Annotated in this window: 46 protein-coding genes and 1 other annotated feature (2 of these 47 cut by a window edge); of the genes, 27 read left to right on the top strand and 19 right to left on the bottom strand. The window is 59.1% G+C overall.

Going from position 1 to position 57,671, the window contains the following annotated elements; genetic code table 11:
- Positions 1–452, bottom strand: the 5' portion of a protein-coding gene (yqeC, locus tag AB5Y71_RS11910; RefSeq protein ID WP_368171657.1) for a selenium cofactor biosynthesis protein YqeC. It extends 397 nt beyond the left edge of the window; only the first 452 of its 849 coding nucleotides appear in the window; it begins with the start codon at positions 450–452; its stop codon lies beyond the left edge, outside the window.
- 1 nt (position 453) lies between these two features.
- Between yqeC and mocA the strand changes: the two genes are divergently transcribed.
- The 11 genes from mocA (at position 454) to xdhC (ending at position 18,364) form a co-directional block, all read left to right on the top strand.
- The gene (gene mocA, locus AB5Y71_RS11905; protein ID WP_265176734.1) at positions 454–1,101 is read left to right on the top strand and encodes a molybdenum cofactor cytidylyltransferase; all 648 of its coding nucleotides are present in this window, start codon (positions 454–456) and stop codon (positions 1,099–1,101) included.
- 319 nt (positions 1,102–1,420) lie between these two features.
- Positions 1,421–4,531, top strand: a complete 3,111-nt coding sequence (gene ygfK, locus AB5Y71_RS11900) for a putative selenate reductase subunit YgfK (RefSeq protein ID WP_368171656.1) — start codon at positions 1,421–1,423, stop codon at positions 4,529–4,531.
- A gap of 30 nt (positions 4,532–4,561) precedes the next feature.
- Positions 4,562–5,890, top strand: coding sequence for a putative aminohydrolase SsnA (gene ssnA, locus AB5Y71_RS11895; protein WP_368171655.1), 1,329 nt, complete (start codon positions 4,562–4,564; stop codon positions 5,888–5,890).
- 80 nt (positions 5,891–5,970) lie between these two features.
- On the top strand, positions 5,971–6,747 hold the full coding sequence (gene ygfM, locus AB5Y71_RS11890; protein ID WP_368171654.1) for a molybdopterin-dependent oxidoreductase FAD-binding subunit: 777 nt from the start codon (positions 5,971–5,973) through the stop codon (positions 6,745–6,747).
- Positions 6,744–9,641 (top strand): molybdopterin-dependent oxidoreductase Mo/Fe-S-binding subunit, encoded by a 2,898-nt coding sequence (locus tag AB5Y71_RS11885; protein WP_368171653.1) that lies wholly within the window; start codon positions 6,744–6,746, stop codon positions 9,639–9,641. Before ygfM ends, AB5Y71_RS11885 begins: the two co-directional genes overlap by 4 nt.
- 95 nt (positions 9,642–9,736) lie before the next feature.
- A complete protein-coding gene (locus tag AB5Y71_RS11880; protein WP_368171652.1) occupies positions 9,737–11,260 on the top strand; it encodes a nucleobase:cation symporter-2 family protein in 1,524 nt (507 codons plus the stop codon).
- 52 nt (positions 11,261–11,312) lie between these two features.
- Entirely contained in the window at positions 11,313–12,629 is a 1,317-nt protein-coding gene (gene guaD, locus AB5Y71_RS11875; protein ID WP_368171651.1) for a guanine deaminase, read from the top strand.
- Between the two features lie 397 nt (positions 12,630–13,026).
- On the top strand, positions 13,027–14,328 hold the full coding sequence (locus AB5Y71_RS11870) for an NCS2 family permease (protein WP_180343373.1): 1,302 nt from the start codon (positions 13,027–13,029) through the stop codon (positions 14,326–14,328).
- A 364-nt stretch (positions 14,329–14,692) separates the two neighbouring features.
- Positions 14,693–17,011, top strand: coding sequence for a xanthine dehydrogenase molybdenum-binding subunit XdhA (xdhA, locus tag AB5Y71_RS11865; RefSeq protein ID WP_368171650.1), 2,319 nt, complete (start codon positions 14,693–14,695; stop codon positions 17,009–17,011).
- A complete protein-coding gene (xdhB, locus tag AB5Y71_RS11860; protein WP_368171649.1) occupies positions 17,004–17,882 on the top strand; it encodes a xanthine dehydrogenase FAD-binding subunit XdhB in 879 nt (292 codons plus the stop codon). Before xdhA ends, xdhB begins: the two co-directional genes overlap by 8 nt.
- Positions 17,879–18,364, top strand: coding sequence for a xanthine dehydrogenase iron sulfur-binding subunit XdhC (xdhC, locus tag AB5Y71_RS11855; protein ID WP_139402076.1), 486 nt, complete (start codon positions 17,879–17,881; stop codon positions 18,362–18,364). The genes xdhB and xdhC overlap by 4 nt, the downstream gene beginning before the upstream one ends.
- A gap of 115 nt (positions 18,365–18,479) precedes the next feature.
- Here the strand turns inward: xdhC and AB5Y71_RS11850 are convergent, their stop codons facing one another.
- On the bottom strand, positions 18,480–19,019 hold the full coding sequence (locus AB5Y71_RS11850; protein ID WP_026035120.1) for a glycine zipper 2TM domain-containing protein: 540 nt from the start codon (positions 19,017–19,019) through the stop codon (positions 18,480–18,482).
- 503 nt (positions 19,020–19,522) lie between these two features.
- Between AB5Y71_RS11850 and AB5Y71_RS11845 the strand changes: the two genes are divergently transcribed.
- The gene (locus AB5Y71_RS11845; RefSeq protein ID WP_005345660.1) at positions 19,523–19,711 is read left to right on the top strand and encodes a hypothetical protein; all 189 of its coding nucleotides are present in this window, start codon (positions 19,523–19,525) and stop codon (positions 19,709–19,711) included.
- Positions 19,712–19,773: 62 nt separating this feature from the next.
- Here the strand turns inward: AB5Y71_RS11845 and AB5Y71_RS11840 are convergent, their stop codons facing one another.
- Positions 19,774–21,300, bottom strand: a complete 1,527-nt coding sequence (locus tag AB5Y71_RS11840; RefSeq protein ID WP_368171648.1) for a YfcC family protein — start codon at positions 21,298–21,300, stop codon at positions 19,774–19,776.
- A gap of 664 nt (positions 21,301–21,964) precedes the next feature.
- Between AB5Y71_RS11840 and AB5Y71_RS11835 the strand changes: the two genes are divergently transcribed.
- Positions 21,965–23,587, top strand: a complete 1,623-nt coding sequence (locus AB5Y71_RS11835; RefSeq protein ID WP_368171647.1) for an acyl-CoA synthetase — start codon at positions 21,965–21,967, stop codon at positions 23,585–23,587.
- Positions 23,588–23,673: 86 nt separating this feature from the next.
- Here AB5Y71_RS11835 and AB5Y71_RS11830 read toward each other — a convergent pair whose 3' ends face one another.
- The gene (locus tag AB5Y71_RS11830; protein WP_368171646.1) at positions 23,674–24,963 is read right to left on the bottom strand and encodes a diguanylate cyclase; all 1,290 of its coding nucleotides are present in this window, start codon (positions 24,961–24,963) and stop codon (positions 23,674–23,676) included.
- Between the two features lie 363 nt (positions 24,964–25,326).
- Between AB5Y71_RS11830 and AB5Y71_RS11825 the strand changes: the two genes are divergently transcribed.
- Positions 25,327–26,805, top strand: a complete 1,479-nt coding sequence (locus AB5Y71_RS11825; RefSeq protein ID WP_368171645.1) for a P-loop NTPase fold protein — start codon at positions 25,327–25,329, stop codon at positions 26,803–26,805.
- 34 nt (positions 26,806–26,839) lie between these two features.
- On the opposite strand, the gene hisIE is transcribed toward AB5Y71_RS11825, so the two are convergent.
- Genes hisIE through hisG form a run of 8 tightly spaced genes read right to left on the bottom strand, consistent with a single transcriptional unit; the run spans position 26,840 to position 34,088 of the window.
- Positions 26,840–27,490 carry a bifunctional phosphoribosyl-AMP cyclohydrolase/phosphoribosyl-ATP diphosphatase HisIE gene (hisIE, locus tag AB5Y71_RS11820; RefSeq protein WP_368171644.1) on the bottom strand — a complete coding sequence of 217 codons (651 nt, stop codon included), beginning with the start codon at positions 27,488–27,490 and terminating at the stop codon, positions 26,840–26,842.
- Complete coding sequence (gene hisF / locus AB5Y71_RS11815; protein ID WP_368171643.1) at positions 27,483–28,256, bottom strand: imidazole glycerol phosphate synthase subunit HisF; 774 nt, start codon at positions 28,254–28,256, stop codon at positions 27,483–27,485. The genes hisIE and hisF overlap by 8 nt, the downstream gene beginning before the upstream one ends.
- On the bottom strand, positions 28,256–29,017 hold the full coding sequence (hisA, locus tag AB5Y71_RS11810; RefSeq protein ID WP_058056833.1) for a 1-(5-phosphoribosyl)-5-[(5-phosphoribosylamino)methylideneamino]imidazole-4-carboxamide isomerase: 762 nt from the start codon (positions 29,015–29,017) through the stop codon (positions 28,256–28,258). Before hisA ends, hisF begins: the two co-directional genes overlap by 1 nt.
- The gene (gene hisH / locus AB5Y71_RS11805) at positions 29,018–29,647 is read right to left on the bottom strand and encodes an imidazole glycerol phosphate synthase subunit HisH (protein WP_368171642.1); all 630 of its coding nucleotides are present in this window, start codon (positions 29,645–29,647) and stop codon (positions 29,018–29,020) included.
- Entirely contained in the window at positions 29,647–30,771 is a 1,125-nt protein-coding gene (gene hisB / locus AB5Y71_RS11800) for a bifunctional histidinol-phosphatase/imidazoleglycerol-phosphate dehydratase HisB (RefSeq protein WP_368171641.1), read from the bottom strand. The genes hisH and hisB overlap by 1 nt, the downstream gene beginning before the upstream one ends.
- A 15-nt stretch (positions 30,772–30,786) precedes the next feature.
- Positions 30,787–31,857, bottom strand: coding sequence for a histidinol-phosphate transaminase (hisC, locus tag AB5Y71_RS11795; RefSeq protein WP_368171640.1), 1,071 nt, complete (start codon positions 31,855–31,857; stop codon positions 30,787–30,789).
- Positions 31,854–33,179 carry a histidinol dehydrogenase gene (gene hisD, locus AB5Y71_RS11790; protein ID WP_368171639.1) on the bottom strand — a complete coding sequence of 442 codons (1,326 nt, stop codon included), beginning with the start codon at positions 33,177–33,179 and terminating at the stop codon, positions 31,854–31,856. The genes hisC and hisD overlap by 4 nt, the downstream gene beginning before the upstream one ends.
- Positions 33,180–33,191: 12 nt before the next feature.
- A complete protein-coding gene (gene hisG / locus AB5Y71_RS11785; protein ID WP_368171638.1) occupies positions 33,192–34,088 on the bottom strand; it encodes an ATP phosphoribosyltransferase in 897 nt (298 codons plus the stop codon).
- 29 nt (positions 34,089–34,117) lie between these two features.
- Positions 34,118–34,242, bottom strand: a sequence feature (His leader region).
- A gap of 187 nt (positions 34,243–34,429) precedes the next feature.
- Between hisG and AB5Y71_RS11780 the strand changes: the two genes are divergently transcribed.
- The 7 genes from AB5Y71_RS11780 to rnd all read left to right on the top strand — a co-directional run bounded on the left by AB5Y71_RS11780 (position 34,430) and on the right by rnd (position 42,071).
- A complete protein-coding gene (locus AB5Y71_RS11780; protein WP_368171637.1) occupies positions 34,430–34,675 on the top strand; it encodes a hypothetical protein in 246 nt (81 codons plus the stop codon).
- Positions 34,676–34,742: 67 nt separating this feature from the next.
- On the top strand, positions 34,743–36,698 hold the full coding sequence (locus AB5Y71_RS11775) for an ATP-dependent DNA helicase (protein WP_368171636.1): 1,956 nt from the start codon (positions 34,743–34,745) through the stop codon (positions 36,696–36,698).
- A gap of 54 nt (positions 36,699–36,752) precedes the next feature.
- Complete coding sequence (gene tsaB, locus AB5Y71_RS11770; RefSeq protein WP_204383200.1) at positions 36,753–37,454, top strand: tRNA (adenosine(37)-N6)-threonylcarbamoyltransferase complex dimerization subunit type 1 TsaB; 702 nt, start codon at positions 36,753–36,755, stop codon at positions 37,452–37,454.
- Between the two features lie 118 nt (positions 37,455–37,572).
- Positions 37,573–38,088, top strand: a complete 516-nt coding sequence (locus AB5Y71_RS11765; protein ID WP_019446435.1) for a Slp family lipoprotein — start codon at positions 37,573–37,575, stop codon at positions 38,086–38,088.
- 20 nt (positions 38,089–38,108) lie between these two features.
- Positions 38,109–38,975, top strand: coding sequence for an alpha/beta fold hydrolase (locus tag AB5Y71_RS11760; RefSeq protein ID WP_204383199.1), 867 nt, complete (start codon positions 38,109–38,111; stop codon positions 38,973–38,975).
- 198 nt (positions 38,976–39,173) lie between these two features.
- The gene (gene fadD, locus AB5Y71_RS11755; RefSeq protein WP_085942148.1) at positions 39,174–40,850 is read left to right on the top strand and encodes a long-chain-fatty-acid--CoA ligase FadD; all 1,677 of its coding nucleotides are present in this window, start codon (positions 39,174–39,176) and stop codon (positions 40,848–40,850) included.
- Positions 40,851–40,958: 108 nt separating this feature from the next.
- Positions 40,959–42,071 carry a ribonuclease D gene (rnd, locus tag AB5Y71_RS11750; protein WP_005360672.1) on the top strand — a complete coding sequence of 371 codons (1,113 nt, stop codon included), beginning with the start codon at positions 40,959–40,961 and terminating at the stop codon, positions 42,069–42,071.
- An 811-nt stretch (positions 42,072–42,882) separates the two neighbouring features.
- Here the strand turns inward: rnd and AB5Y71_RS11745 are convergent.
- Genes AB5Y71_RS11745 through selD form a run of 3 tightly spaced genes read right to left on the bottom strand, consistent with a single transcriptional unit; the run spans position 42,883 to position 45,699 of the window.
- The gene (locus AB5Y71_RS11745; protein ID WP_368171635.1) at positions 42,883–43,527 is read right to left on the bottom strand and encodes an MBL fold metallo-hydrolase; all 645 of its coding nucleotides are present in this window, start codon (positions 43,525–43,527) and stop codon (positions 42,883–42,885) included.
- A 22-nt stretch (positions 43,528–43,549) separates the two neighbouring features.
- Complete coding sequence (gene mnmH, locus AB5Y71_RS11740) at positions 43,550–44,665, bottom strand: tRNA 2-selenouridine(34) synthase MnmH (protein WP_368171634.1); 1,116 nt, start codon at positions 44,663–44,665, stop codon at positions 43,550–43,552.
- Positions 44,662–45,699, bottom strand: coding sequence for a selenide, water dikinase SelD (gene selD, locus AB5Y71_RS11735; RefSeq protein WP_219594268.1), 1,038 nt, complete (start codon positions 45,697–45,699; stop codon positions 44,662–44,664). The genes mnmH and selD overlap by 4 nt, the downstream gene beginning before the upstream one ends.
- A 405-nt stretch (positions 45,700–46,104) precedes the next feature.
- On the opposite strand from selD, the gene AB5Y71_RS11730 reads away from it, so the two are divergent.
- Positions 46,105–46,533 carry a GNAT family N-acetyltransferase gene (locus tag AB5Y71_RS11730; RefSeq protein WP_368171633.1) on the top strand — a complete coding sequence of 143 codons (429 nt, stop codon included), beginning with the start codon at positions 46,105–46,107 and terminating at the stop codon, positions 46,531–46,533.
- A 34-nt stretch (positions 46,534–46,567) separates the two neighbouring features.
- On the opposite strand, the gene AB5Y71_RS11725 is transcribed toward AB5Y71_RS11730, so the two are convergent.
- Both AB5Y71_RS11725 and AB5Y71_RS11720 read right to left on the bottom strand, forming a co-directional pair.
- Positions 46,568–47,752, bottom strand: coding sequence for an acyltransferase family protein (locus AB5Y71_RS11725; RefSeq protein ID WP_368171632.1), 1,185 nt, complete (start codon positions 47,750–47,752; stop codon positions 46,568–46,570).
- 333 nt (positions 47,753–48,085) lie between these two features.
- Positions 48,086–49,279 (bottom strand): class I SAM-dependent methyltransferase, encoded by a 1,194-nt coding sequence (locus tag AB5Y71_RS11720; RefSeq protein WP_368171631.1) that lies wholly within the window; start codon positions 49,277–49,279, stop codon positions 48,086–48,088.
- Positions 49,280–49,572: 293 nt separating this feature from the next.
- Here AB5Y71_RS11720 and AB5Y71_RS11715 point away from each other — a divergent pair, with 293 nt between their 5' ends.
- Positions 49,573–51,141 (top strand): flagellin, encoded by a 1,569-nt coding sequence (locus tag AB5Y71_RS11715; RefSeq protein WP_368171630.1) that lies wholly within the window; start codon positions 49,573–49,575, stop codon positions 51,139–51,141.
- A gap of 129 nt (positions 51,142–51,270) precedes the next feature.
- Here AB5Y71_RS11715 and AB5Y71_RS11710 read toward each other — a convergent pair whose 3' ends face one another.
- The gene (locus AB5Y71_RS11710) at positions 51,271–52,701 is read right to left on the bottom strand and encodes a methyl-accepting chemotaxis protein (protein ID WP_368171629.1); all 1,431 of its coding nucleotides are present in this window, start codon (positions 52,699–52,701) and stop codon (positions 51,271–51,273) included.
- An 82-nt stretch (positions 52,702–52,783) separates the two neighbouring features.
- Here AB5Y71_RS11710 and AB5Y71_RS11705 point away from each other — a divergent pair, with 82 nt between their 5' ends.
- Positions 52,784–53,056 (top strand): acylphosphatase, encoded by a 273-nt coding sequence (locus AB5Y71_RS11705; protein WP_201997667.1) that lies wholly within the window; start codon positions 52,784–52,786, stop codon positions 53,054–53,056.
- A gap of 15 nt (positions 53,057–53,071) precedes the next feature.
- Positions 53,072–53,938, top strand: coding sequence for a CHAD domain-containing protein (locus AB5Y71_RS11700; protein WP_368171628.1), 867 nt, complete (start codon positions 53,072–53,074; stop codon positions 53,936–53,938).
- 136 nt (positions 53,939–54,074) lie between these two features.
- Here AB5Y71_RS11700 and metG read toward each other — a convergent pair whose 3' ends face one another.
- Positions 54,075–56,108, bottom strand: coding sequence for a methionine--tRNA ligase (gene metG, locus AB5Y71_RS11695; RefSeq protein WP_368171627.1), 2,034 nt, complete (start codon positions 56,106–56,108; stop codon positions 54,075–54,077).
- Between the two features lie 186 nt (positions 56,109–56,294).
- Here metG and apbC point away from each other — a divergent pair, with 186 nt between their 5' ends.
- Positions 56,295–57,377, top strand: coding sequence for an iron-sulfur cluster carrier protein ApbC (apbC, locus tag AB5Y71_RS11690; RefSeq protein WP_368171626.1), 1,083 nt, complete (start codon positions 56,295–56,297; stop codon positions 57,375–57,377).
- A gap of 110 nt (positions 57,378–57,487) precedes the next feature.
- Positions 57,488–57,671, top strand: the 5' end (the start) of a protein-coding gene (gene udk, locus AB5Y71_RS11685) for a uridine kinase (protein ID WP_005345570.1). The gene runs 461 nt beyond the window's last position; only the first 184 of its 645 coding nucleotides appear in the window; it begins with the start codon at positions 57,488–57,490; its stop codon lies off the right edge, out of view.

Raw genomic sequence — 57,671 nt, 5'->3', positions numbered from 1 at the left:
TGCAAAGCGGGCACTTTCAATAACTTGTGATGGGCGCCATCTGCCTCGACCAGGATAAGATCGAAGCGCTGCTGCCCCTTGATGAGATCAATCTGCTGGGGCGTAGGACCCGCCACCTTGCCGCTGGCCTGATCGATATGGCTGAACAGGGCAACCAGGGTCGGTTCATCCGGTAGCGCCTGACAACGGGTAAGTTGACGAACGGGATCCGTCTCGATAATCAATTCCCGATAGTGTGACGGGGCAGGCAGAAACATCCGAGTGGTGGTGGTAATTAGCACCCTTTTACCCTGCTTATAAAAATATTCCGCCAGCCAGAACAGTGTGCTGGTTTTTCCACCGGCCCCGCAGAGGCTAATTAAGGTGGTATGGCTATCAATATTTTTGGTGAGCGGGTTTAATAGCGGATCTATATCTGGAAATGCGACAGCAACAGCGTGTGGGTGCGACATAATGACGACCAAAATAAATATCGAAGGGAGTGGGAAACAACGTTGCCAGGAACAAGTGCAGTGTGACTGTATAATAACGGCGGCGGGTTTATCTTCCCGAATGGGTACTTGGAAAATGATGCTACCTTATTGCCAGGGGACAATGCTTGATGCAAGTCTCAAAAATGCCCTGGCTTTTTGTCAGCGGGTTATTCTGGTGGTGGGCCATCGTGGCGAGGAGCTTCAAGCCCGCTACGGTTCACGGCCGGATATTGTTGTCGTCCACAATCCCGACTATCGGCAGGGGCTGGGCAGCTCCATCCGCTGCGCCCTGGCGGCCAGCGATGCTGACTATCTCTTTATCAGCCACGGGGATCTCCCCTGTATCCCGCGCGATGTCTATCAACAGCTCTGGCAGGCACGGGGCTGTGAGACACTCTTTCCCACCTGGCTGGGGGAGGCGGGCCATCCGGTGTTGCTGCCAAAATCCCTTGCCCGCGAGTTGGCAGCGGCCCCGGTGCAGTCGTCGGTACGGCGCTGGTTGCACGGGCATCCGCACCGTATGGTACCCGTCGACAGCCCCGCCATCCTGTTTGATGTGGATACCCCGGAGCGCTATCAGGCGCTGCTGGGTGGCATTCTTGAAAATGAGAGCGAGCCCACGAAATAACCCGGTTTAAAAAGATAACGGGGAGATAAATGGCGTATCAAAGTGATATTTCTCGCACTTGATCTGATAGGGCGAGTTCTTTTTGAACTGCTCATTAAGTAAATTCCAGAGTGATTGATAATTACTCGCAATACCCATAATGGTGGCATCGTAAATTCTCTCCATTAATTGGAGCTGTCTCACGCTTTTACCCTAAAAAATAGTTTTGCCGATGGAGTGGCCTGATAGTTGCTCCTCTCCTTGCCAAGGGGTAATGCCCGTGCGGGATACCCCATTTATTCATGCTGCCAATGGGCAGAACAGCTGCAAGGAGATAGCCATGGGCGATATTATGCGACCCGTTCCGTTCAAGAACCTGCTGACCCGTATTTTCGCGGAATATAAAGAGAGTCAGAGCATTTTCGGTATTCCCGCCGCGCAATTTTATCGCAAGCAGGACGAGCGCAAGATCAAGGTGTTCGGTGAAACCTGCGAGACCCCCATTGGCCCGGCAGCTGGCCCCCATACTCAGTTGGCCCAGAACATCGTCACCTCCTGGCTGACCGGCGGGCGCTTTATCGAGCTCAAGACGGTGCAGATCCTGGACCGTCTCGAACTGGAAAAGCCCTGTATCGATGCCGAGGATGAGTGCTTCAACACCGAGTGGTCCACCGAGTTCACTCTGCCCAAGGCATTTGACGAGTATCTTAAAGCCTGGTTTGCCCTCTACCTGCTGGAGGAGGTGTTTGACCCGCGTCTTGAAGGGGAGGCCAAGTCTTTCATTTTCAACATGAGCGTGGGTTACAACCTCGATGGCATCAAACAGCCACCGATGCAGCAGTTTATCCACAGCCTGATGGATGCAAGCCAAAGTCCGAAATTTGCCGAGTACCAGCAGGTGCTGCGCGAGCTGGTAGCCGACGAGCAGTTTATCGCCGAGCTGGGACTGGGTTCCCGCCGCGATCGCCTGCAACAGCTGGTGGATCGCATCCCGGCCAATCTGGTTCACGGCGTTACCCTCTCTACCATGCATGGCTGCCCACCGAATGAAATTGAGGCCATCTGCCGCTACATGCTGGAAGATAAGGGACTCAACACCTTCGTCAAACTGAACCCGACCCTGCTGGGCTACCCGCGGGTGCGCGAGATCCTCGATACCTGCGGCTTTGATTACATTGGTCTGAGCGAAGCGTCGTTCGATCACGACCTCAAGCTGGATCAGGCCAAGGCCATGCTGACCCGATTGATGGCGCTGGGGGCCGAGAAGGGGCTCACCTTCGGGGTCAAGCTGACCAACACCCTGGGCACCATCAATCGCAAAGGGGCGCTGCCGGGGGATGAGATGTACATGTCCGGCCGCGCGCTGTTCCCGCTCTCCATCAACGTGGCTGCCGTGCTGTCCCGCGCCTTCGATGGCCAGCTGCCCATCTCCTACTCCGGTGGCGCCAGCAAGTTCAACATCGCCGAGATCTTCGAGACCGGTATTCGTCCCATTACCATGGCCACCGACCTGCTCAAACCGGGTGGCTACATGCGCCAGATTGAGTGCCTCAAAGAGATAGATGCATCCGACAGCTGGGGCATGAGTCAGGTGGATGTGGCCAAGCTGGAGGCGCTTGCCGCCAAGGCCCTCACCATGGATTACACCCAGAAGGAGTGGAAGTCCGAGGATCGGATCGAAGTGGGTGGCGGTCTGCCGCTGACTGACTGCTACGTGGCACCCTGCGTCACCGCCTGCGCCGTGCATCAGGATATCCCCGAGTACATTCGCCTGATGGGCGAGGGGGAGTATGTGGCAGCCCTTGAGCTGATTTATCAGCGCAACGCCTTGCCCGCCATCACCGGCCATATCTGCGATCACCAGTGCCAGTACAACTGTACCCGTCTCGATTACGACAGCGCGCTCAATATCCGTGAGCTGAAAAAAGTGGCGCTGGAACGCGGCTGGGAAGGGTACAAGGCCCGCTGGCACAAACCGGCAGGCAGTGGTGACAAGCACCCGGTTGCAGTCATTGGTGCAGGTCCGGCTGGTCTCTCCGCCGGTTACTTCCTGGCCCGTGCCGGTCACCCGGTCACCGTGTTCGAGCGCGAAGCGGATGCCGGTGGCGTGGTCAAACACATCATCCCCGAGTTCCGCATCCCGGCCGAGCTTATCCAGCACGACATCGACTTTGTCGCCGCCCACGGGGTCAAGTTCGAGTTCGGCTGCGATCCGGCGCTCACCGTCGACAAGCTGCACGCCCAGGGTTTTACCTATGTCTTCGTCGGCATCGGCGCCGACAAGAATGGCGGCATGCGCCTCGAAGGGGGTCACGAGCGGATTTACAAATCCTTCCACTTCCTGCGCAGCTTCAATCAGGGCAAACCGCTGCCGCTGGGCCGCCATGTGGCGGTGATCGGCGCCGGTAACACCGCCATGGACTGCGCCCGCGCCGCCCTCAAGGTGCCGGGTGTCAGCGATGTGACCGTGATCTACCGTCGCAGCGAGAAAGAGATGCCCGCCTATCGCGAGGAGGTTCTGGAAGCGGTGGAGGATGGGGTGCGTTTTTGCTTCCTCACCAATCCGGAGCGCTTTGACAAAGATGGCAAGCTCACCGTGCGGATGATGGCGCTGGGGGATCCTGACGAGCAGGGCCGCCGCCGTCCTGTGCCCACCGAGCAGACCGAAGTGATGCAGATGGATGCGCTGATCACCGCCATCGGCGAGCAGCCTGACTGCGAGGTGCTCAAAGCGATGGGCATTCCTCTTGGCAGCGATGGCTGGCCCGAGGTGGATGGCCAGACTGGCGAAACCAGCCGTCGCAACGTCTTCCTCATCGGTGACGTGCAGAGCGGCCCATCCTCCATCGTCGGTGCCATCGGTGGTGCCCGCCGCGCCGCGGATCTGGTGCTCTCTCGCGAGCATATCGCCAGCCAGCAGAGTGACGTAGCCATCCAGCCGTCTGGCAAGGATGAGATCTACCGCCGCAAGGGGAGCATCGCCGTCACTCTGGTCGACAAGAACGAGCGTGATGCCTTCGTGGCGCAAGAGGCGCACCGCTGCCTCGAGTGCAACTACCTCTGCAGCAAGTGCGTGGATGTCTGCCCCAACCGGGCCAACGTCGCCATCGCGGTGCCGGGCTTCAAAGACCAGTTCCAGACCCTGCACCTGGATGCCTACTGCAACGAGTGCGGTAACTGCGCCCAGTTCTGCCCGTGGCAGGGCAAGCCCTATCAGGACAAGGTGACCATCTTCAGCCTGCCCGAGGACTTCGACAACAGCCGCAACCCCGGTTTCTATCTGGCTGACGGTGGCGAACTGCGGGTGCGTCAGGATGGCGAGACCTATCGCCTGACCATAGACGCCCAGAGCCGGATCAAGGATGCGCCAGCGGCCCTTGGCGACATGTGCTGCATCATCAGCCATGTCCACGCTCATCACCACTACCTGCTGGGGGCCGTCGAGGCCTGAACGAACAACGAATAAGCGAAGGAGCAAACCATGTTTATTCTGAAGAACGTCACCGCCGTCCAGCTTGAGCCGACCCGGGTGCTGGAAGGGGTGGATATCGCCATCGAAGGCACCCTTATCAAAGCGGTGGGGCCCAATCTGCGGGCCCTCTACCCGGAGGCCAACTATCGGGAGATGGGGGGCAAGCTGGTGATGCCGGGCATCGTCTGTGCCCACAACCACTTCTACTCCGGCCTGTCGCGGGGGATCATGGCCAATATCGCCCCTTGCCCGGATTTTATCTCCACCCTGAAAAACCTCTGGTGGCGGCTCGATCGGGCGCTCGATGAGGAGTCCCTCTACTACAGCGGCCTCATCTGCTCGCTGGAAGCGATCAAAAGCGGTTGCAGTGCGGTGATCGACCACCACGCCTCGCCCAACTTCATCAAGGGCTCGTTGAATGTATTGCGCAAAGGGTTTGTGGAGGTGGGCCTGCGCGGCATGACCTGCTTCGAAACCACGGATCGCAACGGCGGTCTCGCCGAGCTGCAGGCCGGGGTAGAGGAGAACATCCTGTTCGCCCAACAGATCGATGCGGCCAAGGCCAAGGGGAACGAACCCTATCTGGTGGAGGCTCATATCGGTGCCCACGCCCCCTTCACCGTCCCCGACGAGGGGCTGGCCATGCTGCGCGAAGCGGTGCAGGTCACCGGTCGCGGCCTGCATATCCATGTGGCGGAAGACCGCTACGACATGGCCCACGGCCACCACCACTATGGCAAGGAGCCCATCGCCCGGCTGGACGAGTTTGGCCTTATCGACAGCAAGTCGCTTGTCGCCCACGGTATCTACCTGAGCCCGGCCGATATTGAGCTGCTCAACAGCCGCGATGCCTTCCTGGTGCACAACGCCCGCTCCAACATGAACAACCATGTGGGCTACAACATGCACCTGCCGGAGTATCGCAATCTGGCGCTTGGCACCGATGGTATCGGCTCCGACATGCTCGAAGAACTCAAGTTCGCCTACTTCAAGCACAAGGATGCCGGTGGCGCCCTGTGGCCCGACAGCTTTGCCCGCTTCCTCTGGAACGGCAACACCCTGCTGGAGCGCAACTTCGGTGCCAAATTTGGCCGCCTGGAGCCGGGCTACAAGGCCGACCTCACCATTTGCGACTACGACGCACCGACCCCGCTGGCGCCGCGCAACCTCGGCGGCCATCTCGCCTTTGGTATGGGATCGAACAGCGTCAACAGCGTGATGGTGGAGGGGCGCATGGTCTATCAGGATCGCGAGTTCCCGTTCGATGTCGCGCCCATTTACGAGCAGGCCAGCAAGGTGGCGAGCCGCCTGTGGCAACGGATGGATCAGCTGGCCTAAGGCCACCTTCCACAGTTTTGGACCGGATTGCCCGCCCTGTGGATTTTCCCGGCGGCGGGCAGCAAGAGTAAGGACGACACATGATTGAGCAATTCTTCCGACCCGAGCAACTGGGTCAGGCTTTGGAACTCAAGGCCCGCTTTGGCAACGACGCCGTCTACATGGGGGGCGGCAGCAAGCTCAACGCAGCCCCGACCCGCACCGACAAGAAGGTCGCTATCTCGCTGGACAAGCTCGGACTTGGCCAGATTGAGCAGCAGCACGGTCAACTCCACATCGGCGCCACTGTCACCCTGCAAGCCCTCAAAGACGACCCCCGTACCCCGGCCGCCCTGTGCGAGGCGCTGGGGTTTGTCTACTCCCGCCATCTGCGCAATCAGGCCACCATTGGCGGCGAAATTGCCTGCCAGCAGCAGGATTCCCCCTTGCTGCCGGTGCTGCTGGTACTCGAAGCGGTGGTCGTGCTGGAGAACAACCAGCTGCAACCCATCGATGCCTATCTGGCCGGCCAGCGCAAGGAGCTGGTGCTGGGGGTGGTGCTGCCGGAGCCCGCGCTGCGTTGCACCACTCGCCGCATCAGCCGTAACGCCGACGGTCTGGCGGTGATGACCGCCGCGGTGGCCCTCGATGCCCTTGGTGAGATGCGGGTCGCCGTCGCTGGTGTTACGCCGCAGCCGATGCGCCTGCGGGATCTGGAGCGCCGCGATCTGCACGATGCCGCGCTGGAGGCGGCCGTGAGCGAGCTGGTTGCACCGCGTGAGGATCTTGGCGGCAGCGTGACCTACAAGCGCTATATCAGCGGGGTAGTGGTGGCGGATCTGCTGGTGGATTGCCAGCAGCAGGAGGTGCAAGCATGATGGAACTCAACTTTACCCTGAACGGTGCCCTGCGCACCGTCATCTGCAAGGCCGGTGACAATGCCCAGCGGGTGCTGTTCAACCAGTGCCGGATGCACTCGGTGCGCAACAGCGACGACGGCTTCGGCTTCGCCGGCTCCGACGCCATTCTCTTCAACGGCAAGGTGATCAACGCTTCCCTGTTGATCGCCGCCCAGCTGGATGGATCAGACGTGCGCACCGCCGAGTCGCTCGGTAGCTGGAACCAGCTCAGTCTGGTGCAGCAGGCCATGGTGGATGTGGGCGTGGTGCAGTCCGGTTACAACGATCCGGCCGCCGCGCTGATCGTCACCGACCTGCTTGATCGCCATCCCGAGCCCACCCGTGATCAAATCGACGATGCCCTCTCGGGCCTGTTTCACCGCGATGGCGGTTACCAGCAGTTCTATCAGGCCATCGAGCTTGCCTGCTCGCGGATGAAGAACCCGGATTATCTGTGCCAGATCGCCCCGGAGTTTCGCGATGATCTGCGCCATATCGGCAAGAGCTGCCCGAAAGTGGACGCCGCCAAGATGGTGCAGGCCAAGCCCTGCTACGTGGAAGACAGGGTCACCGAGGATGCGTTGATCATCAAGATGCTGCGCAGTCCCCATCCCCATGCGGTGATCACCAAACTCGACGTGAGCCGCGCGCAAGCGCTGCCGGGTGTGGTGCATGTCATTACCCATCTCAACTGCCCAGATGTGTTTTACACCCCGGGTGGCCAGAGTGCCCCCGAGCCGTCACCGCTTGATCGCCGTATGTTCAGCCGCAAGGTGCGCCACGTAGGTGACAGGGTCGCCGCCGTGGTGGCCGAGAGCGAAGCAGTCGCGCTGGCAGCGCTGAAACTCATCGAGGTCGAGTATCAGGTGCTGCCAGCGGTCATGAATATCGATGAGGCGATAGCCCCCAATGCGCCGCTGGTGCACGACGAGCCCATTGTCTACATGGCCGGTGCACCTGCGGATCTCGAGCAGCAGAACGCCTGCTCGGTGCGCCGCGGCGACGAGCACATGATCATCAACTTCCCCATCGGCTCCCGCCCCCACGAGAACCTGGCCGCCAGCGTCCATGGCCAGATCGGTGATGTGGCCAAAGGGTTTGCAGAGGCGGACGAGATTGTCGAGCGCACCTACGAATCGACCCAGGCCCAGCAGTGCCCGACCGAGCCGCACATCTGCTTCACCTACATGGATGGCGATCGTCTGGTCATTCACGCCTCCACCCAGGTGCCGTGGCACGTGCGTCGTCAGGTGGCGCGCATCGTCGGCATGAAGCAGCACCAGGTGCATGTGATCAAGGAGCGGGTAGGGGGCGGCTTTGGCTCCAAGCAGGATATCCTGCTGGAAGAGGTGTGTGCCTGGGCGACCAAGGTCACCGGCCGTCCGGTCACCTTCCGCTACACCCGTGAAGAGGAGTTCATCAGCAACACCTCCCGCCATGTGGCCAAAGTGAAGGTGAAAGTGGGGGCCAAGAAAGATGGCACCATCACCGCCATCGAAATGGATTTTCGTGCCAACACCGGTCCTTACGGCAACCACTCTCTGACGGTGCCGAGCAACGGCCCGGCGCTCTCCCTGCCGCTCTATCCGTGCGACAACGTGCGCTTTACCGTCAACACCTACTACAGCAACATCTGCCCGACCGGCGCCTATCAGGGCTACGGCGCGCCCAAGGGCAACTTCGCGCTGACCATGGCGATTGCGGAACTTGCCGAGAAACTGGGCATCGATCAGCTCGACATGGTGGAGCACAACCGGGTGCATGAAGGGGACATCCTCAAGGTGCTGGGTGCCATCGGCGAGGGCAAGATGCCGACTTCTGTGCCCCACGCGGCCAGCTGTGCCCTCGAACCCATCCTCAAGCATGGTCGCGAACTGATCGCGTGGGATAGCCCCAAACCCGCCGATGGAGATTGGCGCATCGGCCGTGGCGTCGCCATCATCATGCAAAAATCGGGGATCCCGGACATCGATCAGGCCAACTGCATGGTCAAGCTGGAATCGGACGGCACCTTTATCGTCCACTCCGGTGGTGCCGATATCGGCACCGGCCTCGATACCGTGGTGGCCAAGCTGACTGCTGAAGTGCTGCATTGCCCGCTCGGGGATGTGCATGTCATCTCCGGCGACACCGACCATGCCCTGTTCGACAAGGGGGCCTACGCCTCGTCAGGTACCTGCTTCTCCGGCAACGCGGCCAAAAAGGCGGCCGAGAACCTCAAGGAGAAGATCCTGTTCCACGGTGCCGCCATGCTGGGCGAGCCGGTAGCAGATGTTGAACTGGCGTTCCCGGGCGTGGTGCGCGGCAAGCTGGGGGAGGTGAGCCTCGCCAAGCTGGCCCACAAGGCCGAGACCGGTACCGGCTTCGGTATCCTCGTGGGCACCGCCAGCTACATCACCTCTGAGCTTGCCTTCCCGTACGGGGCCAACTTCGCCGAGGTGGCGGTCAACGTCAGAACCGGCGAGATCCGGCTCGACAAGTTCTACGCCCTGCTCGACTGCGGCACCCCCATCAACCCGGAACTGGCGCTCGGCCAGATCTACGGGGCGACCATGCGGGCCATCGGCCACTCATTGACCGAGGAGATCTGCTACGACGGCAAGGGCATTCCGCTCACCCGGGATCTGAAGAGCTATGGCGCGCCCAAGATTGGCGACATTCCGCGCGACTTCCGGGCCTTCCTGGTACCGAGTGACGACAAGGTCGGCCCTTACGGCGCCAAGTCCATCTCGGAGATCGGGGTCAACGGCGCGGCGCCTGCCATCGCCACCGCCATCCACGACGCCTGCGGTGTCTGGCTGCGCAAGTGGCACTTCACGCCGGAGCAGATCCTGCGCGAACTGGGCAAGCTGGAGCAAAAAGTGTCGGCATAACAAAAGAAAAGGTGAGGGGCGGGCGCCAGCTCGCCCCCAGCGCCTGACGGCGGAATGAGTACTCCGCCTACATTCTGTGTGATGGGACAAACACGATGTCTAAAACAACACGCAAGCACTCGGATCTCATTTACGAGCTGGAAGACAACCCCCCGTTTTATCAAACCCTGATGGGCGCAGTGACCCATCTGCTGGCCATTTTTGTTCCCATGGTAACCCCGGCGCTGATCGTCGGCAGCGCCCTGGGCCTCTCCACCGAGATCACCGCCTATCTGGTCTCCATGGCGATGATCGCCTCCGGTATCGGCACCTGGCTGCAGGTAAACCGTTATGGCCCCATCGGGTCTGGGCTGCTATCCATCCAGTCGGTCAACTTCTCCTTCGTCACCGTGATGATCGCGCTCGGCGGCGCCATGAAAAAAGATGGCATCCACGAGGAGCTGATCGTCTCGACCCTGCTCGGGGTCTCCTTTGTCGGTGCCTTTCTGGTGATTGGTTCCTCCTTTGTGCTGCCCTACCTCAAGCGGGTGATCACCCCGACCGTGAGTGGGGTAGTGGTACTGATGATTGGCCTGAGCCTTATCAAGGTGGGGATCATCGACTTTGGCGGCGGCTTCTCTGCCATGAGCAGCGGCACCTTTGGCAAATATGAGCACATCGGGCTGGGGCTTTTGGTGCTCTGCGTCATCGTTGCCTTCAACTGCAGCCGAAGCCCGCTGCTGCGGATGAGCGGCATTGCCATCGGCCTGATGGTGGGTTATGCGGTGGCCCTGATGCTCGGTATGGTGGATTTCTCCGCCCTTGAGAACCTGCCGCTTATTACGGTACCGATCCCGTTCAAGTACGGTTTCTCCTTCGATTTTCACGCCTTTATGCTGGCGGGCACCATCTATCTGTTGAGCGTGCTGGAGGCGGTGGGGGACATCACCGCCACCGCCATGGTCTCCCACCGGGATATTCAGGGCCCCGAGTTTCAAAAACGGCTCTCCGGCGGCGTACTGGCGGACGGTCTGGTATCGGTGATCGCCTCGGCTCTCGGCTCTTTGCCACTCACCACCTTTGCCCAGAACAACGGCGTCATCCAGATGACCGGAGTGGCGTCACGCCATGTGGGCAAGTTTATCGCCGTCATCCTGGTGCTGCTGGGGCTTTTCCCCGTAGTAGGGCGCTTCTTCACTACTATCCCGTCACCTGTGATGGGGGGCGCCATGGTCATCATGTTCTCCATGATTGCCATCGCCGGTGGTCGCATCATCATCAGCCACGGTTTCGATCGGCGGGAGACCCTGATTGTCGCCACCTCGCTGGGCCTTGGGCTCGGCGTTTCCTACGACCCGAACGTCTTCAAGGTGCTGCCGGCGGGTATCTACATGCTGGTGGAGAACCCCATCTGCGCCGGCGGCATCACCGCCATCATCATGAATCTGGTGCTGCCGCAAAGCCGCAAGCGCAAGGCGGCCGTCAGGGATGCCGAGGCGGTGGAGGTGATCCAGTTGAGCGACAAGCCGGATGTGATCTTTACCGCCCGCAGTGCGGGCCAGCCATCGGCCAGCAAGGGTGAGGGGTCACCAGAGCCTGTGCCCGGGCAGGCGGTGGCGCCACAAGTGGAACGGATCTGACGGTTAAACCGGCAAAAAACGTCAACAGAACAAGAAAAACAGGGAAACGGTTATGAAAAACGACAACTCTGTCAAAGCGGTACGCGGCAGCTTCTTCGATATCACCCGGGTGGTGGAGCAGCCCGAGGAGATTGAGTCCAACGCCCGTCTTATCGAGGATGGTCTGCTGATCATTCGCAACGGTTGCATCGACTGGTTCGGTGAGTGGGAGGAGGGGAAGGATCGCATTCCGGCCGAAGTGCGGGTGCGCGATTATCGCGGCAAGATGATAGTGCCCGGCTTTGTCGATACCCACATTCACTATCCCCAGAGCGAGATGGTAGGGGCCTATGGCGAGCAACTGCTGGAGTGGCTCAACCGCCACACCTTCCCGGCCGAGCGGCGCTACAACGATCTCGAATATGCCCGCGAGATGTCCACCTTCTTTATCAAGCAGCTGCTGCGAAACGGCACCACCACGGCGCTGGTGTTCGGCACCGTTCACCCCGAGTCGGTGGATGCCCTGTTCGAGGCGGCGAGCCGCATCAATATGCGGATGATCGCCGGCAAGGTGATGATGGATCGCAATGCCCCCGATTATCTGCTCGATACCGCCGAGAGCAGTTATGTGCAGAGCAAGCAGCTTATCGAGCGCTGGCACGGCAATGGTCGACTGCTCTATGCCATCACACCACGATTTGCACCCACCTCGACACCCGAGCAGCTGACGATGGCGCGGAGACTGCGTGAAGAGTTTCCCACCACCTATCTGCACACCCATCTGTGCGAGAACAAGGACGAGATCGCCTGGGTCAAATCTCTGTTCCCAGAGCATCAGGGCTATCTCGATGTCTATCACCAGCATGGCCTGACTGGCCACAACTGCGTCTTTGCCCACTGCGTCCATCTGGAAGAGCAGGAGTGGGATTGCCTGAAGGAGACCGGATCCACCATCGCGTTTTGTCCCACCTCGAATCTTTATCTCGGCAGCGGGCTCTTCAAGCTGCACAAGGCGTGGCGCAAGCAGGTGAAGGTGGGGATGGGCACCGACATTGGCGCGGGCACCACCTTCAACATGCTGCAGACCCTCAACGAGGCCTACAAGGTGATGCAACTACAGGGTGAGCGGCTCTCGGCCTATCAGGCCTTCTATCTGGCCACCCTGGGCGGCGCCCATTCGCTGGGGCTGGACGAGAAGATCGGCAGCTTTGCGGTGGGCAAGGAGGCGGACTTCGTGGTGCTCGACCCGGTCGCCACCCCGCTGCAGCAGCTGCGTTATGACAACTCCACCACCCTGCGGGACAAGCTCTTTGTGTTGCTGACCCTGGGGGATGACAGATCCATCTACCGCACCTATGTGGATGGCCAGCTGGTGCATGAACGGGGGTAGGGCTTGTAGTGAGCTGCCGCGGCGCAGCCCCAACGAATACGGCGGCTGGCGTGCTCCACAGGGGCGCCAGTCTTGCCGCACCACAGGGGATCTCCCCGCATAGAACGTGAAATGGCCCGGTTTTTTTGACCAGCAAGGCAAACGTTTGAGTCAAGGCTGCCAGCCCTGGTCTGTCTGTCGCATCCTCTGCCACCATCGCCTGTTTTTCATCAAACTGGCGCTCGGCAGACCCGCAGATCCTGTCGCCATTTCGTCATGGAACATTCAGGCGCGTGTGAAGGAGTTGGGTATGACCCAAGCAAACAGCAGGACAAACAGCGTGGAACAGCTGGCCAATGATGACGCCAGCCAGAGCGCAGCAAAGCAACAGCCGCTCACGGCTCTTGATCGCTACTTTATGATCAGCGAGCGGGGCAGCAATGTCAGACAGGAGGTGCTGGCGGGCCTCACCACCTTCCTTGCCATGGTCTACTCGGTGATCGTGGTGCCGAGCATGCTCGGCAAGGCGGGTTTTCCTCCCGGCGCCGTGTTTGTCGCCACCTGTCTGGTGGCGGGGTTCGGTTCGCTCTTGATGGGGCTCTGGGCCAAGTTGCCGATGGCCATCGGCTGCGCTATTTCCCTCACAGCGTTTACCGCCTTCAGTCTGGTGCTGGGGCAGCAGATCCCCATTCCGGTGGCGCTGGGGGCCGTCTTCCTGATGGGGGTGCTGTTTACCGCTATCTCGGTGACCGGGGTGCGTAGCTGGATCCTCGACAACCTGCCGATGGGGATTGCCCACGGCACCGGCATCGGGATTGGTCTCTTCCTGCTGCTTATCGCCGCCAACGGGGTGGGGCTGGTGATCAAGAACCCGCTCGAGGGGCTGCCGGTGGCGCTGGGGGCCTTTACCTCGATGCCGGTCATTATGTCCCTGATCGGCCTTGCGGTGATCTTCGGGCTGGAGAAGCTGAGAGTACCGGGGGGGATCCTGCTGGTGATCATCGCCATCTCCATCTTCGGCCTTATCTTCGATCCGGCGGTGAAGTATCAGGGATTGTTCGCCCTGCCGAGCCTCTCGGACGATCAGGGCAAGTCCCTCATCTTCAGTCTGGATATCATGGGGGCCCTCTCGCCGCTGGTGTTGCCCAGCGTGCTGGCGCTGGTGATGACGGCGGTATTCGATGCCACCGGTACCATCCGCGCCGTGGCGGGGCAGGCCAACCTGCTCGATAAGGATGGTCACATCATCAACAGCGGCAAGGCGCTCAGTGCCGACTCGGTCAGCAGCATCTTCTCCAGTCTGGTGGGGGCGGCCCCCGCTGCCGTCTATATCGAATCGGCGGCGGGCACGGCGGCGGGAGGCAAAACCGGCCTGACCGCGACCGTGGTCGGCGGCCTGTTCCTGCTGATGCTGTTCCTCTCGCCGCTCTCCTATCTTGTGCCCGCCTATGCCACTGCACCGGCCCTGATGTATGTGGGGCTCTTGATGCTGAGCAACGTCACCAAGCTCGATTTCGATGACTTTGTCGGGGCCATGTCCGGGCTAGTGTGTGCGGTCTTTATCGTGCTCACCTGCAATATTGTCACCGGCATCATGCTTGGCTTCAGCTCGCTGGTGATCGGCCGCATCTGCTCGAAGGAGTGGCACAAGCTCAACGTCGGCACCGTGGTCATCGCCCTGGCACTGGTGCTCTTTTATGCTGGGGGGTGGGCTATTTAGGGATAACCCGCCTGTTTGGGGTCGCTCTGGCGGCCCCATTTTTATATCTGCGGCGCTCTGACCGTCAACGCTGGTTACCATGCCTTAGCCGCTGGTGCCATCGCGATACCATTTTGATAAATCCCCCTACCAGATTGATAGGCTTCCACCTTTGCTCTCCTCGCTCTGCCGTTTTTTTCACCGACGATACGCCCCGTGTGCTCAGGGGCTGCCCTTGGCTTGTCGCTGCGAGCCAACAAAAGCAGGCTAGATGGGATCCCCTTCACACTTCTCCCCATTCTCCTGACGATGGCGGGAAACAGGCGCATATCTTGCTGTTTTTTATGCCGGTTCCAGATTTTTCCATTCGAAAAAGGACTTGCATATGTCCATAGGATTACCGCTCAAGCGGGTGGATGCCGAGGCCAAGGTGACCGGCAGCGCCCGCTATACCGATGACAACATCATGCTCGGGATGCGCCACGCCAAGTACGTGCGAAGCAATATTGCCCACGGCAAGGTGCTCGCCATCGACGCGACCGAGGCGCTGGCCCTGCACGGGGTCGAAGCCGTGTTCACCCATGAAGATGTCCCCACCACCTGTTTTCGCACTGCCGGTCACGCCTGGTCCCTCGATGAGGCCAAACGGGATGTGAAAGACCGCCGCCTGCTCACCGACCATGTACGCCACTTCGGCGATGGGGTGGCAATCGTAGTGGCCCGCGATCCGCTGGTGGCCGAAAAAGCGGCCGAGCTGGTCAAGGTGACCTACGAACCGCTGCCGGTGATGACGGATGCCGAAAGTGCGCTGGCCGACGGTGCCTATCCCATTCACCCGAGCGGCAATCTGCTGCGCCAAAGCCAGCTTCGCGCCAATGACCCGGAGCAGGCCATTGCGGCGGCCGATCTGCAGTTTCAGGGGCACTACCGGACGCCAGTGGTGCAGCACTGCCATCTGGAGACGGTGACCTGCTACGCCTACATGGATCAACCGGACCACATCATCGTCGTCAGCAGTACCCAGATCCCCCAGATAGTGCGCAGCCGGGTCGCCAAATCCCTCGGTCTGCCCTGGTCGAGCGTGCGGGTGATCAAGCCCTATATGGGCGGCGGTTTTGGCAACAAGCAGGATGTGCTGGAAGAGCCGATGGCGGCGTTTCTGAGCTACAAGCTCGGCGGCGTGCCGGTCAAGGTGACCTTGAGCCGGGAAGAGTGCTTTTTTGCCTCCCGCACCCGCCACGGCTTTGCAATCGACGGCAAGATAGGCCTCAACCGCGACGGCACCCTCAAGGGCTATCAGCTTGATGTGCTCTCCAACACCGGCGGCTATGCCTCTCACGGCCACTCCATCGCCAGCGCTGGGGGCAACAAGATCAGCTACCTCTATCCGCGCAGCGCCTTCGGTTATGACGCCAAGACCTTCTACAGCAACCTGCCCACCGCCGGTGCCATGCGCGGTTACGGCGCGCCGCAGGTGATTTTTGCCCTCGAGTGCATGCTGGATGATGCCTGCGCCAAACTGGGGCTGGATCCGCTTGATGTACGGATCGCCAACGTGGCGCGGGAAGGCGACGTCAATCAGGTCAACCAGAAGACCATCTACAGCGCCGGGTTGCCGGACTGCCTGCTGCGTGGCCGCGAGATGTTCGAGTGGGATCGGCTCAAGGCCGAATGTCTGGGGCAGGATCCGGCAAGTCGGGTGCGGCGTGGCATTGGGGTTGCGTGTTTTAGCTACGGCTCCAACACCTATCCGGTGGGGGTGGAGATCGCCGGTGCCCGCATGCTGCTCAATCAGGATGGCACCGTCAATCTGCAGATCGGCGCCACCGAGATAGGGCAGGGATCGGATACCGTCTTTGCCCAGATGGCGGCCCAGACGTTGGGCATTCCGTTTGAGCAGATCCGGGTCATTTCGACTCAGGATACCGACATTACTGCCTATGATCCTGGCTCGTTCGCCTCACGCCAGAGTTATGTGGCGGCCCCCGCGATTCATCAGGCGGCGCTGCAACTGCGGGCCCGCATCCTCTCGCTGGCAGCCCAGCTCTGCCATCAGGATGTGGGATCGCTGACTCTGATCGATGGCTACGTGGTGTTGGCCGGTGCGCCGGAGAAAGTACTTATCAGCGTTGCCGAGGTGTCGGTCAACGCCTACTACCACCTCACTATCGGCGGCCAGATTACCTCCGAGGTCTCCCACAAGACCACCACCAACCCGCCGAGTTTCGGCTGTACCTTTGTCGATCTCAGCGTCGATATCGATCTCTGCAAGGTGACCATCAATCGCATCATCAACCTGCACGATGCGGGCAAGATCCTCAACCCGCAGCTGGCGGAGGGGCAGGTGCACGGCGGCATGGGGATGGGGATCGGCTGGTCCCTGTTCGAGGAGATGATCATCGATGCCAAGAGCGGCGTGGTGCGCAATCCCAACCTGCTCGACTACAAGTTCCCCACCATGCTGGATTTGCCGGAGCTTGAATGCGACTTCGTGCAGACCTATGAGCCCCAGTCGGTCTATGGCCACAAATCCCTGGGGGAACCGCCCATCATCTCGCCGGGCCCCGCCATCCGTAACGCCATTCGAATGGCGACCGGGGTGGCCATCAACGAGTTGCCCATCACCCCCAAAACCCTGTTCCGGGAGTTTGTCGCGGCGGGTTTGATTGGCGAGGGATCAGGGGAGGAGCAACACCATGTTTGATATTGCCCGTTACTACAAGGCGCACAGCGTGGCCGAGGCGGTCGCCCTGCGTCAGGCTGATCCCGAGGCGCGCCTCTTGGCCGGTGGCACTGATGTGATGATCCAGCTCCATCACCTCAACGCCGCCTATCGCCATATCGTCGATATTCACGACTTGCCCGAACTCAAAGGGGTGAGTGAGCTGGCTGACGGTTCTATCCGCATCGGCTCTGGCACCACCTTTACCGAGCTCATCGAGAACGAACTGGTGCAGCGCCGCCTGCCGATGCTGGCCGAGGCGGCCGCCACCATCGCCGGCCCGCAGATCCGCAACGTCGCCACCTATGGCGGCAATATCTGCAACGGCGCTACCAGTGCCGACTCGGCGGCGCCAACAGTGGCGCTGGAAGCGGAGCTGGAAATCGCCGGCCCCAATGGCACACGCCGCATCCCCATCGCCGGTTTTCACACCGGCCCCGGCAAGGTTGCGCTGCAACCGGCGGAGATCCTGGTGGCGTTTCATTTTGCCCCGGATACGCACCCCCATGTGGGCTCCCACTACTTCAAATATGCCATGCGCGATGCCATGGATATTGCCACCATCGGCTGCGCCGCCTACTGCCAGATTGAGGATGGTCACTTCAAGAGTCTGCGGCTGGCCTACGGGGTGGCGGCCCCGACCCCGATCCGAACGCCGCATGCGGAGGCTGCAGCTGAAGGGCAACCCCTGAATCGCGCCACACTGGCCGCGATTGCCGAGGCGGTGGTAGCCGATGTGGCGCCGCGCTCCTCCTGGCGGGCGGAGAAGGAGTTTCGCCTGCACCTTATCAAAACCCTGGCGCAGCGGGTGGTCGCCTGCGCAGTCGAACGTGCCGGAGGCAAGATCCTATGATGCAACCGCAAAGCTGTCCCGCTGTGGAGATCCAGTGCGAGATCAACGGCAAGCCTTACTCCTATGCAGTGCCGCCCACCATGTCGCTGCTCCACTTTTTGCGCGGGCAGGGGCTTATCAGCGTGAAAGAGGGGTGCAGTGTCGGTGAATGCGGCGCCTGTACCGTGCGGGTGAATGGCACCGCTATCGACAGCTGTCTTTATCTGGCGGTGTGGGCCGATGGCAAATCCATTCGTACCGTGGAGGGGGAGCGCAAAGGCAATGAGCTCTCCGATGTGCAGCAGGCCTTTATTGACGAGGGGGCGGTGCAGTGTGGTTTTTGCACCCCGGGCCTCGTGATGGCGAGCGCGGCTCTGCTCGACAAGACCGAACGCCGTCCGCTGACTGAGGCGGAGATCCGCCGCGGGTTGTCGGGGAATCTGTGCCGTTGTACCGGCTATCAGAACGTGGTACGGGCGGTGAAGAAGTGCTGCAAGGGGTAACTGACCGGGCGCAATGACCCTGAGTGCCGTTGTTTGAAAAAGGAAACAAGCCTTCCCCAAAACACAGGCCCGCCTCGAAAGAGGCGGGCCTGCTGCTGAGTGGGGTCAGGAGAAATCACACTTTTGGCTGGTCGATCACCAATTTGCCATCCTTGACCGGAATGGTTGCACCGGGGGCTTGCTTCATGCGGATCACCCCCTCCTGACCTGCGAGGCGATAGGTCACGTCATAGCCAATTGTGTTGACGCTCGTATCCTGCACGGTTTTGCAGCGCTGCTCGGTGGTGGTGTAGGTATCCCCCGCCTGCATATTGCCCTGTACCTGATTACCGGCATAACCCCCCGCGACCGCCCCGGCGGCGGTAGCCACCTTCTTGCCGCTGCCGCCGCCAAACTGGTGGCCGACCACGCCACCCAGCGCCGCGCCCACCACGGTGCCGAGGATCTTGTGCTCATCCTGTACCGGCTTGCGGTGAGTCACGGTGACGTTGCGACACTCCTGGCGGGGAGTCTTGATGGTCTCGGTGATCGGCTTGCTGGCGATCACCTCGGCAAAGGTGGGTTGGGGTGTAAAGAGGGAGCCGCTGGCCGCCGCCGAGAGTGCCAGGGCCGAGGCGATGCCAATACCGATACCTGCCATCATGGATCTGTTCATCTTGTTGTTCTCCTGCATACCCATACGGGCTGTTCCAATCTGGCGCCATCTTGTCATAACCGGTTGGCCGGACAAGGCGATGGGGATGAGCCTGCGACAGGCACTGGCAAGGTCAAAAAGTAGCCACCATGGAAAAGTGTCTGGCTTTGGCGACAACGGACTAAAAGTGACCGGTTTCCGGCGCATGGCGGGCTTTGCCAGTGTGATAAGGAGCAATTCGAGTCGCAATTTGCAAGGCGGGCGGTGAGCAGAATGCCAGAGTGGCAAAGTGCTGACGGGGACAGGTCAAGGGAGTGACCTTGAACAGGCGTTCTGTTCTTTGAGATGGTCACGCAAGTGGTTGATAAATGGCTCCAGCCCCATCGGATGTTGGCCGATAAGAGATCACGGCAAGCATTTTGCTTTGATTGAGTGAAGCAGAGGGTGAACGGGTCGGCAGACAACCGCGTAAGGCCTGAAATGAAGACGTTCACCCGAGATCACCGGATCAACGAGGGGGAGATATGTCAATGTTACCCAGCTGGATCACCCCGGCCATTCAGGCCAACATCATCACGGTGCAGCAGGCCGAACGTCTGCTCTCATCCCTCTACCGGCCCCTGGCCGAGCAGGGAGAGGAGCTTCCCGCCGATATCGCCGACATCAGCCTTAAACTCTACTGCTTTCGCCAGCAGGGGCGGGTGCGCCACTAAGGCTGACAAAAGAACACCCCGCGCCAGGCACGGGGTGTTGTCACTCATGTATCACAGGCCCATCAGGCCAACATCACTTGCGCCACCAGCATCAGGGCGCCAAATCCCAGCACAAAGCCCACCATGGGCAGCACGAACTTGACCCACTTGTTGAACTGGATGCCGAGCATCTGCAGGGTGACCAGCACCAGTCCGGTGGGGGCCAGGAACAGCATGGCGTATTGGCCCCAGTTGTAGGCCGACACCACGATATAGCGGGGGATCATCACGGTATCTGCCAGCGGCGCCATGATGGGCATGGAGAGCACTGCGAGCCCCGAGGAGGAGGGCACCACCAGCCCCAGCAGGGTGAACACCAGCATCTGCGCCACCGCGAACACGGCGCCGTGCATGCCGGAGACCAGATCGGAGGCGTAGGCCAGAATGGTGTCCGAGATCATCCCCTGATCCAGCACCAGATTGACCCCCCGCGCCAGTCCGATGATGAGCGAAACGGCCACCAGCTCCGACGCCCCCTGAGTAAAGGCCTCGACCGCCTCTTTCTCTTTGAGGCCCGAGATAAAAATGATGATGATGGCGATGGTCAGGAAGGAGGCCGCCATCTGCGGGAACCACCAACCCGCCATGGAGACGCCCCACACCATCAGCGGGAAGGCGAGGATAAACAGGGTCAGAATGATCTTGCGGCGCAGGGTGAAGGGCACCCCTTCGTCCATAGAACCCTCTTTGAGAAAACGGGCGCGAAAACTCTCTCTGTCCTCATAGGTGTAGGAGAAGGCTGGATTGGCTTTGATCTTCTTGCAGTACCAGTAGAGATAACCGATCACCACCAGGGTGCCCACCAGACAGCCGACGGCGCGAAAGATCAGCCCCTCGGTAAAGGGAATGCCGGCGGCATTGGAGGCGATCACCACCGAGAAGGGATTGATGGTGGAGAAGGTGGTGCCCATGGAGGCGGCGAGGAAGATGGCCCCTACGCAGACGATGGAGTCATAGCCGAGCGCCAGAAAGATGGGCACCAGTATGGGGTAGAAGGCGACCGCCTCTTCCTCCAGTCCGCAGGTGGTGCCTCCCAGCGCCATCACGAAGCAGACCAGCGCCACAAACAGGAACTCGTTGCCCCGGGTTTTGTGTGAGAGGGCGACCAGTCCCGCACTGAAGGCACCTGTCTTGTTGATGACGCCGATCAGCCCCCCGAGCACCAGAATAAAGACGATGATATCCGCCCCCTCGATGGTGCCCTTGACCATGCTGACTGCTACGTCACCGAGCCCCTTGGGCGCTTGCTCCAGCCGTGCATAGGTGCCGGGAATGGCGATGGGCTTGCGGATGGTACCGTTGGTAAATTGCTCCACCGCAATATTGATATTGAGTTTTGCCAGGGCATCCTGGGTTGCGGGAAGTCGGCTAATTTCCCCCTGTGGACTATTGACCATCAGGCTTTCACTGGCCGGATTATAAGAGAGCTTGGCATAGGCGCCCGCCGGAATTATCCAAGTCAGCGCAATGGCCAGTAACATAATAAGAAACAGAATGGTAAATGCAGTAGGGAATTGTCTGCGTGGTGTGGTATTCGGCACGGCACACATAAAATGCTCCTTGATAAAGCAGGTTTGGGCTCGGCGGAATATCGGGTCGATAGGGTTTCTGCGTCATACATCCAAGGTACGCAAACTCACTGTGTATTGCGTAGTGATTGGCGAGAAATCTGGCCTGATATTGAACATCCGGTAGATTGTTTCACGTTGTAACCGTAACCCGTGCGCGGCTGGATGAACATGGCGCCATGCTCGCTTTATGGGATGGCTCACAAAATTTATTTTCCATGGATTTAACAGCTGATATGAAATAAAGGTTATTATGCAATAACTATTTCAGCTTTCATTTAACGTGCTTTGCCTTAAATAAAGGTCATGAAAATAGTGCGTACCGAGATGAATGGAATGACATATAAAGCAGCTTTGGTGGAATAATATTCCACCATCGTCATTTTTCGTTATTCGCCAAAAACAGCCTGTGAAAAAATGGCACACGTTCCAGTAACGAAATATTTTTTGCAACGAACACAGGGGGCCCTGTTGGCAGGCGGCAGCTCCTGTCTAAGACGTTTTGCTAATACCTGCCGCTGCAGGCTCGCTGTTAGGCTGTCATCCCCATAAGAGACCAGTGACGGGCAGGATGCCCATGTCGCTTGCTGATCTCTGAATCATCCCGAAACTGCCCGTTTTGTGCCACTTGTGAGGAAGGAATCCGATGACAGTGCAGAACATCTATGAGCGCGACCTCGCCAAAACCGCCGCCAATTTTGAGGCCCTGACCCCCATCAGCTTTCTGGGGCGGGCGGAGCGGGTCTATCCCGACTATCCGGCGCTGATCCACGGCTCGCTGCGCCAGAGCTGGGGCGAGACCGCCCGCCGTTGTCGCCAGTTGGCTTCGGCCCTGAGGCTTAGCGGCATCGGGGAGGGGGATACCGTCTCCATCGTCGCGCCCAATATCCCGGCGATGTTTGAAGCCCACTTCGGGGTGCCCATGAGCGGCGCCGTGCTCAACACCATCAATACCCGGCTCGATGCAGAGTCGATGGCCTTTATCTTCCAGCATGCCCAGAGCAAGGTGGTGCTGGTAGACAGGGAGTTTGGCGCCGTGGTGCGCAAGGCGCTGGGTCTGCTGGAGAGCCAACCGCTGGTCATCGCCATCGATGATCCCCTCTACCGGGAGGGGGCGCTTATCAGTGACCTCGACTATGAACAGTTCCTTGCGCAAGGGAGTGGCGATGAGCCCGGCTGGTTGCCGCAAGATGAGTGGCAGGCCATCTCCCTTAACTACACCTCCGGCACCACCGGCAACCCCAAGGGGGTGGTCTATCACCATCGTGGCGCCCACCTCAACGCCATCAACAACGTACTCTCCTGGGAGCTGCCCAAACATCCCGTCTATCTCTGGACCTTGCCGATGTTTCACTGCAATGGCTGGTGTTTCCCCTGGACGCTGGCGGCCACCGCCGGTGTAAGCGTCTGCCTGCGCCATGTGCAGGCGTCCGCCATTTATGAGGCGCTGCATGAGCACAAGGTGAGCCATTTTTGCGCGGCGCCCATCGTGCTCAATATGCTCAACAATGCCGATCCGGCGCTCAAGCAGGGGCTGGATCACCCCATCAAGGTGATGACCGCTGGCGCTGCGCCCCCCGCCACCGTGATCGCCGGGATGGAGGCGATGGGGATCGCTGTGACCCACGTCTATGGCCTGACCGAAACCTATGGCCCTTGCGTGTTGTGCGAACCGCAAAGAAGCTGGCAGGGGCAGGATGCCACGGCGCTCTCCCGCCTCAAGGCGCGGCAGGGTGTTGCGTCGCCTCTGCAGGGGGAGATGCGGGTTATCAATCCGGTCAGTGGCGAGCCGGTGGCCAAAGATGGCAAAACCATGGGGGAGATAGTGCTGCGCGGTAATGTGGTGATGAAGGGCTATCTGAAAAATCCGGCGGCCAGCGCCGAGGCGATGGCGGAGGGGTGGTTTCGCAGTGGGGATCTGGCGGTGTGGCACCCGGATGGTTATGTGGAGATCAAGGACAGATCCAAGGACATCATCATCTCCGGCGGGGAGAATATCTCCAGTCTGGAGGTGGAAGATGTGCTCTATCGCCATCCCGATGTGGACGAAGCGGCAGTGATCGCCATGCCCGATGAGAAGTGGGGGGAGGTGCCCTGCGCCTTCGTGAAACTGAAAGAGGGGCGAGAGACCACCCAGGCGGAGTTGATCGCCTTTTGCCGGGAGCAGATGGCTCACTTCAAGGCCCCCAAACGCATCATCTTCACCCCGTTGCCTAAGACCTCGACCGGCAAGGTGCAAAAATTTGTGCTGCGCAAACAGCTGGGGTAGCGGCCTGTTCGTCAGGAGCCAGCACAGCCATTCATAGGAGGGAGATACAAGGGGTCTGGAGGGCTGATGGCCCTCCCGTGGTGTGGCTAGGGAGCCTTGCAGGCAACGCAGTTGCGGCCGCTCTGTTTAGCCTGATAGAGCATCTGATCGGCGCGGGCGTAGAGGCTCTCCATCAGCTCCCCTTCGCCATTTTCCACCAGTCCGGCGCTGATGGTGATGACCAGCTTATCCCCATCGGGCAGGGGCAGCGGGCTTTGCATCACCTGCAGGCGCAGCCGCTCGGCCAGGGATGCGGCGGCCTGGAGGGTGGTATTGGGCAGTAAAATGGCGAATTCGTCGCCGCCGATACGAGCCAGCACATCTTCGCTGCGCAGCACCGATTGCATCACCCTGCCCAGATGCACCAGCGCGCTATCCCCAAGGGGGTGACCGAAGCGATCGTTGATGCACTTGAACTGATCCACATCCAGCACCATCAGCACCGAGGTGAGGTGGTGGCGCATGTCCAGACTGAGGTTCTTCTCGCACATCTCGAAAAAGAAGCGGCGGTTGTAGAGACCGGTGAGGCCATCGCGCACCGACTGCTGGTGCAGCTGCTCCTTGAGCTGGTGCAGTTCGGTGATATCTGAGGAGATACCGATCAGGGTCGGGGTGCCATCCCCCAGCAGAAAGGGCACCTTGACCGACCAGTAGTAGTGCTGATTGCCTTCGGGATCGGTCAGCATCTCTTCCCCGGCTTGCAGCTCGCCGGTTTCGAATACCCGGTTGTCCAGTCGCCACAGCTGGCAGGCGCTGGCAGCCGGGATCACCTCATCATCGCGCCGATTGATGATCTGCTCGGCAGGAAGGCCCAGCAGGTCGGCGACCTTTTGGTTGACGTAGAGAAAGCGGTGCAGGCTGTCCTTCATATAGATATGGGCATCCACGTTGGCGAGGATGATTTCCAGCAGCTGATGCTGCTCCGCCATGCGGGCCTCAATCAGCTTGTGTTCCGTGATATCGGTGGAGATGCCGCACAGGCCGATCAGGTTGCCATCCTTGTCATGGATGGGCTTTTTAACGGTCCAGTAGCAGCGCTTTTCCCCGGTGGATTTGAGGTAGTTGATCTCCTCCTGGGCGATGGCGAGTTGCTGCTCCAGTACCAACCGGTCGTTGCGTTGAATGGTGTCGGAGAATTCGAGATCAAAAAAGGCCCGATCATCCTGCCCCTGCAACTCGGCGAGGGTGCAGCCAAAGAGATCCAGCACCGCCTGATTGGCATAGGTGTAACGGCCCGCCAGATCCTTGGTAAACATGTAGGCGTCCGTCTCGTTGAAGATGGCTTTGAGGTGATCCAGCTCATGCTGTAACTGGATAGAGAAGGGTTCATCCTTCATGGGGCTAGCCATCCTTGGGTCGCTACGATGGGTCGGTTGAACAAGACGCGCAACAGAGATCAACAGCTTTAAATAAAGCACCGAACAGGTCAGGTTTCGCGTTTATTTCCGCAAGTTCTGCGCCATGTCACACGGTTGTCATCGTTGGCGAGCTCAAAGGCAATCAACCGAGTCTGTGGTTGTGCAGATCACCGTGTTCCCCTCTTTATCGGCCCGGCATCGTTGGTTAGCACCAGAGAAATTAATCGGCAATCAAATACGCCACCCCGAGCGGCAGAAAGGGCAACAAACAGGTCTTTAATCAAACTATTTTCACTGTGCCCCTGATATCATCCTCAGCAACGCAATATGGAGAGATTCGAGATGGCAGTGGCACCGTTTAATTGGGATGACGCAGTTCAGTGGGACGGGCCGGGGGCCATTGCGGGTAGCGAAGAGAGTTTGAGCGCAGATCGGCTGGATCGCGCCCGCTATGCCGAATTTCTGACCAACTACCTCGCCGCCGAAGGCAAGCAACGCAACTATGTGCTTAACCTCAATGCCGAATGGGGGGCGGGTAAAACCTGGTTTATCAAACGCTGGTATATGGAGCTCAAAGCGCACTATCCCACCGTCTATATCGATGCTTGGCAACAGGATTTTTCCGATGATCCCTTATTGACGGTTATTTCGTCGATCATTGAACAACTGAAAGCAGAAGCGGGTAGCCCTCAGCTTTCCCCCTATCTGTCGACCAAATTGGCATCATTGTTAAAAGCAACTGCGCCGATAGTAACCAAGGCTCTGTTTAAAAAAGTCTCTGGCATCAATATCGATGAAGTTCAAGAGGTCATTACGGCTGATGATGCGGGCAAACTGGTTGAATCACTTTTTCAAGACACACGAAAAAAGACAGAAGCAGTACAGCTGCTCAAGCATGAAATAAAGCAGTGGGTCGAAGCAATTATTGGCAAGAAAAAGAAACAGGCACCTGCATTTATCCTGATTGATGAGCTGGATCGTTGTCGTCCCTCCTATGCAGTAGAAATGCTGGAAACCATCAAGCATATCTTTGATATTCAGGGGGTGGTATTTGTACTGGCAACGGATACCGAGCAGTTGCAACATGCTATCAAAGTAATTTATGGAGAGGGATTTGATGCCCAAACTTATTTAGGCAGGTTTTTCAAAAGACGTTTTTATTTGAATAAATGCCCTAGCCATTTTCTCATAGAAGAGTTTGTTGCAGATCGGTTTGAGCTTTTATGTAGTAAAACATTTCATTACTTTTCAGATGCTAATGACTTTTCTAAAGCACTTGCAAAAATTGTTGATGCATACCATCTCTCTGCAAGAGAGGTTGAGTCATTCCTAGATACTTTGTTTGCTATATTGCATTCAGTATCGGAGAATTCCATAGACATTATCTATTTATCGGCCTTACTTATTATGCACTCAAAAGTTTCTACGGCATATATGATTCTTCGTAATGGTGGTATTCTCTTAGATGCTGAGATTGCTAATATTAGTCTGAATAAAGATACTGTGCTGTCATTTAAAAGTAAGGCTAAACTGCCATTAACGATTAGTTATTGGTCTGGTGTTCAGTCAGGATGCAATGAAAAGGTGGTTTGGAAAGTGGATGACTTTTATGCATATATAATACAGGTTCACAAAACACTCAATGATTACTACTTATCTAGTAATAAGTATGCGCTGAATGAAATGAATCAGATAACTGTTATAAAATCAGATGTCAGGTGTGATGACAGCGGTGTGTATTATCAAGTATGTCTGAAAAGTAAAGGGTTGGAAAATTCTGACTATATAGAATTGGTCGAATTATCTACTTTGTTATTATGATAGATGGGCTAAACGCCCATCTATCAATATGCAGTTATTTATTGTGCCGCTTATAAAGCCGCTGTACCACATCCTGTAATCCCAACCCTTCGTTTTGCAACAGCACGGTGAGGTGGTAGAGCAGATCGGCGGATTCGTTGATGAGCTCTTCCCGATCCTTGGCCATGGCGGCCAGCGCCACCTCAACTCCTTCTTCACCGACCTTCTGGGCGATGCGCTTGGTGCCTTTGCCGTAGAGGCTGGCGGTGTAGCTGGTGGCCGGATCGGCCCCTTTGCGGGCAGCCAGTACCTGCTCCAGCTCTGCCAAAAAACCGAGCGGTGGCAGCGGGTGGCCATTAAAGCAGGAGGTTGTCCCTTTGTGGCAGGTGGGGCCGACGGGGTTGGCGGCAATCAGCAGGGAGTCCTGATCGCAATCGGTGCTGATGGCCACGAGTTGGAGCACATTGCCCGAGCTTTCACCCTTGGTCCAGAGCCGCTGTTTGCTGCGGCTAAAGAAGGTGACCTGACCTGTGGTCTGGGTCTTTTCCAGCGCTTCGCGGGTCATAAAGCCCTGCATCAGCACCTCGCCGCTGGCGGCGTGCTGGACGATGGCAGGGATCATGCCATCACATTTAGCCCAGTCGAGTTGCTCGGCAAGGGGGCGCGCGCTGGCGGTTGTTTGCGTGTTATCAGAGAAGTTATTCACGGATGGCGACTCCTTCGGTTTTCAGCCAGCGTTTCAATTCGGGAATGGAGATAAGGCCCTTGTGGAACACAGAGGCGGCCAGCGCCCCGTCCACATCGGCGAGGGTGAAGGCATCGCGAAAGTGCGCCATGGCACCGGCGCCGCCGGAGGCGATCAGCGGCACCTTGCAGACGCCGCGAACCAGCTTGAGCTGATCGAGATCATAACCCTGACGCATGCCGTCCTGATTCATCACGTTCAGCACGATTTCGCCCGCGCCACGCTTTTGTACCTCCTGTACCCAATCGAGAGTGTGCCAGGCGGTGGTGCGGGTGCGGCTCTCGTCACCGGTAAACTGTTTGACCTGATAGTGACCCGTTTCGGCGTCGAAGTAGGAGTCAATGCCCACCACCACGCACTGCACGCCAAAGCGCTCGGCCAGTCGGCTGATAAGGGTCGGATCGGCCAGCGCCGGAGAGTTGATGGAGACCTTGTCGGCACCAAATTCGAGGATCTGGCGGGCGTCTTCGACGCTCTTGATGCCACCGGCGACGCAGAAGGGGATATCGATCACCTCCGCCACCCGGCTCACCCAGCTCTTGTCTACCACCCGGGCATCGCTGGAGGCGGTGATGTCATAGAACACCAGCTCGTCAGCGCCCTCTTCGGCGTAGCGGCGCGCCAGCTCGACAATGCCGCCCATCACCTCGTGGTTGCGAAATTGCACCCCTTTGACCACCACGCCATCTTTCACGTCGAGGCAGGGGATAATGCGTCTTGCCAGCATCAGTTACCTCCTGTGGTATCGGCAGCGGGTGCTTGCCAGCAGGCGATGGCGTCACCTACCGAGAATTTGCCCTCCAGCAGGGCACGGCCAAGGATGATCCCCTTGACGCCGGAGCCCTTGAGCGCCTCGATATCCGCGATGCCGCCAATGCCGCCGGAGGCCTGAAAGGCGACGCTCGGGTAGCGGGCGCAGAGATCTCGATAGAGCTCGACATTGGTGCCAGCCAGGGTGCCGTCACGACTGATGTCGGTGCAGAGCACATGCTTGAGCCCGGCGGGGAGGAAGCGCTCGATCAGTGCTTCGATGGTCACGCCGCTGTTCTCCTGCCAGCCTGCCACCGCAATATGGCGATTGCCCTGCTCATCGATATTGACGTCCAGCGCCAGCACGATCTGCTCGGGGCCATATTTCTCCATCCAGCTCGCCACCAGATCCGGGGATTTGACGGCGGTGGAGCCAATCACCACCCGGCTGGCACCGGCGGCCAGCAGATCTGCCACATCCTGCTCGGTACGCACGCCGCCGCCGACCTGCACCGGTGCTTCGGTGGCTGACAGCAGTTGGGTCAGCAGGGGCAACTGGCGCGCCTTGGCATCCTTGGCACCGTCCAGATCCACCAGATGGAGCTGCACCGCTCCCTGGGAGACATATTCATCAAAGCGGGCCTGCGGGCTGCTGCTGTATTCGGTCTTCTGGTCGTAGTCCCCCTGATAGAGGCGAACCACCTGACCGTTGATAAGGTCAATTGCGGGAATGATCATTCATAGCTCCAGAAAGTTTTGCAGCAAACGGGCACCGGCTGCGCCTGAGCGCTCCGGGTGAAATTGGGCGCCAAAGAAGTTGTCACGGGCCACAATCGCGGTAAAAGGGTTGCCGTAGTCGCAGGTCGCCAGCGTCGCTTCTGTCACCTCCAGCGCATAGGAGTGGACGAAGTAGAAGTAGCTGCCGCTCGGGATCCCCTTGAGCAGAGGATGGGTTTCGTCATGCTCAATCTGGTTCCAGCCCATGTGGGGCAGGCGCAGATTGCCCACTTCCATCAGCCGGATCTTGCCCGGCACTATGCCAAGGCAGTCGATGAGATCGCCTTTACTGCCATCGGCACTCATGCTCTCTTCGGAGGCCTCCGCCAGCATCTGCATGCCAAGGCAAAAGCCCAGCAGCGGCTGCTTGGCGGCGCGAATAAGGGGCACCAGCCCGCGCTCGTTGAGGTTTTTCATGGCGGCTACCGCGGTGCCGACGCCGGGCAGGATCAGCTTGTCCGCCTGCTCGATATCGGCGGCCTGGCTTGAGACCAGCGGCTGCACGCCGAGGCGCTCGAAGGCCATCCTGACCGAGGCCAGGTTAGCGCAGCCGGTATCGATAATGACCAGCTTCTGCTTGCTCACATCCATCACAGCACTCCCTTGCTGGAGGGAAGCTCGCTCCCTTCCACCCGAATGGCCTGACGCAGGGCGCGGCCAAAGCCTTTGAACAGCGCCTCCACTTGATGGTGGGTGTTGCCGCTGCCCACCTTCATCTGCAATGTGATGGCCATGGCATCCGACAGCGAGCGGAAGAAGTGGGGCACCATCTCGGTGGCCATCTCGCCCACGTTGTCGCGACCAAAGCCGCTCGGGCAGTCAAATACGAAGTAGGGGCGACCGCTGAGATCCAGCGCTGTGCTCACCTCCTGCTCGGTCAGCGGGCGCGCATCGATCACCGCCTGTACCTCGTCCATCGCCAGCACGAAGCCGAAACGGCCGATGCCGCGCTTGTTGCCAAGGGCCTGACGCAGCGCCTGACCCAGCGCCAGTCCGACGTCTTCCACCGTGTGGTGATCGTCGATATGCAGATCGCCGCTGACGTTCAGCTTGAGCTGGAAACCGGCGTGAGTCGCAATCTGATCCAGCATGTGATCAAAGAAGCCGATGCCGGTGGCGATCTGGTTGCCGCCGCTCTTGTTTGTGGCAGAAGGGTCCAAATCCACCGCCACCTGCATGCGGGTCTCCTTGGTGTTGCGCTCCACCGAGGCAGTGCGGCCCTTGGACAACAGCTGATCACGGATGGCGAGCCAGTTGTGATCCTGCGGGTGGTAGCGAATACCGCCAATGCCCATGTTCTCGGCCAGCTGCAAATCGGTCTGGCGATCGCCAATCACGAAGGAGTTGGCAAAGTCGATGCGACCGGAGGCGAGATATTCCTTCACCAGCCCGAGGTGGGGCTTGCGGCAGCTGCAGCCGTCGGTGGGGAAGTGGGGGCAGATCAGCACCTGTTCCCACTTCACCCCTTGCGATTCAAACAGGTGCATCATCAGGTCGTGGGGGGGCTGGAAGTTCTCCAGCGGCAGGCTGGCGGTGCCCAGTCCATCCTGATTGGTCACCATCACCAGCACGTAGCCGGCGGCCTGCAACTCGCGCAGCACCGGAATGACCATGGGCTCGAAGCGCAGCTTGGCGAGGCTATCCACCTGCTTGTCGGTCACTGGCTCTTCAATCAGGGTGCCGTCGCGGTCGATAAACAAAAACGGGGTCTTCATCGCTACATCCTTGTTTTAAAGAGAGGGAGAGGGCAGATCACGCAATACGGCCAGCACAGCATCCATCTCGCCCTGATAGCCGATGGTGACGCGAATGCTGTTATCAAGGCCGGGTTTGGTCGAGAAATCCCGCAGTATGATGCCGGCGGCCTTCATGGCGGCAAAGACGGCGGCGCCATCCACAAAGCGCACCAGCACGAAGTTGCCCTTGTCTTCGAACACTTCCCTTACGCAGGCAAGCTTTGCCAGCTCTGCCTTGAAAGCGGCTTTTTGCTTGTTGAGCTCTACCACTCGCTCGCGCATCAGCTCCAGTCCCATGGGGGAGAGTGCCTGCGCCGCGATTTGGGCGATGGGCTCGGGGATGGGATAGGGGGCGATCACCTTGGCCAGCATGGCGATCACCTCGGGGCTTGCCAGCGTAAAGCCGCAGCGGATCCCCGCCAGGGCAAAAGCCTTGGAGAGGGTGCGGGTCACCACCAGATTGGGGAAGCGGGCCAGCAGGTCTACCACGGATGCTTCCGGGCAGAACTCGATATAGGCCTCGTCCACCACCACGATGGCGCGATCCCGGGCTTTTTCCAGCAGGGCGATAAGGCCATCGCGACCCACCAGATCCCCGGTGGGGTTGTTGGGAGAGCAGAGAAACACCAGTTTCACATCAGACAGACGGTCCGCGATGGCGGACCAGTCCGGCTGGCGGCTGGCGGTGAGCGGCTGCTCGACGATACCGACGCCGCAGGTCTCGGCGCTGATGGCGTACATGCCGTAGGTGGGCGGACAGATGAGGATCTGATCCTCACCCGCTTCGCAGAAGGTGCGGATCAAGAGCTCGATGGCCTCGTCGGCGCCGCGGCTCACCAGCACCTGATCGGGATTAACCCCGGCATAGGCGGCATAGCCGTTCACCACCTCGGCCGGTTGGCACTCGGGGTAGCGGTTGAGGCGGCTTCCCTCGATGGTAAAGGGATAGGCCTGCGGCGCCTCGTTGGCGTTGAGCCAGACGTGGCCCTTGCCGCCGATGCGGCGGGCAGATTGATAAGGGGTGAGGGCCCGCACCACGCGGCGCGCCAGATTGGCAATGCTCATGACAAATCCTTTTGCTGTGCTGTTGGTTGGGGCGCGGCGGCCAGGGCATTCAACCTGAGGGTGACGGCATTTTTGTGGCCATCGAGCCCTTCGGCCTGGGCGATACGCTCGACGATAGGGCCAAGGCCGCGAATGCCTTCGGCGCTCAGCTCCTGCACCGTGTAGCGGCGCTGATAATCGGCGAGGCCAAGGCTGGAACAGGTGCGGGCATAGCCATAGGTGGGCAGGGTGTGGTTGGTGCCGCTGGCGTAATCGCCGACTGATTCCGGCGTCCATGCTCCCAGAAAGATGGAACCGGCGTTCTCGAGTTTATCCAGCAGATCACGGGGGGCGCGGGTCTGCACGATCAGGTGCTCCGGTGCGTAGGCGTTGGAGATGGTACACGCCTCGGCCAGATCGTCGCAGAGGATCACCAGACTGCTGCCGAGCGCCTGCGCGGCGATATCGCGGCGGCTCAACTTGGCCAGCTGGCTCTTGATTTCCCCTGCGATGGCATCGGCCAGCAGGGGCGAGGTGGTCACCAGCACCACCTGGCTGTCGGGGCCGTGCTCGGCCTGAGAGAGCAGATCCGCTGCCACGAAGGCCGGGTTGGCGCTCTCGTCGGCAATCACTAGCACCTCGGAGGGGCCGGCGGGCATGTCGATGGCGGCGCCGCGCCAGTCGCGGGATACCTGCCCCTTGGCTTCGGTCACATAGGCGTTGCCTGGGCCGAAGATCTTGTCCACCTTGGGGATGCTCTCGGTGCCGTAAGCCATCGCCGCGATGGCCTGGGCACCGCCGATGGCGAACACCTTCTCGACCCCGCAGGCGCGGGCGGCAAACAGGATCTCGTCGCTGGCGGGGGACGGGGTGCAGAGCACCACTTCACGGCAACCAGCGATGGCGGCTGGAATAGCCAACATCATCACAGTGGAGGGGAGCGGCGCGCTGCCTCCCGGCACATAGAGGCCGACCCGGCTGATGGGCTGGGTGCGCAGCTCGCACACCACACCGGGTTGGGTCTCCACTCTTACCACCGGCTGCACTTGGGCGGCGTGGAAGGTGCGAATATTGGCGATGGCGGCCTCGATGGCGCTTTTGATGTTGTCATCCAGCCGCGCACAGGCGGCTTCAATCTCAGCCTCGCTGACACGCAACTGTTCACGGGGGGCGCGCTCGAAGCGCAGGCCGAGCTCACGCAGGGCCTCATCGCCACGGCTGCGTACTGCGGCGATGATCTCTTTGACCACGGCGCCGATATCGGCCTCGTCATTGAGGGCTGGGCGGGTCAGCACGTCGGCCTGTTGGGCGGCGGAGAGGGTCTTCCAGATCAGGGTCTGCATGATGTCCCTTCCCTATTCCATCATTTTTTCGATGGGCAGCACCAGAATGGAGCTGGCACCGAGGGCCTTGAGCTGCTCCATGGTCTCCCAGAACAGGGTTTCGCTGGAGACGACGTGCAGCGCCACCTGATTGGTGTCACCGGCCAGCTGCATGATGGTGGGGCGCTCGGCACCCGGCAGCAGATCGGTGATGGCATCGAGCTTCTCTTTGGGGGCGTGCAGCATGATGTACTTGCTCTCGCGCGCCTGCTGCATCCCCTGAATGCGGGGCAGCAGTTTGTCGATGAGCTTCTGCTTGGCATCGGACAAGGGGTTGGGGGCCTGGACCAGTACCGCCTTGGAGCGGTAGATCACCTCCACCTCTTTGAGGCCATTGGCCTCCAGGGTCGCGCCGGTGGAGACCAGATCGCAGATGGCATCAGCCAGGCCCGCTCGGGGGGCCACTTCTACCGAGCCGCCCAGCATCACGCTCTTGAAGCCGAGCCCCTTTTCGTCAAAGAAGCGCTTGAGCAGCCCGGGGTAGGAGGTGGCAATACGCTTGCCCGCCAGACTCTGTGGCCCTGTGTAGGTCACATCTTCCGGCACCGCCAGCGAGAGGCGGCAGCCACCAAAGTCCAGCTGCTTGAGGGTTTTGACCTCGAAGGGGAGGCCTTGGGAGGCACGAATAAGCTGCACCTCTTCCAGCACGTTCTCGCCGATGATGCCAAGATCGACCACCCCTTCCATTACCAGCCCCGGGATGTCGTCATCACGCACCCGCAGGATATCGATGGGCATGTTCTCGACATGAGCGATAAGGCGCTGCTCGCGCAGGTTGATCTTGAGGCCACAGCTCTTGAACAGGGCTTGGGAGTCCTGGCTCAGACGACCGGACTTTTGCATGGCGATACGCAGACGTTGTGTTTCCATTTGCTCGATTTCCTTCTAGTCAAAAACGAAAAAACCCTCGGAAGTGGGTGCTTCCGAGGGTTTATGAATCTTGCGGTCCTTTTGGAAGTCACCAGTTAAGTGTCTTCCAGCAGTCAACCTCCTGAAAGACTAGTCGGGATGATGATGGTGGTGATGAGTCTTCAGGGTGGTGAACTTCATGTAATCAATCCTTTACAAAATAAGATGTCGTAATTGACGCCTGATTTAAACTACCTGCCTTGACAGAAAATGCAACCCGAAATTGTGATTTGATCGATTAAAGTGGCGAAAACGGTTTTCTGGTCGATAACTAGACAATAACCCCTGCAGGAGTCGCCATCATGCCCAGCCAGGACCTGTTGTTCCCCATTTTGCCCCGGGCGCCCGCCGCGCCCGGCAGCGAAGAGATCAAGCGGGAAGTGAATCAGATCAGCAAAAAGCACCAGCTGCGCAAGACCAGCACTGACAACAGTGACTCCCAGCAGCGCCAGCAGACGTATAACACGCCCGCCAAGCGTGATCAGCCCAAGTCGGAGGAGGGTGATCACAAGCCGGACCCCGAGCATCAGATCGATCTGTTCGTCTAGGCAGATTATCTGTCCCGCTTTTGCCGCGCTTTTGGCATAATGACCGCTTTTGCTGCGGGACGCCCTTTTGACCATCCAGACCCTGTTCAAGCCAGATGGCCCTCTGGCCAGCCATATCGACGGTTTCAAAGCCCGCGCACCCCAACTGGAGATGGCCGAAGCGGTCGCGCGCGCCATCAAAAGTGGTGGCCGTCTGCTGGTGGAGGCGGGGACCGGTACCGGCAAGACCTACGCCTATCTGGTGCCTGCGCTGGAATCCGGCAAGCGGGTGGTGATCAGCACCGGCTCCAAGAACCTGCAGGAGCAGCTCTTCTATCGGGATCTCCCGACCATTACCGGCGTGCTCTCCTACACCCCGCCGGTGGCCCTGCTCAAGGGACGCAGCAACTATCTCTGCATCGAGCGGATGAACCGGCTCTTGAGCGAATCCCATCTGCAAAAGCCTGAAATCCTGAACGATCTGGTGAAGGTCAAATCCTGGTCCACTGCTACCGATAACGGCGATGTGGGGGATATTCCGGGATTGCAGGAGAACGCCGAGATCCTCGCCCACGTCACCAGCACCAACGACAACTGCCTCGGTCGCGACTGCCCTTATTACGACGACTGCCATCTGGTGGTGGCCCGACGCCGCGCCATGGATGCCCAGGTGGTGGTGATCAACCACCACCTCTTCTTCGCCGATATGGCGGTGAAAGACACCGGATTTGGTGAGTTGGTGCCGGAGGCGCAAGTCTACATTTTTGACGAGGCGCACCAGCTGCCGGAGATCGCCACCAACTACTTCGGCAAATCGGTGGGCAGCCGCACCATTCAGGATCTGGCACAGGATATCCAGCTGGCCTATCGGGCTGAAGCTCACGACATGGCCCAGCTCGGCAAGGCGGCAGACCGGCTCGCTATCGCCAGTCAGGATTTGCGTCTTGCCTTCGGAGTGGATGGCGGTCGCGGCAATACCCGCGACATGCTGCGCCAGCCGCTTTGGGGGCAGGCTTTGGCTCGTCTTAACGATGCCATCGGGCTCTGCTACGAGGTGCTGAAACTGGCTCTCGGCCGGGGCGAGCAGCTGGATCACGCCTTCGAGCGCATCAGTGAATTGCGCACCCGCCTGGGTGAAGTACTGGCGGTCAACCAGACCGGTTTCTCCTACTGGTACGACTGCTCACGGCTTCATTTCACCCTCAATCTGACGCCGCTGTCGGTGGCCGAGCGATTCAGTGCCGAGGTGCAAAGACCGGAAGTGGCATGGGTCTTTACCTCGGCCACCCTGACGGTGGATATGCGGTTTGATCACTTCAAGGCCGAGCTGGGGCTGGCAGGCAGCGCCGAGCTTATTCTCGACAGCCCGTTCGACTATGGCGAGCAGGCGCGGCTCTGTGTGCCCCGCTATCTGCCGGAACCCAACGCCTTTGGCCGTGGCGAGCAGCTGGCCAATCTGATGATCCCCCTCATCAACAAGACGCCGGGGGGCTGTTTCTTCCTCTGCACCAGCCATCAGGTGATGCGTCAGGTGGCTGAGGTGCTGCGCCGGGAAATTGGCCGCACCGTCTTGTTGCAGGGGGAGGACAACAAGCAGCGGCTGCTCAAGGAGTTTGTCGAGAATGGCCGCGCCGTGCTGGTGGCGACCAGCAGCTTCTGGGAGGGGATCGACGTGCGAGGGGCGGCGTTGTCGTGTGTTATCATCGACAAGCTGCCGTTTGCCAGCCCCGATGATCCGCTGCTCAAGGCGCGGGTGGATGATTGCAAGCTCAAGGGGGGGGATCCCTTCGCCGAGCTGCAGTTGCCCAAGGCGGTGATTGCCCTTAAGCAGGGGGTGGGGCGGCTTATTCGTGATCGCAGTGATCACGGGGTACTGGTGATCTGTGATCCACGAATGGTCAACAAGCCTTACGGCGCCACCTTTATCAAGAGTCTGCCCGCCATCCCTCGCACCCGGGAGTTGGGCACGTTGGGGAGTTTTTTCGATCGCACTGAACGCGGTGAACAAGTGTGCCGTCAGCTAACAGATTTGAACAACGGGTGAGCATATCTCGCTTGCCGGTTATGTAATTGACTGATTTTATAGAGATTGGAAAGCATGAACGAGTTGAAGATCCTGGCCGTTGATACCGCCACCGAAGCCTGCTCCGCCGCCTTGCTGGTGGGTGACAAGCTGTTCTCCCGCTGGGAGGAGGCGCCACGGGATCACACCCGAAAAATCCTGCCCATGGTTCAGGCTGTGTTAGAGGATGCCGGGATAAGTTTGAGTGACCTCGATGCCATCGCGTTCGGCCGCGGCCCGGGCTCCTTTACCGGCGTGCGGATCGGCATCAGTGTGGCACAGGGGCTGGCGTTTGGTGCGTGTGTGCCTCTGATTGGCATCTCGACCCTGGCTGCCATGGCGCAAGGTGCCTATCGACTGGATGGCGCCGAGCAGGTGCTGACCGCCATCGATGCGCGGATGAACGAAGTCTATTTCGGCCGCTATGAGCTGATTGATGGCCGCATGCAGCTGGTGGGTGACGAGGTGGTGAGCGATCCCGCGGCGCTGGTTGACGCCCGTGGCAAGCTGGCGGGTCGTGTGACCTGCGTCGGCACCGGTTTTGAAACCTATAGCGAGACCCTGAATGGTCTGGCCGATGAGCTGGCGGTGAGTCAGGTGCGCTTCCCGGCGGCAGAAGATATGTTGCCGCTGGCCCGCGCAGCCTGGCTGGCGGGGGGGGCGGTGCCGGTGGAGCAGGCGACGCCGGTCTATTTGCGTGACAAGGTGACCTGGAAAAAACTGCCGGGTCGCGAATAAGGGCAGGAGCACTGACAGCATGTCGCTCTTGCCGCTCATCAGCTGCAATAAAAGCGGGTGGCCCGAGAGGCCACGCTGGCAACAGGAGAGTGACATGATGCGTAATAGCAGAAGCGACATGATGAAACGCACTATGGTGGTCGGGGCGCTGGCTCTGCTGCTCGGGGCCTGTAGCTCGGTACCCAAGGAGCTGGCCTATGAGCCAGAAAACCAGCTGGTGGCTTATCAACCCGCCCTTGGCGGCATGGAGGGCAAACCGGCCCGTTGGAGCGGCGTTATCTCGGCGGTGCACAACAAGGCGGATCAGAGTGTTATTGAAGTGGTCTATCTGCCGCTCAAGTCCAACGGTGTGCCGGAGCAGACCGAGCAGAGCCCGGGCCGTTTTCTGGCCATCATGAAGGGTTTTGTCGATCCGACCCTCTACGCCAAGGGGCGCAGCCTGACAGTGCTTGGCACCATAGGCCAACCGGTTGATAGCCAGATTGGCGAGCACAAGTACCGCTTCTCGGTGCTCAATGTGACGGGCAGCAAGCTGTGGCCGCCAGTCAAGGAGGTGGAGGTGCGCTATATGGACCCCTACTTCTACGACCCCTTCTATGATCCCTTCTGGCCGAGACGGCCGCTGCGTCGCTAAGGCTTGCCATGATTAACGCTATGATGAGCACCATGCACGAGCAGCTGCTGACCTTGGCGGATGGGCGGCGGGTAGCCCTGCTGGATAACCAGTCTACGGAGCATGATCAGCAGGGCAAACCCCTGTTGATCGCTTTGCATGGCTGGCTCGACAATAGCGCCAGCTTCTTGCCGCTGGCGTCGCATCTGGGGGATTTTCACCTCATCTGTGTCGATCTGCCGGGACATGGTCACTCCGATCACAAAACCACCCCTTATGTCTTTGTTGACTGGCTGGACGATCTCTACCAGATCGTGCAGGCGGCAGGCTGGTCGCGCTTCACTCTGCTCGGTCACTCCCTCGGGGCGCTGATCGCCTCCGCCTATGCCGGGGTGTTCCCCGAACAGGTGGAGCGGTTGGTCATGCTGGAGGGGCTGGGGCCGCTGAGCCAGCCCGATGAGGAGGTACCTGCCCAGCTGCGACGTGCAATTTTAAACCGCAGCCGCACCCGGGAGCGCAGTGCCAACGGCTTTGCCTCCATCGATGAGGCTGTCGCCGCCCGTTGCAAAGTGGCGGATATCACGCCGCAGGCGGCGCGTCTTATCTGTGAACGGCAGCTTGAGATGAGGGCAGGGCGCTGGCACTGGCGCAGCGACCCCCGCTTGCGGGATCTGTCGCCCCTGAGAATGAGCGAAGGACAAGCTCGTGCACTGATGGCTGCTATCCGTTGTCCGGTGCTGTTGATTCAGGGGGAACAGGGCTTTGCTGCGCTTGAAGCCCAATGGCAGGCCCGTCAGGATGCCTTCCAGCAGATCGAGCGGGTCATATTGGGTGGAAACCACCATTTTCATATGGAAAATTCGGTTGATACGGCCGTTTGTATCGTAAAGTTTTGTCAAGTTCGGTAGAATCGCCAGCTTTCAATAATTCCAGGTTTGTTTTCTCCCTCACATTTTTCTGTTGTTAATTTGTTGTTAATTGATGTTGCGCTGTGTAAATATGTGCGGCATTAGAGCATCAGCTTAAAACAACCGATTAAAATGGATGTGAACCGGGACGGAGGCAACACAGTGAGCGCACAGGTGCTAGTTATGCAGGAGAAGTTTGTGGAAAAAGTCTGGCTGAAACGTTATCCGGAAGGGGTCCCCGCCGAGATCAATCCAGACCAATACAGCTCCCTGGTCGAGATGTTCGAATCCTCGGTAACCCAGTTTGCCGATCAGCCCGCCTTCGTCAACATGGGCCAAACCATCACCTACCGCCGGCTGGAAGAGCAGTCCCGCGCCTTTGCTGCCTACCTGCAAAACGAGCTGAAGCTGGAGAAAGGGGATCGGGTTGCGGTGATGATGCCTAACCTGCTGCAATACCCCATCGCCGTGTTCGGCATCCTGCGCGCCGGCATGATCGTGGTCAACGTCAACCCGCTCTATACCCCGCGCGAGCTGGAGCATCAGCTCAAAGATTCGGGTGCCAAGGCCATCGTCATCGTCTCCAACTTCGCCCATACCCTGGAAAAGGTGGTCTACGACACCCCGATCAAGCACGTTATCCTGACCCGGATGGGGGATAACCTGGGGCTGGCCAAGGGCACCCTGGTCAACTTCGTGGTCAAGTACGTCAAGAAGCTGGTGCCGAAATACAATCTGCCCCACGCCACCACCATGCGTCAGGCCCTCTCCAAGGGGCGTTTCCTGCAGTACATCAAACCGGAGATCACCAACGACGATCTCGCCTTCCTGCAGTACACCGGTGGCACCACCGGCCTCTCCAAAGGGGCCATGCTGACCCATCGCAACATGATTGCCAACGTCGAGCAGTGTCTCGGCGTCTACGGCCCCATGCTGGAGCGCGGCAAGGAGTTCGTGGTCACCGCATTGCCCCTCTATCACGTCTTTGCCCTGACCGTGAACTGCCTGCTCTTTATGCGTATCGGCGGTTACAACCTGCTGATCAGCAACCCGCGCGACATCCCAGGCTTTGTCAAAGAGATCAAGAAGTACCCCTTCACCTGCATTACCGGGGTCAACACCCTGTTCAATGCGCTGGTCAACAACGAAGAGTTTCAGGGGATCGCCTTTGACAAGCTCAAGCTCACCATCGGCGGCGGCATGGCAGTGCAGCGCGCGGTTGCGGAGAAGTGGAAGACACTGACCGACACTCCGCTGCTGGAAGGCTATGGTCTGACCGAGTGCTCACCACTGGTGAGCGTCTGCCCCTACGATCTGACCGATTACAACGGCTCCATCGGTCTGCCGGTCTGCTCTACCGAGATCCGGCTGGTGGATGACAACGGTCAGGTGATCCACGCCCTCGGCACTCCGGGCGAGATGCAGGTGCGCGGCCCGCAGGTGATGGTGGGCTACTGGCAGCGTCCCGAGGCGACCGCCGAAGTGATGCAGGATGGCTGGCTCTGTACCGGTGATATCGCCGTGTGCGACGAGCAGGGCTTCTTCAAGATCGTTGACCGCAAGAAGGACATGATCCTGGTCTCCGGTTTCAACGTCTATCCGAACGAGATCGAAGATGTCGTTGCCCTGCACCCGAAAGTGTTGGAAGTGGCCGCTGTCGGTGTGCCACACAAGGTCTCCGGCGAGTTGGTGAAGATCTTTGTGGTCAAGAAAGATGCAAAATTGCAGGAGGACGAGATTATTGCCCACTGCCGCAAACATCTGACTGCCTATAAGGTGCCGAAACTGGTAGAATTTCGTGACGAACTTCCCAAGACCAATGTGGGCAAGATCCTGCGCCGCGTACTGCGCGACGAGGAGATTGCCAAGCAATAACCGGACTGAAGCTGCAGAACCCTCTGCAAACCAGCACCGTCGTTATGCAGAACCGTGGGTCATCCCACGGTTTTTTCTTTTTGGCCCTGATCAACCGCGCAGGCACAGATGCACTATCAACTTATCACTCAGCAAGCCGAACTTGAGCAGTATCTCGCTTCTCTGGCCGACGTTCCCCTGGCTATCGATACTGAATTCGTTCGCACCCGTACCTACTACCCCCAGCTTGGCCTGTTCCAGATCTATGACGGCGAGCATCTGGCACTGCTGGATCCGCTGACGCTGGATCTCTCCGCCCTCTGGCAGCGACTGGGCAGGGAAGGGCAGATCGCCATCCTGCACGCCTCTGGCGAAGATCTGGAGCTTATCCAGCATCAGGCGGGCCACCTGCCCAACCAGATGCACGACACCCAGCTGGCAACCGCCTTTCTCGGTTACGGCGTCTCGGTCGGCTTTGGTGCGCTGGTGAACGAATTCCTTGGGGTCGAGCTGGAAAAAGATCAGGCGCGCACCGATTGGCTGGCCCGCCCGCTTACGCCACGTCAGCTCGAATACGCGGCAGCGGATGTCTTCTACCTGATGCCGCTCTACGAGAAAGTGATGGCCAAACTGCGGGAAAGCGGCAAGTTTGCCTGGTTCGAGCAGGAGTGCCAAAACCACTCCGCCCGCAAGACCCAGGGTAGCGATCCCCGTCAGGCATATCTTGACATCGTCAACGCCTGGCAACTGGGTCGCCGCGAGCTCGCCATTCTGCGCGAGCTGGCCGCCTGGCGCCAGCAAGAGGCGGTGCGCCGCGATCTGGCCCTCAACTTCGTGGTCAAAGAGCTGCACCTGTTCAAGGTGGCAGAGCGTCGTCCTGCCTCCCTGCGGGATCTCAACGAGCTCGGCCTATCGCCCATCGAGATCAAGATCCACGGCAAGCGGATGCTCGATATCGTCGCCAAGGCGCAGCAGAGCGATCCTGACAGCTGGCCCGAGCCCATTCGTCGGCTGGTCGACTTCCCCCAGTACAAGGCCGAGCTCAAGCGCATCAAAGCCATGGTGGAAGAGAAGGCCAAGGCGAGCAATATTCCGCCCGAGCTGATTGCCAGCAAGAAGATCATTCACCAGTACTTCACCTGGAGCTGGCGGATGAACGACGAAGAGCGGGCCCGCAGCGACAAGCCGATGCTTCTGCAAGGGTGGCGTCATGAGCTGGTCGGGCACCTGCTGGCACAATAAGCCACCAGACGGTTGCACCTATAAATCAATCCTCACCCCCGGGTGGGGATTTATTATTTTCAGGGGAAATTTATGATTTAAAATGTCAGAATATCTTGCTGTCGCTTATCAAATAATTGTGGCTCAAGAACAAGAGGTCGAAATAAACGCGTTTATTTTTCGTGACTGTGTTGGCAATAAAAAGCTATATATCATTAATTGTCTTGTTGAACTTGATAGTGAAAATTCTTACAAGATAGATAGAGGTAAGTCCGCTACCAATAAGACTGCAAACATGTAGATAGGGTGATGCTTCAATAATTCCATTTCGCATGGCAGATGGGTATACTATAAAAATAGTCAACAAGAAGCACATGGGGATATTGATTGTATGCTGCCTATTTATTGCATTTCTATCATCTGGCCATATGAAAAAACCATATCTATATGCCATAACTAAAAAAATGGTGATCAACAATAGGTAGTATATAACTTGAGGCAGTACATAGGTTAGTAAGCTGCTGTAACTGGCCTGAATGGGGACAAACTCAGCTCTATATATTATTTCAAATGCAATATTAACGAGTAGTATTATTATCCCATGAATGATTGTTGGGCGTTTGTAATCTCTGATTCTATATCTGGCTCGTGACTTCTTCAGGAAAAAAATAAATAACAATATGACGATAGCTAAAGCAAGATACATTTTTGTTCCCAAGTTTGGATGGTCAGAGCCAAATCATGGTGAATTATAAAGACTCGCTTGTACCTATAGCAATGAGGACTTCAGAAAAAAAGGAAAAAGGCAGCGGAACACCGCTGCCTTTTTTGATCACCAGATAGGCTGGGTCAGGTAGGGGTTGCTCGCCTTCTCGCGGCCGAAGGTGGAGCTGGGGCCGTGGCCCGGGATAAAGACGATTTCGTCACCCAGCGGCAGCAGGGTCTCGGTGATCGACTTTATCAGCGTCCCGTGATCGCCACGGGGGAAGTCGGTGCGGCCGATGCTGCCGGCAAACAGCACGTCGCCAACCCAGGCGAGTTTTTCGGCCTGGTTCAGCAGCACGATATGGCCCGGGGTGTGGCCTGGGCAGAAGTAGACCTCCAGCTCGCACTGGCCAAGCTGCACCTTGTCACCCTGCTCCAGCCAGCGATCCGGCGTGAAGGCAGGGGTATGGGCGAAGCCGAACATCTGGCTCTGCTGGGGCAGCATGTCGAGCCAGAAGGCGTCCTCCTTGTGGGGGCCAGTAATGGCGACGCCAGTTTTTTCCCGAAGCTCGGCGGCTGCACCGACGTGATCCAGATGACCGTGGGTCAGCAGGATGTAGGTCAGGGTCAGGCCGCGCTTGGCGATGGCCGCCAGCAGTTTGTCCGCTTCGCCGCCCGGATCGATCAGGGCCGCCTGATGGGTCTCGTCACACCAGATGAGGGAGCAGTTCTGGGCGAACTGGGTGACCGGGATCACCTCGAATTTCAACATAGAGTTCCTCTCTTGGGATGGGTCAGCCGCGCAGCGCGCTGGCATGCTGCTCGGCGAAATAGTCGAGACAGGCCTGCTTGTCACCGCGAAACACGATGCGTTCCTGCTTGTTGCCAAGCTGATAGAGATACATGGGGTCGTAGTAGCGGGTCAGCAGCAACGTGATCCAGGCCAGATGCAGCGCTGTATCGCCGCTCTTTTCCTGCTCGGTGAGGGCGGTCTGCATCAGGGCATCCAGCTCACGGTGGGCCTGATCGCCGAGGCGGCGCTTGAGACGGGCCAACGCATCGGTGAGATAGGCAGCAAACAGCGGCCAACCGGCTTCCTGGCCATACATGGCTTGATAGCGCAGCCAGAGATCGTGCACGTAATCTTCACGGATCTGCTCGGCCCGATCGATTTGCGGCACATCCACCACCACCAGCGGTGCCTGACTCATGGCCTCATGGAGGGAGAGGGGCAGGCAGCAGCGGCCAATCAGGCGGCTCTCGTCCTCGACCACGAAGGTCTGCTCGCCGCGATGGCGGCGCTTGAGCAGCTCGATGGCGAGGTTGTTTTCAAAGTTGATGTTGCTGGGCTGGCCGCCAGGCAGCTGACCGAAGGAGGAGCCCCTGTGATGGGCATGCCCCTCCAGATCGAGCGCCTGGGCCACGTGGTCCAGCATATGGGTCTTGCCGGAGCCGGTCATGCCGGTCAGCACGCTCCAGTGACACTCGGCAGAAGCCTTGTCCTGGGTGTCGATCAGAAAACGGCGCAGCTCCTTGTAGCCACCGGCGACGCGGGGGCGAGTCACTCCCGCTTCAGCCAGCCACTGTTGCACGGTTTGCGAGCGCAGGCCGCCGCGAAAGCAGTAGAGCACTGCATCGGGCTGCTGGCGCAACTGCGCCAGCCAGCCTTCGAGTCGCTCGGCACGTACTGCTCCCCCCACCAGCTTGTGTCCAAGCTCAATGGCGGCGGCCTGACCCTGCTTCTTGAAGCAGGTCCCCACCTGGGCGCGCTCATCGTCTGTCATCAAGGGCAGATTGGTCGAGCAGGGAAAGGCCCCCTCCTTGAACTCGATGGGGGCGCGCACATCAATCAACGGCACATCGTCCAAAAAGAGTTGGGCGTAGTCCGTGGCCAGTGGCAATTCACTCATTGGACAATCTCGATAAAGCGGGAGCCCTCAAGGGGCTTGATCTGGCCGATGGGTGAGAGCGCAAGGCCTGCTTCGCGCGCGATGGCGAGTAGCTCGGCTTCGCTCTCTTTACCCACGGCGACCAGCAGGCCGCCGCTGGTTTGCGGATCGCACATGATGTTGCGGGTGCGATCGTCCATGGCATCCAGCTTGTGGCCGTAGGAGTCGTGGTTGCGCAGGGTCCCGCCCGGGACGCAGCCCTCACTCAGGTAGTAATCCACCTCATCCAGCAGCGGCAGCGCCTTGAAGTCGAGGCGGGCGCTGACATTGGATCCTTCGCACATCTCCAGCAGATGGCCCGCCAGACCAAAACCGGTGACGTCGGTCATGGCGTGGACACCCGGCAGCTCGGCAAAGCGTTGACCGATCTTGTTGAGGGTGCACATGGCGTTGGGGGCCAGTTGCTCGTGTTCCGGCTTCAGCTTGCCCTTCTTCTGGGCGGTGGTGAGGATGCCGATACCGAGGGGCTTGGTCAGATAGAGGGTGTCACCCACCTTGGCGGTATCGTTCTGCTTGATGGCGTCCAGGGGCACGATACCGGTGACCGCGAGGCCGAAGATGGGCTCGGGGGCATCGATACTGTGACCACCGGCCAGTGAAATACCCGCTTCGTGGCACACCTGACGGCCGCCGTCGATCACCTGCTGGGCCACTTCCGGCGCCAGGGTATTGATGGGCCAGCCGAGGATGGCGATGGCAACGATAGGCTTGCCGCCCATGGCGTAGATATCGCTGATGGCGTTGGTGGCGGCGATGCGGCCAAAGGTGAAGGGGTCATCGACGATGGGCATGAAGAAGTCGGTGGTGGAGACAATGCCCTGACCGTTGCCGATATCGACCACGGCCGCGTCATCCTTGCTGCTGTTGCCAACGATCAGAGTCGGGTCGTTGAAGCCCGGGATCTGGCTCTTGAGGATAGTGTCGAGTACCTTGGGAGAGATTTTGCAGCCGCAGCCAGCACCGTGGCTGTATTGGGTCAGACGAATGGAAGACATACTTACCCCTTTTATTTGCAAACAGAGCAGAGGCTCTGTGGAGCCGTCTTGGTCAATGGGCGGCCTTGTAGAAAGGAAGACAAGAAGCCGCAAATATGGGTGGCCTCGGTGCCAACAGGGGCAGCGATGACTGGCAGTTATGAAAGACCGCCAGGCCGGACGGGGAAGAAATGGGCGACAAGGTACGCCAGCGCAGCCCCGCCAAGGGCCACAGGACGGGGCATTATGCCACATTTGCCCCTTGGGGTTCGAACAGGAATTCACATAAACAGCAGGGAATTGCCCGCACTTGCCTGTCATCGGTCTGGATCCGGCGCTGGCTGATTGATTGCAGTACAGATGCAGCAAAAAGAACGTCAAAGAGACCAACAGCACGCAACTGCCGATCTACAACAGGAGAGCTTAATGACCACCACACTTTTGGTTAATCACCCCATCACCACGGCGCAGTTTGCGGCGTTGTTGGCGCAGACCTCGCTGGGGGCGAGACGGCCGCTGGACCATCCGGCCACCCTGCAGGGCATGCTGGATAACGCCAATTTGCTGATCACCGCCTGGCAGGGCGAGACCCTGGTCGGTGTGGCCCGCTCAGTGACCGATTTTCATTTTTGTTGCTACCTCTCGGATCTGGCGGTGGCCGAGTCGGTGCAGGGGCAGGGGATTGGCAAAGCACTTATTCGCGAGACATTCTTGCAATTGCAGCCGGGCTGCAAGCTGATCCTGCTGGCCGCGCCGCAGGCGGTTGCATACTACCCCAAGCTTGGATTTAGCCAGCACCCGAGCGCCTGGGTGATGAGCAGTCTGGATGAACTGGTACTGGATGAGTTGGCATAAGACCGTCAACTCATCCAGACAGGGCGAGACTAGCTTATCCGGCTTGTTCCAGCGCTGGTTGCCGTGACTTGCCCCAGCGGCGCAGGCGCCTTTGCAGTGGCCGCTCCAGCAGGTTGTAACTTAAAGAAGAGAGCCCGATCAGCACCGCCAGCATCAGCAAGGTGGCCACTACCCCCAGCAGCGGGTTGGTCTGGCCATACCACCACTCGGTGAGCCCCGGTGCCAGATAGTGGATGAGCTCGCAGCCAGTGAGCAGCACCAGCGCATGGAGCAGATAGATGGAGTAGGATAGATCCCCCAGCCAGTTGGTGAAGCGGTTATCCAAAAGGCGCAGCAGCGGACTCTGACGCTCCCCCTGGGCGGCTGAAATCCAGATTAGCAGCACGTAGGAGCTGATCAGCAGCAGGGTCAGTTGCGGCGTCATGGCGAACTGCATCAGCGCGAAGGGCAACAAAAAGGCGACCAGCAGCGGCAGATCATGCTTCATCATGGGCGAGCCTTTCACGGCCTTGACCCTTGGCAGCAGCCAGAGGCCGAGCACAAATTCACTTACCCCGCGCCCCACTGCCAGCGCCCCGCTGGTGACATCCAGGGTGCCGCGACAGTGTACGATAAAGGCCAGCACCGTCATCGCCAGCAGGGGGGCGAGATGGCTCCAGCGACTGCGGGTCACCGCCAGCGGGAGCAGCAGCGGGAACAGCAGGTAGCTTATCCACTCCACGCTCAGGGACCAGGCGGCGAAGTTCCAGGTCAACCCGTGATCGGTTACCACCTGCAGCAGCAGAAAGGCGCTGGGCAGCGCTTCGGCCGGGGTGAAGGGCGAACCGAAAGGCGGCATCCCTTCCCACTCCCACATCTTGAACAAGGGGCCGGCGTAGAAGCCCACCCCGTGCTGCGCCTTGTAAAGCTCCCAGCCGACCAGCAGCAACAGGGTCACCAGATAGAGGGGGTAGACACGGGTCAGCCGCAGCCAGAGAAAACGGCCATAGCTTACGGTGCGGGGCGTGCGGGTGAAGGCCTCCCCATAGACATGGGCCAGCACCACGCCGCTCAAAATAAAGAACAGGTCGACCCAGAGGTAGCCATTCTCGATGAGTTGGGTGTGGCTTGCGATCGACTCCATCCACTGGGGAAAGAGCAGCAAGCGGGCATGGAACAGCACCACCATCAGGGCAGCGATGCCCCGCAGCGGCGTTAACAGCGGCAATGATTGATTCATAACGGGATCCCTTGTGATGTTCAGCTTGGCCTGACATCGATTTTTGTTGTTGTACCGTCCATCAATCCTGATGGGACGGTTGCTCCGGCTTGGCTGCCGCAGGCGGGATCACACTACGGAAAAGAGAGTCATATGGGTGTGACTTAAATCATGAATGTGCAGTTTTTGTGCAAAGAAATTTAAACAGAGAAGCCGTGGAGAGCAGGTAGGGAAAGAGGAGGAGAGGAAACACCAATAAAGCAGAGAGGGTGGTCATTCAGGCCTATACGGCGCGGGCAAAACAATCAGGCCCGCAAGGGGCCTGATTGATTACAAGGAGAGTGTGGTTGCCGATCAGCGGGCGCGTACCACTAGACCCTTGAGGTAGAAGCCTTCCGGATAGGCGGTACCGATGGGGTGATCGGAGGCCTGGGAGAGCAGCTCCAGGATCTGGGCATCGCGACCGGCATCGAGCGCCGCATCGGCGACGATCTTCTGGAACAGGCTCTGCTCCATCAGGCCGGAGCAGGAGTAGGTCAGCAGCACGCCACCCGGCGCCAGCAGCTGGAACGCCAGCATATTGATGTCCTTGTAGCCACGGCAGGCGCCAAGCAGCTGGGCCTTGCTCTCGGCGAACTTGGGCGGATCCAGCACGATGACATCGAACTTCTCGCCCTTCTCACGATATTCCCGCAGCAGCTTGAACACGTCGTGACGGACAAACTGGGTGTTGCTGGTATCCAGCCCGTTCAGCTCGGCATTCTGGCGGGCAATATCCAGCGCATTCTGGGAGAGATCGACGTTGACCACTTCCTTGGCGCCGCCCTTGAGGGCATAAACGCCAAACCCGCCGGTGTAGCAGAAGCAGTTGAGCACCCGCTTGCCTTCGGTGTACTTGGCGGCTGCCTGACGGTTATCCCGCTGATCCAGATAGAAACCGGTTTTATGGCCGTTGCGAATATCCACCAGGATCTTGACGCCGCCATTCTCCTCGATGACCACCGGCTCGTTCGGGGTCTCGCCATAGATGAGGCCGGTGCGCTCTTTCAGCCCTTCCTTCTTGCGCACTGCTACATCGGAGCGCTCATAGATGCTGCACTCGGGGTAGAGGGTACGCAGTGCTTGCGTTATCAGCTCACGCTGGAACTCGGCACCGGCAGAGAGGATCTGGCACACCAGAAAATCGGCATAACGGTCGATGGTCAGACCCGGCAGGCCGTCGGATTCGGCGGCGCAGAGGCGATAACCGGTGAGACCCTGACGCTTGATCAGCGGATCGCGAGACTCCTGCGCATATTTGAGACGACGGATAAAGAAGTCGAGATCGACAGTCTCATCCTTGTCGAAGGTCCAGACTCGAGCACGGATCTGGGAACTGCCTGACCAGGCGCCACGGGCGAGCCACTTGCCATCGTTGGCATAGATCTCGACGGTATCGCCGTCAATGGGGTTGCCCTGAACCCGCTCAATCCCCTTGGAGAAGATCCAGGGGTGGCGACGCAGCAGGGATTTTTCGCGGCCTTTGACGAGATAGATGGAAGCGCTCATGGATGTTTGCCGATGGTAGAAAGAAAAGGGGCCACATTCTATGTGCAATAGTGCGGCTAAGCCAGCCTTTGCTGGTATATGGCAGAGTGACGAATTGTACGTCTGGACAACGTCCGAGTGTTGCATATGCAAGATTTGCAGAATCTCAATGTTGGCGTTTCACGCTGTTTATCTTATATGTCACAGTTGGTTATGCTTGTTTTTTGTTCAGCACTGGTCGCTATGTGTGCACAATGTAGTCAATAAAGCGTTTTAACCTTACTTTATAGTGATTTTCGCTAAAGAGTCATTTGATGATGTCGATAGTGGGGAAGACCATTTTGAATCTTTCCTGTATCGAGCTGTCCATGTCCCTCTCCATCGCTACCAATATTTCTGCCCTCAATGCTTCTCGCCATCTTGGTCAATCATCCAACACGCTGGATTCGGTATATCGACGACTCTCATCCGGCTTGCGCATCAACAGTGCCGCTGATGATGCAGCAGGCTTGCAGATCAGTAATCGCCTCACCAGTGAAGTGAACGGGACCAACACCGCTATTCGCAACGCCAATGATGGGATCTCGGTGATCAACGTCGCCGATGGGGCGCTTGATGAGTCGGTGAACCTGATGCAGCGGATGCGCACCCTGGCACTGCAGTCGGGAAGCGGTGCCAATACGGCAGAGGATCGCGTAGCCCTGAATGCTGAGTTCAAGCAACTGCAGTTGGAGATGGACCGGATTGCCACAGGTACCCGGTTTGCCGGACAGGACCTGCTGGCGGGGAGTTACGAAGGTATCTTCTTGGTCGGTGCCTATGCAGGACAGAATACCGTCATTACCGATCTCAATGCCCAGACCAAAAATCTGGGGGAGATGGAGTGGCGAGCGCGCAGTCCGGCAGGAAGCAAGCCAGGGGCGTATGACATTGCTGATCTCAAGCTTTCATCTCAGCCTATCACCCTTAATGGCGTCACTTTTGACAAGGACTATTCAACCCTGGAAGCGTTCGTGGCAGATATTAATGGCACCACCTTTCCCAATAATCAGGGGCCGGTACAAGCGCAACAACTGCCATTTTCTGTCGCCTCCGCGGTCGATTTATCCGCATTACCCTCCTATATCGATGTGGCGGGTCACTCTGTGGATTTGACCACAGGCATTGATATGACCGGATGGGATCCGGTCAATCCGACAGCAAAAAATAGTGCCATCATGGCAACCGTGGTTCAACGCATCAACAGTACTGCGCAATCGGCAGGTCTAGGTTTTTATGTGAGTGCCTCCAACAACAGCAATCCCGCCAGCAATGCGTTGACCATGCATAGCGCTCAGGGCAACAGCCTTGCGCTGGCCAATGGCACAACCCCCCCTCCGCAGCCAGCACCACCGGCGCCTCCGGTGATCAGTAGTTCCTCTCTGAGCTCTCTGTTACCCGATGTTACATCGACGACGTATATCGGTCAGATGGAGCTGCGCTCATCAGGCGACAAGTATTCCAATATTGATATGCAGGGATCCAGCTTGCATGCGCTTGGCTTTTATCAAGAGGACAAGAAGAAATATACCGTTGATAATATTGATGTTCTTAGTGAAGACAACGCCAGCAGGGCTATCAAAACCCTGGATGTGGGTATGAAACAGCTGGGTGTTCAGCGCGCTCGGCTCGGTGCCCAAGCCAATGAGCTGGATTCACGGGTACGCAATCTGGCCAATGCCAATGAGAACCTCAGCGCTGCCCGCTCAAGGATCCGGGATGCCGACATGGCTGTGGAATCGGCGCGCTTGGTCAGCACCCAAATCTTGCAGCAGGCGAGTGCTTCGATTTTGAGTCAGGCAAACAGTCGCCCCAATGCGGCCCTGAGTTTGCTGCAATCCTGAGCGGGACTGCCAGCCGGCATAGCAATTGGTCGCTATCATTCATGATCACTATCCATAAAGACAAAGAGGCCACCCAATGGGTGGCCTCTTTTCTTATTGCTTCTTGTTGCCGGATGCTATTCGGCAGCGTCAGAGAGTGATCCCCTTGAGTGCCTGGGCCAGTTCGCTGGCTGTGGCTTTCAGCCCTTGCGTGCCAGCCACCGAGGCGCTGGCAGACTCCTCCACCTGCGCCGCCTCATGGCGCACTTGATCGAGATTGTGGGTGATCTCGGCGGCGACCGAGCTCTGCTCTTCGCTGGAAGTGGCGATCTGGGTGCTCATCTCCAGTACCGCATCGCTGTGGTTGCTCAGTTTTTCGATATCGAGCCCCACCTCGCTGATGAGCTGCTGGCTGCTGGCGGCGCGCCCCACGGTTTTCTCCATGATCTCGTTCAGCGCGCCAGTACCGGTCTGCAGCTCTTCGATCATCTGCTGGATCTCCACCGTCGCCTGCTGGGTGCGGCTGGCGAGGGTACGCACTTCATCTGCCACCACCGCAAAGCCGCGCCCCTGCTCACCGGCCCGTGCTGCTTCGATAGCGGCGTTGAGGGCCAGCAAGTTGGTCTGCTGGGAGATGGCGTTGATGACGTTGACCACCTCGTTGATCCGGTTGGCGTTGTGGGTGAGCCGCTCGACCGCGCCGGAGGCGTTGCCAATCTCGTCGGCCAGGGTGCGGATCGCCTCTATGGTGCGAGCTACCCGGTTGGCGCCATTGGCTGCCTCTTCGCTCGATTGGCGGGTTTGTTGCAGGGTGTCGTTGGCATTGCGCGCCACTTCGCGAATGGCGGCTGACATCTGCTCCATGGCGGTGGCCAGTGAATCCATGTGCTGGCGCTGGGAACGCGCCATGGTCTCGCCTTCGCGTGCATGGTCACGAAACTCGTCGGCGGCCATGGTCAGCGCTTCGGCAGACTCCTCCACCAGTTTGACGATCTGGTGCTGGCGGTCGGTAAATCGGTCGATGCTGCCCGCCAGGGTGGAGAACTCGTCCCGCACCGGGAAGAAGTTGAGACGGAAGGTGAGATCGCCGTCCGCCACGGTTTGCAACGCCTTGTTGGTGGAGTAAAGCGCTCCGGAGACAAAGGTCATCATGTAGTGGATCACCAGCGCCATCAGGGCGGCCAGCGCGCCGATGAGGAGCAGGGTCGAGCCCTGACCCTCCCACATGGAGAGGTTGCCGGTATCGAGATCACCGGTGACGTAGCCTGCCTGACCCGCTGGCGCGGTAAAGAGGTAGTGATCTCCTTGCTGCTGCAACCCGCTGCTGCCTTGCCGGGTCAGACGCAGATCAGCAGGCAACACCAAAGTGGGCTGCTGGCTGACCAGCTGCGCCGTGGTCTCGACCCGCTGCTGCAACTGCTCAACCTTGAGTTTTATCTCCTGCTCGTGGCTGTTTGCCAGCAGATACCAGCTGAGAAAGGCGATGATCAGCAAGGGAAGCCAGAAGGCGATGTGGAATTTTTCACTGATGGTGAGGTGAATGAGATAGCGGTCAACCCACCGGAATTTAACTTCTTTCATAATGGAGCTGCATCCTGCAGAGATAGAGTGTCGGGCACATTATCGTCTCGGGAATTTTTTTCTTAAGCAGAAGGTGTGAGAAATGGGAGAGCAATCGTTTGTCATTCGGGTGTGGGGGCTGGTGCAGGGGGTTGGATTTCGCTATTTCACCCGTGAGCGGGCGCTGCAACTGGGTTTGCGGGGCCATGCCTACAACCTGGAGGATGGTTCGGTGGAGATCCTCATCAGTGGCCCCGCGCAGGGGGTGCAGATGATGCTGGGGTGGCTGGAGCATGGCCCGCGCACCGCCAGAGTGACCCGGATGGAGTATGAGGAGGCGCTGCCGCCCACCGGTCAGGGCTTTCACACCAACTGAATGGGCGGAGACGAGATGGACGCTGACAAGGAAAGTCTGTTGCTGACTCAGGCAACAAGCTGGGTCGCCCGTTATCAGGAGGTGGCGCGGGCGGTGCGCGAAGAGGCCAGCGAACCGGCCGTGCATGGCTATCGTATCGCAGCGCGCCGCTTGCTGGCGCTGCTCGCCCTGTGGCGACCACTCACCTATCATCCCGAGCTGGAGCGGCGTCTGCTGCGCTCGGTCGGGCGGCTTTCGGCGCTGCGGGATGCTCAGGTCTACGCCGAGCGTTTTGGCAAGCCGCCTGACAGCACGGGCAATACTCACAAATCTGCCTGTCGCGTACCCCTGTTGTCACGGCGACTGGCCCGCTGGCTCGCGGCGGTGGTGCAGGTGCAGGATGCGCGGGCATTGGCGTTCCTCTATCAGCAGCATCTGGCCCTGTGCCTTGATGAGGCGCAGAGCGCTCTCGATGAACCTATTCCCTGCGTTGGGAAATCTGCCAGCTCCCGTCAGCAACAGTTGCGCCGCTGGCATCGGCTGCGCCTCGAGATCAAGCAGGCCCGTTATGGCGTGGAACTGTTGCTGGATCTGGGGAGTGGGGATCCCGGCTGGTTGATCACCCTGACTCACTGGCAGGAGCGACTTGGCCAGTTGCAGGATTGGCGGCAATGGCGGCGGAGGTTGCGAGCCGAGCAGGGGAACACCCACAAGCAGGCGAAACTGCGGCAGCAGTTGAAGGGGAAGATCACCGCCCGTTTGCGTCAACTGGACTGCCAGCAGGCGGAGCTGGTGGCGCTCAAACTGACGATGCTGGCAGGCCACAACATGAATGACATGCCAAGTCGGCTGGTCAGGTATTCAGAACAAAATGTATCGCCCACCAAGTCAAGCGGTGGATAGCCCCAAGGCCGCAATCTGCGAAAGTCATCCGCGACCAGCATCTACAAAAACTCTCCAAGCCACAAATGCGAGACAAAAAAGAGAGGCCGTTTGGCCTCTCTTCTCTATCTGACTGTGATCGCAGTCAGCGATGTGCTTACTTGACGCGCATCCCTGGCTGGGCGCCTTCCTGTGGCTCCAGGATCCAGAGATCCTTGCCGCCCGGGCCTGCGGCCAGCACCATGCCTTCGGACATGCCGAAACGCATTTTGCGCGGCGCCAGGTTGGCCACCATCACGGTCAGCTTGCCTTCCAGATCTTCCGGGTTGTAGGCGGACTTGATACCGGCAAACACCTGACGGGTCTCGCCGCCGATATCCAGTTGTAGCTTGAGCAGCTTCTCGGCTTCCGGTACCGCTTCGGCCTTCTTGATCAGCGCTACGCGCAGGTCAATCTTGGCAAAGTCGTCATAGGTGATGGTTTCGCTGATGGGGTCATCAGCCAGCGGGCCGGTCACTTTCGGTGCCAGCTCCTTGGCCAGGTCTTCCTTGGATGCCTCGATCATGGCTTCAATCTTCGCCGGCTCGATGCGGGAGAAGAGGGCCTTGAACGGTGCAACGGTGTGATCGACCAGCGGCATCTCGATGCCATCCCAGCTGAGGGTTTCGGCCAGGAAGGCTTCGGCACGTTCGGCCAGCAGCGGCATGACGGGCTTGAGGTAGGCCATCAGCACGCGGAACAGGTTGATGCCAACAGAGCAGACCGCCTGCAGCTCGGCGTCAGCCCCTTCCTGCTTGGCGATAACCCAGGGAGCCTTGTCGTCCACGTAGCGGTTGGCCTTGTCGGCCAGCGCCATGATCTCGCGGATGGCGCGGCTGAACTCGCGGCTCTCATAGGCTTCCGCAATAGCGGTACGGGCGTTGGCGAATTCGGCGTAGAGTTCGGGCTCAGCGCAGGTTGCTGCCAGCTTGCCGCCAAAGCGCTTGGCAATAAAGCCGGCGTTGCGGGAGGCGAGGTTGACCAGCTTGTTGACCACGTCGGCGTTGACACGCTGCACGAAATCTTCGAGGTTCAGGTCCAGATCGTCGATGCGGCTGTTGAGCTTGGCGGCGTAGTAGTAACGCAGGCACTCCGGATCCAGGTGGTTCAGGTAGGTGGATGCCTTGATAAAGGTGCCCTTGGATTTGGACATCTTGGCGCCGTTGACGGTCACATAGCCGTGCACGTTGACCTTGGTCGGCTTGCGGAAGTTGGCACCTTCCAGCATGGACGGCCAGAACAGGCAGTGGAAGTAGGCGATGTCCTTGCCGATGAAGTGATAGAGCTCGGCGTCGGAGTCCGCTTTCCAGTAGCTGTCAAAGTCGATATCGCCACGCTTGTTGCACAGGTTCTTGAAGGAAGCCATGTAACCGATGGGGGCATCGAGCCAGACGTAGAAGTACTTGCCCGGCGCGCCGGGAATTTCGAACCCGAAGTAGGGGGCATCACGGGTGATGTCCCACTGCTGCAGGCCGCTCTCGAACCACTCCTGCATCTTGTTGGCCATCTCTTCCTGAATGGCGCCGGAGCCACGCACCCACTCAGAGAGCCATTTTTCAAACTGCGGCAGGTCGAAGAAGAAGTGCTCAGAGTCCTTCATTACCGGAGTCGCGCCGGAGACGGCAGATTTCGGATCGATAAGCTCAGTCGGGCTGTAGGTGGCGCCGCAGCTGTCGCAGTTGTCGCCATACTGCTCCGGAGACTTGCACTTGGGGCAGGTACCCTTGACGAAACGGTCCGGCAGGAACATGGATTTTTCCGGATCGAACAGCTGGGAGATGGTGCGGCTCTTGATAAAGCCACCATTTTTCAGGCGGCCATAGATCAGCTCCGCCAGCTCGCGGTTCTCGTCGCTGTGAGTGGAGTGATAGTTGTCAAAGCTGATGTTGAACCCGGCGAAATCGGCCTGGTGCTCCTTGGAGACAGCGGCAATCATCTCTTCCGGGGTGATCCCCATCTGTTGCGCCTTGAGCATGATCGGGGTGCCGTGGGCATCATCGGCACAGATGAAGTGCACCTGATGACCGCGCATTCGCTGATAACGAACCCAGATATCGGCCTGGATATGTTCCAGCATGTGGCCAAGATGGATGGAGCCATTGGCATAGGGGAGGGCGCAGGTTACCAGCATTTTACGAGGATCAGTTGCCATATTACGTTCTTGATGTGCTTGTTGGGATGATAGAGTGCCGTGCATGTTACCCGAATTGGGGGTAGCCTGCCTAGGGTTGTGGCTGTGCCAACCTTGGCAGCACCTGCTGTTACGATGGCAGGCAAGCCACTGATTTGTGTGCGGTAACCGTTCACCTCAAGATAATGACAAGATAATGAGGAGTTAATGGTGATTGATTCAGTAAAACAGATCCTCGCCGAATTTAAGCCAGCAGGCTGGCACAAGGATCTGGTGGATGCCGGATTCGTTCGCGAGATCATCAATCAGGGTCAGGGGCTTACTATCCGGCTGGTCTTGCCGTTTGCCGGTCTCTCGCTGCTCGATCAGCTCAAAGAGAACTACGATGCCAGACTGCGCAGCGCCACCGGTGCCTCCCGTATCGACTGGGCACTGGAGATTGACGTCGCCAGCATGCCAAGGGCGCAGGGCCTCAATGCCGTGCAGGGCATTCGCAACATTATCGTGGTCGCCTCCGGCAAGGGGGGGGTGGGCAAATCCACCACCGCGGTCAATCTTGCGCTGGCGCTGCAAAAAGAGGGGGCGCGGGTCGCCATTCTCGATGCCGATATCTATGGCCCTTCCATTCCCACCATGATGGGCACCCTCAAAGAGCGCCCGGTCAGCCATGACGGCAAGCTGATGGAGCCGGTGATGGCCTGCGGTCTCAAGAGCAACAGTATCGGCTATCTGGTCTCCGAGCAGGATGCCACCATCTGGCGTGGCCCGATGGCGAGCAAGGCGCTGGCGCAGATCCTTCATGAGACCCGCTGGGGCGAGGTGGATTATCTGGTGGTAGACATGCCGCCGGGCACTGGCGATATCCAGCTCACCATGGCCCAGCAGGTGCCGACGTCGGCGGCGGTGATCGTCACCACCCCGCAAGATGTGGCGTTGGCCGATGCCCGCAAGGGGATCGCCATGTTCAACAAGGTCGATGTGCCGGTGCTTGGCATCATCGAGAACATGAGTTACCACGTCTGCAGCGCCTGCGGTCACCATGAACCGCTGTTTGGTACCGGTGGCGGCCAGAAGATGGCAGAGCAGTATCAAGTGGCGCTGCTTGGCCAGCTGCCGCTGCACATCGACATCCGCCAACACATGGATGATGGCTGCCCGACGGTGTTCGGCGCACCGGAAGGAAGCCTGGCTCAGGCCTATTTGAAGCTGGCGCGTAGGGTAGGGGCTGAACTCTTTTTCAGCGCAAAACCGATTGCGACCCCCCTTTATGCCATGGCGCTGGATGAATAATCGGCGGTCGGTCACTTGAAAGGGAATTGAGGGTGGGCATGACCCACCCTTTTTTATATAATGGATCGGTTTAAACCATCCCCACTGCTCTTCTCTTTTAGGTATTTGTCATGTCTGATACTCAACATTCGTGTGTGATCATCGGTATTGCGGGCGCATCTGCGTCTGGCAAAAGTCTTATAGCCCAGACCATTTATGAAGAGCTGGTGGCCGAACTGGGCGCAGGTCAGATTGGTGTGATCACCGAAGATTGCTACTACCGTGATCAGACCCACCTGACCATGGAAGAGCGGG

This window comes from Aeromonas sp. R9-2 (assembly GCF_040908025.1).
In the GTDB taxonomy this organism is placed as follows: Bacteria; Pseudomonadota; Gammaproteobacteria; order Enterobacterales; family Aeromonadaceae; genus Aeromonas; species Aeromonas veronii.
This window is presented reverse-complemented; position numbering and strand designations above follow the sequence as displayed.

Excerpts from the sequence above, each read along its gene's own strand:
- AB5Y71_RS11765 (WP_019446435.1), top strand. The coding sequence starts at position 37,573 with ATGATGAAACGCACTATGGTGGTCGGGGCGCTGGCTCTGCTGCTCGGG.
- guaD (WP_368171651.1), top strand. The coding sequence starts at position 11,313 with ATGAAAAACGACAACTCTGTCAAAGCGGTACGCGGCAGCTTCTTCGAT.
- tsaB (WP_204383200.1), top strand. The coding sequence starts at position 36,753 with ATGAACGAGTTGAAGATCCTGGCCGTTGATACCGCCACCGAAGCCTGC.
- AB5Y71_RS11760 (WP_204383199.1), top strand. The coding sequence starts at position 38,109 with ATGATGAGCACCATGCACGAGCAGCTGCTGACCTTGGCGGATGGGCGG.
- AB5Y71_RS11850 (WP_026035120.1), bottom strand. The coding sequence starts at position 19,019 with ATGAACAGATCCATGATGGCAGGTATCGGTATTGGCATCGCCTCGGCC.
- AB5Y71_RS11830 (WP_368171646.1), bottom strand. The coding sequence starts at position 24,963 with ATGAAGGATGAACCCTTCTCTATCCAGTTACAGCATGAGCTGGATCAC.
- hisC (WP_368171640.1), bottom strand. The coding sequence starts at position 31,857 with ATGAGCATTGCCAATCTGGCGCGCCGCGTGGTGCGGGCCCTCACCCCT.
- hisH (WP_368171642.1), bottom strand. The coding sequence starts at position 29,647 with ATGGATGTGAGCAAGCAGAAGCTGGTCATTATCGATACCGGCTGCGCT.
- AB5Y71_RS11710 (WP_368171629.1), bottom strand. The coding sequence starts at position 52,701 with ATGAAAGAAGTTAAATTCCGGTGGGTTGACCGCTATCTCATTCACCTC.
- xdhC (WP_139402076.1), top strand. The coding sequence starts at position 17,879 with ATGATGCAACCGCAAAGCTGTCCCGCTGTGGAGATCCAGTGCGAGATC.
- hisG (WP_368171638.1), bottom strand. The coding sequence starts at position 34,088 with ATGGAAACACAACGTCTGCGTATCGCCATGCAAAAGTCCGGTCGTCTG.
- hisB (WP_368171641.1), bottom strand. The coding sequence starts at position 30,771 with ATGAAGACCCCGTTTTTGTTTATCGACCGCGACGGCACCCTGATTGAA.
- AB5Y71_RS11880 (WP_368171652.1), top strand. The coding sequence starts at position 9,737 with ATGTCTAAAACAACACGCAAGCACTCGGATCTCATTTACGAGCTGGAA.
- xdhB (WP_368171649.1), top strand. The coding sequence starts at position 17,004 with ATGTTTGATATTGCCCGTTACTACAAGGCGCACAGCGTGGCCGAGGCG.
- AB5Y71_RS11845 (WP_005345660.1), top strand. The coding sequence starts at position 19,523 with ATGTCAATGTTACCCAGCTGGATCACCCCGGCCATTCAGGCCAACATC.
- AB5Y71_RS11745 (WP_368171635.1), bottom strand. The coding sequence starts at position 43,527 with ATGTTGAAATTCGAGGTGATCCCGGTCACCCAGTTCGCCCAGAACTGC.
- AB5Y71_RS11715 (WP_368171630.1), top strand. The coding sequence starts at position 49,573 with ATGATGTCGATAGTGGGGAAGACCATTTTGAATCTTTCCTGTATCGAG.
- mocA (WP_265176734.1), top strand. The coding sequence starts at position 454 with ATGACGACCAAAATAAATATCGAAGGGAGTGGGAAACAACGTTGCCAG.
- ssnA (WP_368171655.1), top strand. The coding sequence starts at position 4,562 with ATGTTTATTCTGAAGAACGTCACCGCCGTCCAGCTTGAGCCGACCCGG.
- AB5Y71_RS11730 (WP_368171633.1), top strand. The coding sequence starts at position 46,105 with ATGACCACCACACTTTTGGTTAATCACCCCATCACCACGGCGCAGTTT.
- rnd (WP_005360672.1), top strand. The coding sequence starts at position 40,959 with ATGCACTATCAACTTATCACTCAGCAAGCCGAACTTGAGCAGTATCTC.
- selD (WP_219594268.1), bottom strand. The coding sequence starts at position 45,699 with ATGTCTTCCATTCGTCTGACCCAATACAGCCACGGTGCTGGCTGCGGC.
- AB5Y71_RS11705 (WP_201997667.1), top strand. The coding sequence starts at position 52,784 with ATGGGAGAGCAATCGTTTGTCATTCGGGTGTGGGGGCTGGTGCAGGGG.
- hisD (WP_368171639.1), bottom strand. The coding sequence starts at position 33,179 with ATGCAGACCCTGATCTGGAAGACCCTCTCCGCCGCCCAACAGGCCGAC.
- AB5Y71_RS11870 (WP_180343373.1), top strand. The coding sequence starts at position 13,027 with ATGATCAGCGAGCGGGGCAGCAATGTCAGACAGGAGGTGCTGGCGGGC.
- AB5Y71_RS11885 (WP_368171653.1), top strand. The coding sequence starts at position 6,744 with ATGATGGAACTCAACTTTACCCTGAACGGTGCCCTGCGCACCGTCATC.
- AB5Y71_RS11780 (WP_368171637.1), top strand. The coding sequence starts at position 34,430 with ATGCCCAGCCAGGACCTGTTGTTCCCCATTTTGCCCCGGGCGCCCGCC.
- metG (WP_368171627.1), bottom strand. The coding sequence starts at position 56,108 with ATGGCAACTGATCCTCGTAAAATGCTGGTAACCTGCGCCCTCCCCTAT.
- AB5Y71_RS11825 (WP_368171645.1), top strand. The coding sequence starts at position 25,327 with ATGGCAGTGGCACCGTTTAATTGGGATGACGCAGTTCAGTGGGACGGG.
- mnmH (WP_368171634.1), bottom strand. The coding sequence starts at position 44,665 with ATGAGTGAATTGCCACTGGCCACGGACTACGCCCAACTCTTTTTGGAC.
- hisA (WP_058056833.1), bottom strand. The coding sequence starts at position 29,017 with ATGATCATTCCCGCAATTGACCTTATCAACGGTCAGGTGGTTCGCCTC.
- apbC (WP_368171626.1), top strand. The coding sequence starts at position 56,295 with ATGGTGATTGATTCAGTAAAACAGATCCTCGCCGAATTTAAGCCAGCA.
- ygfK (WP_368171656.1), top strand. The coding sequence starts at position 1,421 with ATGGGCGATATTATGCGACCCGTTCCGTTCAAGAACCTGCTGACCCGT.
- AB5Y71_RS11700 (WP_368171628.1), top strand. The coding sequence starts at position 53,072 with ATGGACGCTGACAAGGAAAGTCTGTTGCTGACTCAGGCAACAAGCTGG.
- xdhA (WP_368171650.1), top strand. The coding sequence starts at position 14,693 with ATGTCCATAGGATTACCGCTCAAGCGGGTGGATGCCGAGGCCAAGGTG.
- AB5Y71_RS11835 (WP_368171647.1), top strand. The coding sequence starts at position 21,965 with ATGACAGTGCAGAACATCTATGAGCGCGACCTCGCCAAAACCGCCGCC.
- AB5Y71_RS11720 (WP_368171631.1), bottom strand. The coding sequence starts at position 49,279 with ATGAGCGCTTCCATCTATCTCGTCAAAGGCCGCGAAAAATCCCTGCTG.
- ygfM (WP_368171654.1), top strand. The coding sequence starts at position 5,971 with ATGATTGAGCAATTCTTCCGACCCGAGCAACTGGGTCAGGCTTTGGAA.
- hisF (WP_368171643.1), bottom strand. The coding sequence starts at position 28,256 with ATGCTGGCAAGACGCATTATCCCCTGCCTCGACGTGAAAGATGGCGTG.
- AB5Y71_RS11725 (WP_368171632.1), bottom strand. The coding sequence starts at position 47,752 with ATGAATCAATCATTGCCGCTGTTAACGCCGCTGCGGGGCATCGCTGCC.
- AB5Y71_RS11840 (WP_368171648.1), bottom strand. The coding sequence starts at position 21,300 with ATGTGTGCCGTGCCGAATACCACACCACGCAGACAATTCCCTACTGCA.